51 protein-coding genes and 5 pseudogenes (1 of these 56 only partly in view) are annotated in these 56607 nt (G+C 69.0%); 35 read left to right on the top strand and 21 right to left on the bottom strand.

The genetic code is table 11. From position 1 onward, the window contains the following. Nucleotides 1-253, top strand: a pseudogene (locus tag ABZT02_RS35415) (TetR/AcrR family transcriptional regulator); it begins 339 nt to the left of the window's first position. Nucleotides 254-604: 351 nt separating this feature from the next. Here ABZT02_RS35415 and ABZT02_RS35410 read toward each other — a convergent pair. Further along, complete coding sequence (locus ABZT02_RS35410; protein WP_356025087.1) at nt 605-1471, bottom strand: alpha/beta hydrolase; 867 nt, start codon at nt 1469-1471, stop codon at nt 605-607. On the opposite strand from ABZT02_RS35410, the gene ABZT02_RS35405 reads away from it, so the two are divergent. The 5 genes from ABZT02_RS35405 to ABZT02_RS35385 all read left to right on the top strand — a co-directional run bounded on the left by ABZT02_RS35405 (nt 1353) and on the right by ABZT02_RS35385 (nt 5948). Further along, entirely contained in the window at nt 1353-2216 is an 864-nt protein-coding gene (locus ABZT02_RS35405; RefSeq protein WP_356025160.1) for an alpha-L-rhamnosidase N-terminal domain-containing protein, read from the top strand. The genes ABZT02_RS35410 and ABZT02_RS35405 overlap by 119 nt on opposite strands. A 29-nt stretch (nt 2217-2245) precedes the next feature. Then, nucleotides 2246-2434 carry a hypothetical protein gene (locus tag ABZT02_RS35400; RefSeq protein WP_356025084.1) on the top strand — a complete coding sequence of 63 codons (189 nt, stop codon included), beginning with the start codon at nt 2246-2248 and terminating at the stop codon, nt 2432-2434. A 255-nt stretch (nt 2435-2689) separates the two neighbouring features. Next, on the top strand, nt 2690-3064 hold the full coding sequence (locus tag ABZT02_RS35395) for a hypothetical protein (RefSeq protein WP_356025170.1): 375 nt from the start codon (nt 2690-2692) through the stop codon (nt 3062-3064). Nucleotides 3065-3114: 50 nt separating this feature from the next. Then, the gene (locus ABZT02_RS35390) at nt 3115-3720 is read left to right on the top strand and encodes a TetR/AcrR family transcriptional regulator (RefSeq protein WP_356025082.1); all 606 of its coding nucleotides are present in this window, start codon (nt 3115-3117) and stop codon (nt 3718-3720) included. Nucleotides 3721-4472: 752 nt separating this feature from the next. Then, nucleotides 4473-5948 (top strand): amidase, encoded by a 1476-nt coding sequence (locus tag ABZT02_RS35385; RefSeq protein ID WP_356025080.1) that lies wholly within the window; start codon nt 4473-4475, stop codon nt 5946-5948. A gap of 319 nt (nt 5949-6267) precedes the next feature. On the opposite strand, the gene lpdA is transcribed toward ABZT02_RS35385, so the two are convergent. From lpdA to ABZT02_RS35370, 3 genes are read right to left on the bottom strand one after another with little or no spacing between them, the layout of a single operon-like run. Next, complete coding sequence (lpdA, locus tag ABZT02_RS35380; protein WP_356025077.1) at nt 6268-7680, bottom strand: dihydrolipoyl dehydrogenase; 1413 nt, start codon at nt 7678-7680, stop codon at nt 6268-6270. Between the two features lie 48 nt (nt 7681-7728). Beyond that, nucleotides 7729-7914 carry a hypothetical protein gene (locus ABZT02_RS35375; protein ID WP_356025075.1) on the bottom strand — a complete coding sequence of 62 codons (186 nt, stop codon included), beginning with the start codon at nt 7912-7914 and terminating at the stop codon, nt 7729-7731. Nucleotides 7915-7928: 14 nt separating this feature from the next. After that, complete coding sequence (locus ABZT02_RS35370) at nt 7929-8336, bottom strand: DUF4345 domain-containing protein (protein WP_356025073.1); 408 nt, start codon at nt 8334-8336, stop codon at nt 7929-7931. Between the two features lie 655 nt (nt 8337-8991). Here ABZT02_RS35370 and ABZT02_RS35365 point away from each other — a divergent pair. Together ABZT02_RS35365 and ABZT02_RS35360 are read left to right on the top strand one after the other, a co-directional pair. Beyond that, nucleotides 8992-9117, top strand: coding sequence for a hypothetical protein (locus tag ABZT02_RS35365; protein WP_356025070.1), 126 nt, complete (start codon nt 8992-8994; stop codon nt 9115-9117). Beyond that, complete coding sequence (locus ABZT02_RS35360) at nt 9117-9539, top strand: alpha/beta fold hydrolase (RefSeq protein ID WP_356025068.1); 423 nt, start codon at nt 9117-9119, stop codon at nt 9537-9539. Before ABZT02_RS35365 ends, ABZT02_RS35360 begins: the two co-directional genes overlap by 1 nt. Here ABZT02_RS35360 and ABZT02_RS35355 read toward each other — a convergent pair. The 3 genes and pseudogenes from ABZT02_RS35355 to ABZT02_RS35345 form a co-directional block, all read right to left on the bottom strand. Beyond that, nucleotides 9480-9776 (bottom strand): PaaX family transcriptional regulator C-terminal domain-containing protein, encoded by a 297-nt coding sequence (locus tag ABZT02_RS35355; protein WP_356025158.1) that lies wholly within the window; start codon nt 9774-9776, stop codon nt 9480-9482. The genes ABZT02_RS35360 and ABZT02_RS35355 overlap by 60 nt on opposite strands. Then, nucleotides 9768-9977 (bottom strand): annotated as a pseudogene (locus ABZT02_RS35350) (IS1380 family transposase); the annotation flags it as partial. The gene ABZT02_RS35355 and the pseudogene ABZT02_RS35350, both read right to left, overlap by 9 nt. A gap of 102 nt (nt 9978-10079) precedes the next feature. Beyond that, nucleotides 10080-10952, bottom strand: a complete 873-nt coding sequence (locus tag ABZT02_RS35345) for an alpha/beta hydrolase (RefSeq protein WP_356025065.1) — start codon at nt 10950-10952, stop codon at nt 10080-10082. A gap of 63 nt (nt 10953-11015) precedes the next feature. On the opposite strand from ABZT02_RS35345, the gene ABZT02_RS35340 reads away from it, so the two are divergent. Beyond that, nucleotides 11016-11621 (top strand): ABATE domain-containing protein, encoded by a 606-nt coding sequence (locus ABZT02_RS35340; RefSeq protein ID WP_356025062.1) that lies wholly within the window; start codon nt 11016-11018, stop codon nt 11619-11621. Nucleotides 11622-11656: 35 nt separating this feature from the next. Here ABZT02_RS35340 and ABZT02_RS35335 read toward each other — a convergent pair whose 3' ends face one another. Next, nucleotides 11657-12166: a helix-turn-helix domain-containing protein gene (locus ABZT02_RS35335; RefSeq protein WP_356025060.1), complete on the bottom strand. Its 510-nt coding sequence runs from the start codon at nt 12164-12166 to the stop codon at nt 11657-11659. 161 nt (nt 12167-12327) lie between these two features. Here ABZT02_RS35335 and ABZT02_RS35330 point away from each other — a divergent pair, with 161 nt between their 5' ends. From ABZT02_RS35330 to ABZT02_RS35310, 5 genes are all read left to right on the top strand, one after another. Next, a complete protein-coding gene (locus tag ABZT02_RS35330; RefSeq protein ID WP_356025058.1) occupies nt 12328-13341 on the top strand; it encodes an NADP-dependent oxidoreductase in 1014 nt (337 codons plus the stop codon). 64 nt (nt 13342-13405) lie between these two features. After that, nucleotides 13406-13561 carry a hypothetical protein gene (locus ABZT02_RS35325; RefSeq protein ID WP_356025055.1) on the top strand — a complete coding sequence of 52 codons (156 nt, stop codon included), beginning with the start codon at nt 13406-13408 and terminating at the stop codon, nt 13559-13561. Nucleotides 13562-13825: 264 nt separating this feature from the next. Further along, nucleotides 13826-14059, top strand: a complete 234-nt coding sequence (locus ABZT02_RS35320) for a hypothetical protein (protein ID WP_356025053.1) — start codon at nt 13826-13828, stop codon at nt 14057-14059. Between the two features lie 874 nt (nt 14060-14933). Continuing rightward, on the top strand, nt 14934-15845 hold the full coding sequence (locus tag ABZT02_RS35315; RefSeq protein ID WP_356025050.1) for an alpha/beta hydrolase: 912 nt from the start codon (nt 14934-14936) through the stop codon (nt 15843-15845). Between the two features lie 181 nt (nt 15846-16026). Then, entirely contained in the window at nt 16027-17916 is a 1890-nt protein-coding gene (locus ABZT02_RS35310) for an AMP-binding protein (protein WP_356025047.1), read from the top strand. Between the two features lie 517 nt (nt 17917-18433). On the opposite strand, the pseudogene ABZT02_RS35305 reads toward ABZT02_RS35310, so the two are convergent. Beyond that, nucleotides 18434-18640: pseudogene (locus ABZT02_RS35305) on the bottom strand (aromatic compound degradation protein PaaI); the annotation flags it as partial. A gap of 6 nt (nt 18641-18646) precedes the next feature. Here ABZT02_RS35305 and ABZT02_RS35300 point away from each other — a divergent pair. Next, nucleotides 18647-18989: pseudogene (locus tag ABZT02_RS35300) on the top strand (alpha/beta hydrolase fold domain-containing protein); the annotation flags it as partial. Nucleotides 18990-19178: 189 nt separating this feature from the next. Here ABZT02_RS35300 and ABZT02_RS35295 read toward each other — a convergent pair. From ABZT02_RS35295 to ABZT02_RS35285, 3 genes are all read right to left on the bottom strand, one after another. Next, nucleotides 19179-19889 (bottom strand): TetR/AcrR family transcriptional regulator, encoded by a 711-nt coding sequence (locus ABZT02_RS35295; protein WP_356025045.1) that lies wholly within the window; start codon nt 19887-19889, stop codon nt 19179-19181. A gap of 40 nt (nt 19890-19929) precedes the next feature. After that, the gene (locus ABZT02_RS35290; RefSeq protein WP_356025042.1) at nt 19930-20685 is read right to left on the bottom strand and encodes an SDR family oxidoreductase; all 756 of its coding nucleotides are present in this window, start codon (nt 20683-20685) and stop codon (nt 19930-19932) included. A gap of 393 nt (nt 20686-21078) precedes the next feature. Beyond that, a complete protein-coding gene (locus ABZT02_RS35285; RefSeq protein ID WP_356025040.1) occupies nt 21079-21906 on the bottom strand; it encodes an NAD(P)-dependent oxidoreductase in 828 nt (275 codons plus the stop codon). 63 nt (nt 21907-21969) lie between these two features. Between ABZT02_RS35285 and ABZT02_RS35280 the strand changes: the two genes are divergently transcribed. The 3 genes from ABZT02_RS35280 to ABZT02_RS35270 all read left to right on the top strand — a co-directional run bounded on the left by ABZT02_RS35280 (nt 21970) and on the right by ABZT02_RS35270 (nt 25113). Continuing rightward, a complete protein-coding gene (locus ABZT02_RS35280; protein WP_356025037.1) occupies nt 21970-23196 on the top strand; it encodes an acyl-CoA dehydrogenase family protein in 1227 nt (408 codons plus the stop codon). A gap of 154 nt (nt 23197-23350) precedes the next feature. Next, a complete protein-coding gene (locus ABZT02_RS35275; RefSeq protein WP_356025035.1) occupies nt 23351-23845 on the top strand; it encodes a MarR family transcriptional regulator in 495 nt (164 codons plus the stop codon). A gap of 371 nt (nt 23846-24216) precedes the next feature. After that, entirely contained in the window at nt 24217-25113 is an 897-nt protein-coding gene (locus ABZT02_RS35270; protein WP_356025033.1) for a short-chain dehydrogenase/reductase, read from the top strand. A gap of 34 nt (nt 25114-25147) precedes the next feature. Here ABZT02_RS35270 and ABZT02_RS35265 read toward each other — a convergent pair whose 3' ends face one another. Continuing rightward, nucleotides 25148-25831 (bottom strand): TetR/AcrR family transcriptional regulator, encoded by a 684-nt coding sequence (locus ABZT02_RS35265; RefSeq protein WP_356025156.1) that lies wholly within the window; start codon nt 25829-25831, stop codon nt 25148-25150. Between the two features lie 267 nt (nt 25832-26098). Between ABZT02_RS35265 and ABZT02_RS35260 the strand changes: the two genes are divergently transcribed. The 3 genes from ABZT02_RS35260 to ABZT02_RS35250 are packed head-to-tail and all read left to right on the top strand — an operon-like array spanning nt 26099 to nt 29508. Next, complete coding sequence (locus ABZT02_RS35260) at nt 26099-27067, top strand: enoyl-CoA hydratase/isomerase family protein (RefSeq protein WP_356025031.1); 969 nt, start codon at nt 26099-26101, stop codon at nt 27065-27067. 7 nt (nt 27068-27074) lie between these two features. Continuing rightward, entirely contained in the window at nt 27075-27998 is a 924-nt protein-coding gene (locus ABZT02_RS35255) for an alpha/beta fold hydrolase (protein ID WP_356025029.1), read from the top strand. A 37-nt stretch (nt 27999-28035) separates the two neighbouring features. After that, on the top strand, nt 28036-29508 hold the full coding sequence (locus tag ABZT02_RS35250) for an AMP-binding protein (protein WP_356025027.1): 1473 nt from the start codon (nt 28036-28038) through the stop codon (nt 29506-29508). A 643-nt stretch (nt 29509-30151) separates the two neighbouring features. On the opposite strand, the gene ABZT02_RS35245 is transcribed toward ABZT02_RS35250, so the two are convergent. Together ABZT02_RS35245 and ABZT02_RS35240 are read right to left on the bottom strand one after the other, a co-directional pair. After that, nucleotides 30152-31831, bottom strand: coding sequence for a thiamine pyrophosphate-binding protein (locus ABZT02_RS35245; protein WP_356025025.1), 1680 nt, complete (start codon nt 31829-31831; stop codon nt 30152-30154). A 24-nt stretch (nt 31832-31855) separates the two neighbouring features. After that, the gene (locus ABZT02_RS35240) at nt 31856-32350 is read right to left on the bottom strand and encodes a DUF2000 domain-containing protein (RefSeq protein ID WP_356025023.1); all 495 of its coding nucleotides are present in this window, start codon (nt 32348-32350) and stop codon (nt 31856-31858) included. Between the two features lie 102 nt (nt 32351-32452). Between ABZT02_RS35240 and ABZT02_RS35235 the strand changes: the two genes are divergently transcribed. Further along, nucleotides 32453-32923, top strand: coding sequence for an Lrp/AsnC family transcriptional regulator (locus ABZT02_RS35235; RefSeq protein WP_356025020.1), 471 nt, complete (start codon nt 32453-32455; stop codon nt 32921-32923). 76 nt (nt 32924-32999) lie between these two features. Here the strand turns inward: ABZT02_RS35235 and ABZT02_RS35230 are convergent, their stop codons facing one another. From ABZT02_RS35230 to ABZT02_RS35210, 5 genes and pseudogenes are all read right to left on the bottom strand, one after another. After that, the gene (locus tag ABZT02_RS35230; RefSeq protein WP_356025018.1) at nt 33000-33152 is read right to left on the bottom strand and encodes a hypothetical protein; all 153 of its coding nucleotides are present in this window, start codon (nt 33150-33152) and stop codon (nt 33000-33002) included. Between the two features lie 62 nt (nt 33153-33214). Then, a pseudogene (locus tag ABZT02_RS35225) lies at nt 33215-33379 on the bottom strand (3-hydroxyacyl-CoA dehydrogenase); the annotation flags it as partial. Nucleotides 33380-33674: 295 nt separating this feature from the next. Continuing rightward, a complete protein-coding gene (dgoD, locus tag ABZT02_RS35220; RefSeq protein WP_356025016.1) occupies nt 33675-34820 on the bottom strand; it encodes a galactonate dehydratase in 1146 nt (381 codons plus the stop codon). 125 nt (nt 34821-34945) lie between these two features. Continuing rightward, nucleotides 34946-35710 carry an SDR family NAD(P)-dependent oxidoreductase gene (locus ABZT02_RS35215; protein ID WP_356025014.1) on the bottom strand — a complete coding sequence of 255 codons (765 nt, stop codon included), beginning with the start codon at nt 35708-35710 and terminating at the stop codon, nt 34946-34948. Next, entirely contained in the window at nt 35707-36756 is a 1050-nt protein-coding gene (locus tag ABZT02_RS35210) for a LacI family DNA-binding transcriptional regulator (RefSeq protein WP_356025012.1), read from the bottom strand. Before ABZT02_RS35210 ends, ABZT02_RS35215 begins: the two co-directional genes overlap by 4 nt. Before the next feature lie 514 nt (nt 36757-37270). Here ABZT02_RS35210 and ABZT02_RS35205 point away from each other — a divergent pair. The 13 genes from ABZT02_RS35205 to ABZT02_RS35145 all read left to right on the top strand — a co-directional run bounded on the left by ABZT02_RS35205 (nt 37271) and on the right by ABZT02_RS35145 (nt 54037). Beyond that, nucleotides 37271-38617 (top strand): extracellular solute-binding protein, encoded by a 1347-nt coding sequence (locus tag ABZT02_RS35205; RefSeq protein WP_356025010.1) that lies wholly within the window; start codon nt 37271-37273, stop codon nt 38615-38617. Next, complete coding sequence (locus ABZT02_RS35200) at nt 38614-39657, top strand: sugar ABC transporter permease (protein WP_356025008.1); 1044 nt, start codon at nt 38614-38616, stop codon at nt 39655-39657. Before ABZT02_RS35205 ends, ABZT02_RS35200 begins: the two co-directional genes overlap by 4 nt. Continuing rightward, nucleotides 39657-40478 (top strand): carbohydrate ABC transporter permease, encoded by an 822-nt coding sequence (locus tag ABZT02_RS35195; RefSeq protein WP_356025005.1) that lies wholly within the window; start codon nt 39657-39659, stop codon nt 40476-40478. Before ABZT02_RS35200 ends, ABZT02_RS35195 begins: the two co-directional genes overlap by 1 nt. Before the next feature lie 159 nt (nt 40479-40637). Beyond that, nucleotides 40638-41309, top strand: a complete 672-nt coding sequence (locus tag ABZT02_RS35190) for a bifunctional 4-hydroxy-2-oxoglutarate aldolase/2-dehydro-3-deoxy-phosphogluconate aldolase (protein WP_356025003.1) — start codon at nt 40638-40640, stop codon at nt 41307-41309. Further along, the gene (locus ABZT02_RS35185) at nt 41306-42274 is read left to right on the top strand and encodes a sugar kinase (protein ID WP_356025000.1); all 969 of its coding nucleotides are present in this window, start codon (nt 41306-41308) and stop codon (nt 42272-42274) included. The genes ABZT02_RS35190 and ABZT02_RS35185 overlap by 4 nt, the downstream gene beginning before the upstream one ends. Nucleotides 42275-42318: 44 nt before the next feature. Next, nucleotides 42319-43389 carry a lactonase family protein gene (locus tag ABZT02_RS35180; RefSeq protein ID WP_356024997.1) on the top strand — a complete coding sequence of 357 codons (1071 nt, stop codon included), beginning with the start codon at nt 42319-42321 and terminating at the stop codon, nt 43387-43389. A 29-nt stretch (nt 43390-43418) separates the two neighbouring features. Next, a complete protein-coding gene (locus ABZT02_RS35175; RefSeq protein ID WP_356024995.1) occupies nt 43419-44945 on the top strand; it encodes an alpha-N-arabinofuranosidase in 1527 nt (508 codons plus the stop codon). A gap of 127 nt (nt 44946-45072) precedes the next feature. Further along, on the top strand, nt 45073-46029 hold the full coding sequence (locus ABZT02_RS35170; protein WP_356024993.1) for a glycosyl hydrolase: 957 nt from the start codon (nt 45073-45075) through the stop codon (nt 46027-46029). A gap of 41 nt (nt 46030-46070) precedes the next feature. Further along, nucleotides 46071-46583: a hypothetical protein gene (locus tag ABZT02_RS35165; RefSeq protein WP_356024991.1), complete on the top strand. Its 513-nt coding sequence runs from the start codon at nt 46071-46073 to the stop codon at nt 46581-46583. After that, nucleotides 46580-48964 (top strand): carbohydrate binding domain-containing protein, encoded by a 2385-nt coding sequence (locus ABZT02_RS35160; RefSeq protein ID WP_356024988.1) that lies wholly within the window; start codon nt 46580-46582, stop codon nt 48962-48964. The genes ABZT02_RS35165 and ABZT02_RS35160 overlap by 4 nt, the downstream gene beginning before the upstream one ends. 101 nt (nt 48965-49065) lie before the next feature. Further along, nucleotides 49066-51039 carry a glycoside hydrolase family 97 catalytic domain-containing protein gene (locus tag ABZT02_RS35155; RefSeq protein WP_356024986.1) on the top strand — a complete coding sequence of 658 codons (1974 nt, stop codon included), beginning with the start codon at nt 49066-49068 and terminating at the stop codon, nt 51037-51039. Nucleotides 51040-51863: 824 nt separating this feature from the next. Beyond that, nucleotides 51864-52409, top strand: coding sequence for a hypothetical protein (locus ABZT02_RS35150; RefSeq protein WP_356024983.1), 546 nt, complete (start codon nt 51864-51866; stop codon nt 52407-52409). Nucleotides 52410-52495: 86 nt separating this feature from the next. Beyond that, nucleotides 52496-54037 carry an FG-GAP-like repeat-containing protein gene (locus tag ABZT02_RS35145; protein ID WP_356024980.1) on the top strand — a complete coding sequence of 514 codons (1542 nt, stop codon included), beginning with the start codon at nt 52496-52498 and terminating at the stop codon, nt 54035-54037. Nucleotides 54038-54756: 719 nt separating this feature from the next. On the opposite strand, the gene ABZT02_RS35140 is transcribed toward ABZT02_RS35145, so the two are convergent. After that, nucleotides 54757-55962 (bottom strand): S1 family peptidase, encoded by a 1206-nt coding sequence (locus ABZT02_RS35140; protein ID WP_356024978.1) that lies wholly within the window; start codon nt 55960-55962, stop codon nt 54757-54759. Between the last annotated feature and the right edge of the window lie 645 nt (nt 55963-56607).

The following is a 56607-nucleotide window of genomic DNA, read 5'->3' as shown; positions in this document are numbered from 1 at the left end:
CGGCCGCTGCGGTGACGGAACCAAGGTCGCCTACACCCACGGCGCCAAAGCCATCGTGGACGAGTTCGCCGCCCGTCTGAATCCGGAGGATCCGCAGTCCGCCCGCGGTCAGGCCGTCGGGCTCTTCACCCTGGCGGTGGGAACGCTGCAGCTGTCCCGCGCGCTCTCCGACCAAAAGTTCTCCGACGAGGTCCTCGAGCAGGGAACCGAGAACGCCCTCGCCATCGCGCGATGCACGTCAGCACCGGCTTAATGACCTGGCACGGGCCGGGACGCCGGTGCCGCGTGAGCGGGTGGTCCCCGGGACAACTGCGATCTCGGGAGCGGCCGGCGCGGGGGTCCTGCGCTCGTACGGCGGCTGACTCTGCGCCCGTTCGAAATACGCCGTAGCGGCAGTGCAGGTCCTGGGCCTGGGTCCTGGTGCCCGAACGGGACGTCGGCCGGTCTCCGCATCGCCATCCTGCACGACAACCGCCCCGGCGCCGCAGGGCCGAGAGGCGAGCAGGTCAGTTACGTCGAACACGTGACGAGAGCCGTGACGCCCGCCGGGCGTCACGGCTCTGAGTCAGCGTCCTTGGCCCCGTACGCACACCGCACCGCGGCCCTACGGCCGGCCGAAGAACTCGAGAGCCGTCGGCACGAACTGCTCGTGGTACTGGAAGATGCCGCCGTGTCCGCCGTCGGGGTAGATCACCAGCTCGGAGTTCGGCAGTCGCCGGTCCATGTCGTACGAGTTCGACGTCGGAACCATCTTGTCGTTGTCACCGTTGGCGACGAGCACGGGCTGCTGGATGCGGGAGAGATCCTGCGGCCGTGCCAGCCCCCAGCGGTGGATGGCCTTGAGCTGGGAGAAGTAGGAGGTGAGGCGGATCGCCTTGTCCCGGTCCTGGGTGCGCTCCTTCAGGCGGCCCAGGAACTCCTTGCCGGCCCGAATCCCGTTCGGGGTGCGGGTGAAGAAGAGGAACTGCTTCACGTCCTGAAGGGTGAGCAGCGCCCGCAGGGTGTCGAAGTGGGAGATCCGGGTGACGTTCTTGATGCCCTCGCCTCCGGCCGGACCGGTGCCCGCGAGGATCAGCCTGCGGATGAGCTGCGGATCGGTCTGTGCGATCACCTGGGCGATCATGCCGCCCATCGAGACGCCGAGGACGTCGACCTGCTCGAAGCCCAGCGCCCGGATGAAGGTGACGGCGTCCTTGGCCATCTCCTCGATGGTCTTCGGCGCCACGCCGCTGGACGCGCCCACACCCCTGTTGTCGAACGTGATCACCCGATGCTTGGCGGCGATGCCGTCGACGACCCGGGGGTCCCAGTTGTCCAGGACCGCGGCGAGGTGCGTGATGAAGATGACCGGCATGCCGGTCCGGGGGCCGAGGTCGCGGTACGCGAAGGTCACTCCGTCGGCGGTGACGGTGCGGGTCTGCGCGTTCTTGTACGACGTCACCAGGTCACCATGTGTTTCGCGTGCGCTCACGGTCGTGCCCTTCGATGCGAGAGTTACCGCCACCATGCGTCCAGCCTCTGCTTCCTCGCAGGTGGACACAGAGCGGTTCCCAGGTCTCCCGGCTGCGGCTGCAGTCCGGAGTCGGCGGTCAGAGGAGGCCCAGGAAGTGGGAACCCTCTTGGATCAGGTCTTGAACGACCCGACCATTGAAGTATGGCCATACTTTCATGGGGGCGCAAGTGGTCGAGTCGAACGCGATGCCCAGCGGCGGAATCACAGGTTCCGCCGAGCCTCGCGGCGCACAGTACAGCGCACCACCAGGGCAGGAGCAGCGGCTGACCTCCGCCGACAGCGCGAGACGCCGGTCGTGGCCGACGAGTCGTCGACGTCCGGCCCCGGACCGGTGACAGCCGATGATCTGTACGACGGTCAGGACATCGATGCTCGGCGTGAGGACCATGCCTGGCTCCGCCCCGGATTCCAGGACGAGCCGGGCCTGAGCCCGCACCGTCGACTACGCCAACGCCCGCCTCAGCCCCGACCCCGCGCCGCCGGTATGGCGCATAGCCCACTTGCACGCGCAGCAGACCTGGCCCAGCGCCTCCGGTGCCCTTCTCCTCGACTTCAGACAGAACAGCGTGGGCCGGCCCACAAGGTCCGCGCGCACGGAGTGGCCGGGACGGTTATCGCGGCGCGACGTGCCGAGGTCACCGAGGACGGCGAGTGTGCGCACGGCCCCGGCATCCGGCCCTGGCAACCGACCGACTCACCCTGAGCGGCGCCGACGACACCTTCCCACCGACCATGACCTTCCACAGATTTGGCTGCGCCGAGCTCACGGGCCGGCCGGAAGGCATCCCGGTCGATGACGCGGTGAGCGCCGTCGCCATCAAGGTCCGACCCGCACTCAACCTGGAACTGTCTGGAACTGTCGCGGTGTTCACTCGTGCTCCTGCGCCAACCGGAATCCTGCCGCTGGACTGGACGAAGTGACAGCCCACCGGCGACGCCGTGCCGGCTGCATCGGCGAGGGCACGCACCATCACCGTCTCGGTCCGCTCGCCGACGACCACATGCCCAGCTGGGTGGCTGGGCGGAGGCATCGGGACATGTGCCCTGCTGCCCGACGGGCACATCCGTGAGGTGACCACGACCGTTTCGACGGCAACGAGCTCGTACCCGATGACTGGACCGCCGTCCACCGTCGCGGTACCCAGATCGGCTGACTGATCCCGGTTCCGGTCGGCCGTGCCCGCCGAGGTCGGCGAGGTCGGCGAGGTCGGCGAGGTCGGCGAGGTCGGCGAGGTCGGCGAGGTCGGCGAGGTCGGCGAGGTCGGCGAGGTCGGCGAGGTCGAACGCGCTGCGGCGGTGGCGGTCGCGCCTCAGGCAGACCACGTCGTCGCGGTCGTCGGCGACACGGTACGCCTGACCGGGGAAGGCCGCTCCACGGTGACGCCGGAGCTCATGGGCGGTCAGATCGCACTCCTCGACGCCCTCAGAAGCTCGACCGGCCCCTCGCCGTCCTCCAGGGCAAGCCCTCGACGCGGCCAGCGTGGGAAACCCAGACCGCGAGGGCGTCGGAATTCGGGGTTATTGAATTACGTTCACAATACAATACATTGAAGGAGCCGCTGGAGGGCGAGTGGCCCACCCGGCACGTAGAGGAGTGTGCGGTGCGATACAGGAGAGAGCACAAGCAGGCGACCAGGCAGAGGATCATCGAGACTGCGGGCCGCCGCTTCAAGGAGGACGGCATCGACGGCTCGGGCATCACGGCGCTCATGAAGGACGCCGGGCTGACCAACGGCGCCTTCTACACCCACTTCACATCCAAGGACGACCTCGTGGCCACCACGATCGCCGACCAGCTGCAGGCCCAGAACGCGATCATCGTCGCGCACGCGGAACCAGGCCGCGCCGGCCTCGAACAGATCGTGCGCTGGTACCTGTCCCCCTGGCACCGCGACAGCCGTGACGTCGGCTGCCCCTCCGCCGCCCTGCTCGACGAGATAGGGCGCTGCACCCACCCGACCAAGCAGGCTTACACCGAGGGCGTACTGGCAGTCGCCGACGGCATCGCCGCCCGCCTGGCGCCCGACGACCCGCTCTCGGTCCGCCCCATGGCACTCGGCTCGTACGCCATGATGGCTGGCACACTCCAGCTCTCCCGGGCCCTCGCCGACCCGCAGCTCGCCGACCAAGTCCTCGACCAGGGCATCCACAACGCCCTCGCGCTCCTGGGCGTCGAGCACGGACGGGACACCAGGAGGGCGCACTGACCGGCGTGCACGCGGACACTTCGGAGCGCGCCGCGCCCTCCGCACTGCGCCAACACCTCACATGCGGCGCGACACGTGTACGGGAAAAGAGGTGTCCACTCGACACCCGGAGCCTGCGCGCGGCGCCGCCCACCCCCTGCGCTCGGGCACGAACGTCGCGGACCATCCACGAGTGGTCCACCGGAACCGCCGCCGGCTCGGTGAACCGGCGGCCCCGGACAGTCGCCTCGGTCAGGCGTCATGCCCACCTGGAAGGTCATGTCGTCTGCCGAGAGGTGCCGCTGAACAGCACGAAATCGGCATGGGTGCCCAGCAGCCAGGCCGCCTGACTGACCGGAGGCGTGACCTCGTAGCACCGTCGGTCACGGATCAGTGCCCAGATGACGTTGACGCGTCAGCGCCACGGTGAGCGCAGCCTGGATGTGCTTCTGACCACTGGTCAGCGTCCGTCACGGCCCGAACTCGCGGAAGTTGTACGACCGCAAAACGCGCCGAATGGCCAAGGCGCCCGGGGAGTCGCCTTCGTAACCACCACTCCCGCCACCTCGGGTGCGTTCCCGACCCTCTCCCCTATGACAACGGCGCCTTTGACGGTCCGCCCCCGCCCGACCGCCTCTACTGTCTGCCGCGTTGTACACCGGGCCTCCGCCGGGCCATTGCCTTCCACCCCTCGCCGGACCTATGGTCTGCCGAACGTAATATTAAGATCGCTATTCCACTCGGCACCGTCAGCGTCAGAGACGAGGCATGCCGTGAGTGACGTCCCCTTCCAGTCCGCCGTGCAGCAGTCACGCGCACTGGCCGCGGGTGAGATCTCGAGCCGGGAACTCGTCGAGATCTATCTCGAGCGGATTGCCGTCCACAACACCGCACTGAACGCGGTGGTGACCCTGGACCCCGAGCGTGCACGCCGCGAGGCGGGGAAAGCCGACGCCGAGCGGGCGGCCGGGCAGAGCCTCGGCCCCCTGCACGGCCTGCCGATCACCGTCAAGGACAGCTACGAGACAGCAGGCATGCGCACCGTCTGCGGGCGTATGGATTTCAAGGACTACGTGCCCGACCAGGACGCCGAAGCGGTCAAGCGGCTGCGCGCGGCCGGTGCGGTGATCATGGGCAAGAGCAACATGCCTCCGGGCAACCAGGACGTCCAAGCTGACAACCCGGTATTCGGCCCCTCATCGAACCCGTGGGACACCACCCGCACCTCGGGCGGATCCGCCGGCGGCGGCGCCGTCGCCACCGCCGGGGGCCTCACCACGTTCGACTTCGGCTCGGAAATCGGTGGATCGACCAGGATCCCGTCCCACTTCAACGGCCTGTACGGCCACAAGTCGACCTGGCGGTCGATCCCGCTCATCGGACATGTGCCCTACGGCCCGGGCGCCGGACGATGGACGGAAGCCGACATGGCCTGCGGCGGCGCGCAGGTCCGCGACGCTCGTGATCTCGTCCCGATCCTGCGGGCGACGGTCGGGCCGGCCGACTACGACAGCGGTTTCGGCTACACGCTCGCACCGCCGCGCGCGACCAGGCTCGCCGACTTCCGTGTCGCGGTCTGGAGCGAGGATCCCTCGTGTCCGGTCGACAGCGACATCATGGAGGCCATGGATGACGCGGTCACCGTGCTGCGTACGGCCGGTGCGAAGATCACCGTCCAGCCCGCGAGCCTCCCCGTCGACCTCGCGACCAATCACGGGAAGGCCTTTTCGCCCCTGCTCTTCGGCGCGGGCGACCGCACCGGCCTCTCCCCTGCCCCCAGTGCCGCGACCCTGGCCCGGTTCGTCCAGCACCCGCGGGGCGACGCCGGACCCGCCCTGCGCGGAACCTTCCAGTCCCACTTCCACTGGCTGCAGGCCCACATGGTGCGGAACGAACTCCGGCAGCGCTGGTACGAGTTCTTCCAGGACTTCGACATCGTGCTCATGCCGGTCACCCCGACGGCCGCCCCCGCCCATCACAACAAACTGATCGACTGGTTCGGGCGGCCCTTCGAGGTCGACGGTGTACGACGTCCCTACTGGGACCAGGTCAAGTGGAGCGCCGTCGCCAACGTCTCCGGAGGGCCGGCCGCCACGACCATCCCCGTACGCAAGGGCAGAAGCGGACTGCCCATCGGTCTGCAGGCCATGGGCCCGAGCGGAGGCGATCTCACCACCATCGAATTCGCCGCCCTGCTCGGCCGGGAGGTAGACGGCTTCGTACCGTCTCCGGCCCTCGTCCAGATCTGACTGCCCAACCCAGGCAACCAGGAAGGCGACGCGCACCACCCGACCCGCAACGTGTCACGGCTGCCGATTCCGCCTGCCAGTTCTTCGGAGCACACCGCGACCTCCTCAGCGACGACCGCATCGCATCGCGTACGACGTCTTCGGCGCCGCAGCAAACCGGATCGCAACCCGGCCAAGGTCGCGGCCAGGTCGTAGATCTCGTACAGGGCGATCCTGCCGGGCGCTCCTGTTCGGGAAGTCTCGGAGGCCCTCGCAGGCTCAAGGGCGCGACGCCGATCCGAGCCCCAGCGGGCCTGTTGCCGCTGGGGCAAGCATCCCTCTACATGTTGATCATGTGGCCGGCGAGGCCGTGGACGGCTTCCTTGACCGCTTCGCCGAGGGTGGGGTGGGCGTGCACGTTGCGGGCGATCTCGTGGACCGTGAGGTCCCACTGCTGGGCCAGGGTCAGCTCGGGCAGGAGTTCGGTGACGTCGGGGCCGATGAGGTGTCCGCCCAGGAGCTCGCCGTACTTGGCATCGCTGATCAGCTTCACGAAGCCGGTCGCGTCGCCCAGGCCGTGGGCCTTGGCGTTCGCGGTGAACGGGAACTTGGCGACCTGGACGTCGAAGCCCTTCTCCCTGGCCTGCGCCTCGGTGTAGCCGAAGCTGGCGATCTGCGGCTGGCAGAAGGTGGACCTCGGGATCATCACATAGTCCAGCTCCATGGTCTCCGCGTCCGCGATCGTCTCGGCGGCGACCACGCCCATCGCCTCGGCGGCGTGCGCCAGCATCAGCTTCGCGGTGACGTCGCCGATGGCGTAGATGTGCGGGACGGAGGTGCGGCAGCGTCCGTCGACGTCGATCGCGCCGCGCTCGGTGACCCGCACACCGGTGTTCTCCAGGCCGTAGCCGGTGACGTTCGGTGCGAAGCCGATCGCCTGCAGGACCTTGTCGGCCTGAAGGACCTGCTGGGCGCCGTCCTTGCCGGTGACGGTGACCCGGACCTGCGGACCGGACTCGTCGATCGACTCGACACGGGTCGAGGTGAGAACGTCGATGCCCAACTTGCGGTACTGCTTGGCCAGTTCGGCGGAAACCTCGGCGTCCTCCAGCGGGGCGATCCGGTCCAGGAACTCGACGACGGTGACCTTCACGCCGTAGTTGTGCAGGACGTAGGCGAATTCGACGCCGATGGCCCCGGCGCCCGCGATGACGATGGACTGCGGCAGGTCGTCGGCGAGGATCTGCTCCTCGTACGTCACCACGCGCGAGGTACGGCGGGTGCCGGGCAACAGCTTGGGGGTCGCCCCGGCGGCGATGATGCAGTGATCGAAACCGATGGTGCGGGTGTTGCCGTCGTAGTCGGCCACCTGGAGCGTGTGCGGGTCGAGGAACGTGCCGCGACCGCTGACTTCCGTGATCTTGTTCTTCTTCATCAGGTAGTGGACGCCCTTGACCCGGCCGTCCGCGACCTTCCGGCTGCGGCGGAAGGCCTCCCCGTAGTCGAAGGAGACCTCACCTTCGGCCTTGATGCCGAAGGTCTTCGCCTCGCGCGTGAAGATGTGCGCCAGCTCGGCATTGCGCAGCAGTGCCTTGGTGGGGATACAGCCCACGTTCAGACAGACGCCACCCCAGTACTTCTCCTCGACGACCGCGACACGCTTGCCCAGTTGGGCGGCCCTGATGGCGGCTACATATCCGCCGGGGCCCGCGCCGAGTACGACGACGTCGAAGCGCTCACTCTGCTCGTCCATGGACTGCTTCCTTTCCGCTGGGGCGGGCCACCCCCGCGAAGGGCGGACTCACTCCCGATCGAACGATCTTTTCATCAATACGCCGGCGGCGGCATCCGCCAGCTCCCGCAGCAGGGAAACGGTGGAGGCGACCGTATGGTCCACCATCTCGAACGGCGGCTTCCCGACGTCAGCTTCAGCGCCACGCAGCGGTGATCTATGCCCGGCCAGCTGTTGTCGTGCGCCCTGCCGCACGGGGGCGTTGACTGTCAGGCGGCGGTCTCCCTCGGCTGCGGGGAGGAGTCCTCCGCCCGCAACACATAGGCCGCAGCGCCGGCGAAGGAAGCCTCGACGACAAGAACGGCGATCAGCAGCGGATGGGGCCACCCATCCGCCGCGATGCTGACCACGCGCCCCACAGCCAGGCCGCTCATGAAGGTGAACAGCGTGATGAGCGAAGTCCTGGTGTACCGCGGATTGGAGGCTCCCAGGCAGAACAAGATCGCCACGGCTACGAACAGTGACCCGGAACCGCTCCTGAAAATGTTCGCCTGCGATGGCGACTGGATGTCGACCCCGTAGACGTCGAGCAAGAGGTGGGGAGCCAGGAGATAGATCAACCCGATCACGGCGATCCCGAGGCCCGCGGAACCAAGAACCATCTTCTTCAGGCTCATCTTTCTGATACCTCCGGTGTGGGAGCTCATCGAAGAAGCTCCGGAACATGTGGCACGAACTGCTCGTGGTGCTCGTGGTGCTGGAAGACGCCGCCATGGCCGGCATCGGGGCAAATCCGAGTGAGGCGTTCGGCAGGCGATGCGCGAGGCCGAACGATGCTCGTGTGGGAAGCCTGCCGCCGTCCCCGGCGTTCGCGACCAGAACGGGATACCGGGTCGGCACGATGCGACGCAGCACACTGATGCCCGGGGACGCACCCGTCACGAGAGCCACCAGCCGTGTCGCTGTCAACGTCGGCTTCCGATCGTTTATATTACGCTCATACTACCATGGTGCCGAGAGAACCGTGCCCTGGTGGACCAGCAACTCGCGGACGTCGTCATGGAACAGGGCATCCAGAGCGCCCTCACCCTGCTCGGCACTGAGACCGACGACAGGGCGCCGGTCTCAGTGCCGAGCAGGGGCGTCCGCGTTTCGCCCGGCGCCGGAGCCTGGCGGTGGGCACCGCCACCGCCCCGGGCTGGTGCCAGGTCGGTCATGGCGTCGCACGCAAGGGCGAACCGTGACGTCGACCGCGGCGTGAGAGCAGTGAAATTGCGGAGCGTTGGGTAGGCCGCGTGCGCGGCAGACCCGACCGAGGTGGGAGTGGGCGACATGGCACAGCTGCTCGCGGGGTTCGCACCGATCGAGGTGGACATCGACGGGATCGGTATCACCGGCCGGACGGCCGGCACCGGGCCACCGGCCCTGCTGCTGCACGGCTATCCGCAGACTCAGTGATGTGGCATCAGATCGCCCCCATCCTGGCGCAGCGCCACACCGTCGTGCTGACGGATCTGCGCGGCTACGGCGGCTCCGCGAAACCGGTCGTCGGCGCCGACCATACCGAGTACAGCAAACGCGCCATGGTCGCGGACCAGGTCGCGGTGATGGCGAGCTTCGGCTTGGACACCTTCGCCGCGGTCGGACACGACCGCGGTGCCCGCGTCGTGCACCGGATGTGCCTCGATCACCCCGCCCGGGTCAGGCGCGCCGCCGTCCTGGACATCGTGCCCACCCGGCACGTCTTCCCCCCGCGGACACCGCTTCGGGGTAGCCGTCTCTCGCCCGTGTGTGTCATTCGGCCTGCCATGAGACTGTGCTCAGCTGCGCGACGATGTGGTGCCCGAGGCCGGCGGGCACGTCGAGCCCCGCCGCGGTGAGGATCTCGCGAACCCGCGTTCGGCGCGCTCACCCAGCCCGTCGTAGCCGTGCTCGAACAGGCGCCGGGTCTGTTCACGGGGCCAGCCGGTGGGCATCAGGTGCTGCGATAGTTGCGGATCGAGGGCGGGGAACCGGAGGTACGCGTCCATCAGCCGGGGCCTGGCGGCCAAGGCCTCGCCCCCGCGGACCCGCTCGTCCCAGGGCGTCGCCAACCACCGCCATTCCTTGACGAATATGGCGACCCGGCCTGGGTCATGCACACCACGGCGCTGCCGCAACCCGGCCAAGGCAACACCACACGCTGCGGTCAGGCCGGTCACTTCGGCGACGTCGGCGAGCAGCCGGGCACCGGCATGACCGACCACGCCACGCCCGTCAGCACTCACGATGATCTTCGGACGCGACCCGGTAGCCCTCACTCGGCAGGTGCCTTCCATGGCGAACGATCAGGGCCTTCGACAAGCCAGATCATCCCGAATGGCAGGCACCTTCCTCATTTCCGATCATGAACCGCGGGCAGGCTTCCTGAAAGGCCCGGGCTAAACAGCCCTTCCGTCACCCAGGAAAGGCCGCAGATGCGCCAGCATCGCTGTCGGCTGCTCCTCCGGGATGAAATGGCCGCACTCCGGGATCTCGGCACCGGTGACGTCGTCCGCATACTCGCGCCAGATCTCCAGCGTCGGCAGGCGGGACGGCAGCCCCACGGAACCCCACAGCGCCAGTACCGGCATGGTGAGGCGCCGGCCCTCGGCGGCGTCGATGTCGTCGAGGGCGACGTCCTGCTCCATGGCGCGGTAGTCGTCGAAACTCGCGCGCAAGGCACCCGGACGGGAGAACGCCCGGACATAGCCGTCGACCGCTTCGGATGTCAGACCGTGGCGGTTGTAGGTCCACCGCTCGAAGAAGTACTCGAGATATCCGCGGATGTCGTGGCCCACGAGACGCTCCGGCAGGTCGGGTTGCATCTGGAACAGCCAGTGCCAGTATCCGGAGGCGAGGGAGGCATCCAAGCGCCGGAACATCTCCCGGGTGGGCACGATGTCGAGTACGGCGAGCCGCTCCACCTGCTCCGGGCGATCCAGCGCCCACCGGTGCGCCACACGGGCGCCGCGGTCGTGCCCCACGACCGCAGCCTTGTCGAAGCCGAGGGCCTCAACGAGACCGGCGATGTCGGCAGCCATGCGCCGCTTGTCGTAACCGGCCGTGGGCTTGTCACTCAGGCCGTAGCCGCGCAGGTCGGGCGCCACAACAGTGTGGTCGGCCGCGAGATCCGCCAGCACCGGCCGCCAGCAGTCGGAGGTCTGCGGCCAGCCGTGGAGCAGCACGAGCAGGGGGCCGGATCCCGCCCGGACGTAGTGCAGGCGGACCCCGTCCACCTGCGCCACTCCGGTCGTCACTGTCGGCTGTCCCATAGATCCGCCTCCTCGGCACGGCTAACCGTCTTAGACGGTTAAGCTAACGTGCAGAATGGAGGAGTGGCAACGGACGACATGTGGATCTGGGACGGCGGGCGGGTCTGCCTGGACTTCACCAACACCCTCCGCTACCGGTGGCGGACCGCGCCGGAGGAGACTCTCCGGAACCCGGACGACCTGGCTCTCTGGCTTCAGCGAGCGGGCATGCTCGCACCGGGCATCCAGGATCCCGGCACTACCGCCGTCCTGACGTCGGGCCGGCGACTGCGCGAGACGGTCGACCGGGCCGTACTCGCGGTCGCCGACGGCCGAGTGCCCTTGTCCGGCGATGTCACCGCGCTCAACCGATCAGCGGCGCAGGCCCCCCGGCCCGCCCTGCAGATCGTCATCGCGGACGGGCGCCTGGAACCCGCCGCAGGCATGAGTGTCGCCGCCGATGCCGCGGCCGCGCTGGCGCTGATCGCCCAGGACGCCGTCGATCTGCTTCTGTCCGCCGAGATCCGGCGGGTACGCGTCTGCGGTGCGGACGAATGCGCCCTGCGTTTTGTGGACCGCTCCCCCGCCCGCAACCGCCGCTGGTGCTCCATGTCCCGCTGCGGCAACCGCACAAAGGTCCGCCTCCACCAGGCCCGGGCCAGGCGGAGTGAGGACACCTCGGCGGACTGAGCCCATCACGAGCTCCTGGCACCACCGCGCTCAGTTCACTCGGCGGGCCTCAGACGAAAGGCCGGGCCGGGGATGCTCTCAATCTCTTCCGGCTGTACGGCGTGGCCCCGGTCGCAGCGGATCTGGGCGTCGACGTGCGCGCCGCAACCACGGTGCCGGGACAACATGGCCGGGCCCTCCGGGTCGGCGCGGTAGCGGTCGCCCCACTGCAGGAGCCCCAGCACGGCCGGGACCAGATCCACACCCTTGCGCGTGATCACATACTTCGGCCGACTCCGCGAGCCCGGCTCCTTGTAGGTCTCGGTGGCCAGAATCCCTTCCTCCACAAGCATCCGCAGCCGCGCCGCGAGGAGGTTGCGAGGACAGCCGAGGACGCGTTCGAACTCACTGAAACGGGACGAGCCGTAATAGACCTCGCGCAGGATCAGGATCGTCCACTTCTCGCCCACGACCTCAAGGGTCCGGGCGATCGAGCAGTTCGACGCGTCCCGGTCGAGACGGGGGTCCACGCCGGCGTCCTGCAGAGCTTCGGTCGTTGCATCCATGAGGGGATTCTAACCTCCCTTGAGTTTACTTATCCATACCCAGCTAGTAGCGTCGTAGTCGGCACATCAACCCGGCCGCACGCGAGAAACGGGCGCGCAAGGGGGACCTGCCGGAAGAATCGCATCAACCACCCGGACACCCACACGGAAAGGCCGCCGGCATGAAGGCGTTCGTCGTCGAGAAGTACGGCAAGGACGGCGTACGCGCCGCAGAGGTACCCGAGCCCACCGTCGGAGACCGCGACGTCCTGGTCAGAGTGAGCGCCGCCAGCATCAACCCGCTGGACAAGATGGTCCGCAACGGGGAGTTCAAGCAGATCCTGAAGTACAAGACCCCGTTCGTACTCGGCCACGACGTGGCCGGCGTCGTGACACAGGTCGGCTCCGCCGTACACGGCTTCAAGGTCGGCGACGAGGTCTACGCCCGCCCGCGCGACCTGCGGGTCGGCGGCTTCGCAGAGTACATCGCGATCGACGCGGACGATGTCGCCCCCAAGCCGACCTCACTCTCCCTGGAAGAGGCGGCCGCGGTGCCGCTGGTGGCCCTGACCGCCTGGCAGATCCTCGTCGAGCGCGCGCACGTGAAGCCGGGGCAGAAAGTGCTCATCCACGCCGGAGCCGGCGGCCTCGGGTCCACGGTCATCCAGCTCGCCAAGCACCTCGGCGCCACGGTGGCGACGACCGCGAACACCAGGTCCGAGGAGTTGGTCAGGAGCCTTGGCGCCGACGTCGTCGTCGACTACACCAAGGAAGACTTCTCCAAGGCGCTCTCCGGCTACGACCTGGTGCTGGACTCCCTGGGCGGGGCGAACCTCGAGAAGTCGCTGACCGTACTGAAGCCCGGCGGCCTGGCCATCAGTGTCGTCGGCCCGCCCGACGCCGGTTTCGCCAAGCAGCTCGGCGCCCCCGCCGTCATGCGCCCGGTCATGAGCGTCCTCAGCCGCAAGGTCCGCAAGCAGGCCAAGGCGCTGGGCGTGCGCTACCAGTTCCTCTTCATGCAGGCCAACGGCTCCCAGCTGCGCAAGCTCGGCGCCCTCTACGACAGCGGGAAGCTCCGCCCGGTCATCGACAGCACCTTCCCCTTCGACCAGACGCTCGAGGCGATGGCGTACGTCGAGCAGGGCCGCACCAAGGCCGGCAAGGTCGTGGTCTCCCTGGCGCCCGACAACGACTGAGACGCGCCCGGCAACAGCCCCTCCGTTCCGGCACAGTGACCGGAGGGGTCACAACACCGCCGCGATGGCATGGGGCATCCTGCAATACGGACTCTTCGTCGCCACCGCCTGGCTGTACGAGAATCGAAGCACGCGGTCGCCCGATCCCATCGAGCAGTCTCTGACCGGCGTGCTCCACAGCCAGATGCCGGATGCCCGTCCCCGACAGTTCCTGGCGTGAAGCGGTGACCATGGGCATCCGGGGCTCGGGCGTACTGGACCCCATCGGTTCAGACGCGAGACCGCCCGTGATCCTCGCCTTCCTGATCTTCATCGGAGTATCTCTGCTGTGGCTCTTCACACTGGCCACGGCGGAGAATGACAGCCCGGAAGGGCTCTATGTGGCCGACCGGGCCCTCTCCCCCCGTCTTCAACGGATTCGCGCTGGCCGGCGAGCAGATCTCGGTCGTCACTCCACTGACGGTCTCCGGGGGGGGGCATTGCCGTGTTCGGTTACGGCGGCTTCACTTTCGCCCTCGACGGCCTTCTCATGCTCGGCGTCCTGCTGCTCTTCGCGCAGAAGATACGCAACAGCGGTCGCTACACTCTCGGCGACCTCTTCTCCTTACGGGCGTCAGGTTCGGGGCCCCGGATCGCCGCGACCGCGGTGACACTGGCCAACACGATTCCCATTCTCATGATCCAACTGCGGGCCGCCGGCGGGGCCGAGGCGATCTAAGTTCTTCTGGCGCCGGTTCAACCGCCGAGGACTACTGTGGTCCGTTTACGGCGGTCTACTGTTCTGCACCGTCCTCACGGCCTTCTGGCCCGTCGTCTCGGGAACCGTGTTCGCGCTGCAGCCGGAAGCACACTTCGACTGGTATCCGTTCCAGACCCCAGGCCTGGTTTCCGTACCTGCAGTGTTCGTTCTCGGGTGGCTCGGCAGCGTCAGCTCACCCCAGGATTCCGAACTCGAGCTTCGCGGCCTGCAGTACAGGGTCCTGACGGGAAGGGAACTCGGACCCCGGGCCGCCGATCTGCAGCGGTAGAAGTTCTGGGGGGTTGATCGCTTCGCGAGAGGACCGGCGGGGGACTTGCCGTTGCCTCGTCAGTGCAGAAGGCGGCTCCTTTGCCGCTCTCCCTCCTCGGTGTGCTGCGGGGCCGTCCGCAGCTCCAGTAGACACAAGTGCGCCCACAGCACCGCCCTCCCGCATCCGCTCCAGGCGTCGTTCTCAGTGACCACCTGAAGGGTGAAGGCGAACTCGCGGGCGGCCCAGCCGACAAGTGGTCGACGCAACCGTTGCGCCGCAGGTCAGATGCAGTCTCCGCAAGCACTCCGGCAGGGACACGCCGTACCGGATCTCCACGGGATCAGAGCCCTCTACGTCTCACCGACGGCCCCCGGGGTCCGGGCGATCGAGCCGCTGGACGTGCTCCCCGGTCGGGACGGGGCCCATCTCCGATGCCCTGAAGGATCTCCTTGCATCCATCAGGGTGACCCCAATGCGACTGAGTTTACTTTTCTATACTCAGCCAGTAGTGTCATGACCAGCGATCGACCCGGCTGCCGCAGGGGAACCCGGCACGGCACCAGTGTGAGAAGGAGCATCACCATGGGAATAAGCGCAGAGGCACACGAGTTCGCGGAGTTTCTCGCGAGTGTGAGCGCGAAGTCGTCGACACCGGGCCTCGACCTGGCCGTCATCCGCGACATCATCGACTCGAGCCACAAGGCGTCGACCGAGCCGGAAGGCGTCACCTACGCCGAAGTGGACGCAGGCGGCGTCCCCGCACTGTGGGCCATCCCCGAGGGTGCCGACCCCGACCGCGCGCTGCTCCACTTCCACTTCGGTGGGTCTGTCGCGGCCTCCATGCACTCCGACCGCAAGGCCGCGGGCCACATCGCGAAGGCGGCCGGCGCCCGCTCGCTCGTCGTGGACTTCCGCCTGGCGCCCGAACACCCCTACCCGGCACAGCTGGACGACGCCGAGACCGCCTACCGTTGGCTGCTCGCCCAGGGCTACGAGCCGCGGAACATCGGCAGTACGGGCCACTCGATCGGCGGCACCCTCGCGGTGATGCTGCCGCTGCGCCTGCTCGCCAAGGGCGAGGCCACGCCCGGCGCGATCGTCAGCGTCTCCCCCTGGACCGACCTCACGATCCAGAACCCGGCGGTGGACGCCAACGAGACGAACGACAAGATGCTCAGCCGGGGGTCCCTGGAGTTCTTCCGCCGAGCCTGGCTGCAGGACCCGGCCGTGGACTTCGCCGACCCGCAGATCAGCCTCGTGCACGCCGACCTGACCGGCCTGCCGCCCACGCTCGTCCACTACGGTGAGTACGAGACCCTCGCCGACGACGGGGCCCAGCTCGGCCGCCGCCTCGCGGACTTCAAGGTCACCACCGAGACCCACGCGATGCCCGAAGGGCAGCACTCGTTCATCATGGGCGCCGGACGCGTACCCGAGGTGGACCAGGCCATCGGGCAGATGGGCCAGTGGCTCCGCACGCACCTCGGCGCGTGAGCGAAAGCCGCGCCTGACGTCAGGCCTGTCCGCCAGGCCGCCGCACCACCGCGATGCCGGTGACCGGGTTCACCGGTTACCGGCATCCTGCTCGACCACGCCGGCCGGCATGCGGTACTTGTGTCCGACACCGTTCCGCCCGCAACCACACCACCGTCCCGATGCCACAAAGGAGTGCGCGATGGGAACGTACGAGGATGTCTTCCGCGCCAGTACCGAGGACCCGGAGAGCTTCTGGCTGAAGGCGGCGGAAGGCATCGACTGGGATGTCGCTCCGCACCGCGCCCTGGACTCCTCGGGCGCGCCCTTCTACCGCTGGTTTCCCGACGGACGGCTCAACGTCTGTTTCAACGCACTCGACCGGCACGTGGCCGCCGGCCGAGGTGAACAGCCCGCGCTCGTCTACGACTCCCCCGTGACCGACACCCGGCGCACCCACACCTACGCGCAGTTGAGAGACGAGGTGGCGGCCTTCGCCGGAGCTCTGGCGGGGCTCGGCGTGGGACACGGCGACCGGGTCGTCATCTACATGCCGATGGTCCCCGAGGCCGTCGTCGCGATGCTCGCCTGCGCACGGATCGGCGCGGTCCACTCGGTCGTCTTCGGCGGGTTCGCCCCGCGTGAACTCGCCCTGCGCATCGACGACGCCGAGCCCAAGGTGGTGGTCTCCGCGTCCTGCGGAATCGAAGGCAAGCGGGTCATCGCGTACAAGCCCCTGCTCGACCGGGCGATCGAACTCGCGGTCCACAAGCCACAGAAGAGCGTGATCCTGCAACGCCCGCAGGAACCGGCCGAGTTGGGGCCCGACGATCTCGACTGGACTGATCTGATCGCCGCCGCGTCCCCGGCCGACTGCGTTCCCGTACCCGCCACCGATCCCCTCTACATCCTCTACACATCCGGAACGACCGGAAAACCCAAGGGAGTCGTACGCGACTGCGGCGGCTACGCGGTCGCCCTGCACTGGTCGATGGGCGCCGTCTACGACGTGGGCCCCGGCGAGACCATGTTCACCGGCTCCGACGTCGGCTGGGTCGTCGGGCACTCGTACATCGTCTACGCGCCCCTGCTGGCCGGCGCCACCACAGTGCTGTACGAGGGCAAACCGGTCGGCACACCGGACGCCGGCCAGTTCTGGCGCGTGGCCGCCGAGCACCGGGCCAAGACCATGTTCACCGCGCCCACCGCCTTCCGCGCCATCCGCAAGGAGGACCCGAGGGGGACACTCATCGCCGATTACGACCTGAGCGGCCTGCGGTACCTCTTCCTCGCCGGCGAGCGCCTCGATCCCGAGACCTATCACTGGGCAAGCGCGCTCCTGGGCATCCCGGTCATCGACCACTGGTGGCAGACCGAAACCGGCTGGCCCATCGTCGCCAACCCGGTCGGCATCGAAACCGCTCCCCTCAAACCCGGCTCCCCCACCCGCCCGCTCCCGGGCTGGGACGTCCGTGTCCTCGCCCCCTCGGGCGAGCCCGTACCCGCGGGCGTCGACGGCGCGATCGTCGTCAAGCTCCCCCTGCCGCCCGGCGCATTGCCCACCCTCTGGAACGACGACGACCGCTACGTCGCCTCCTACCTCTCCGCCAACGACGGCTACTACCTCACCGGCGACAGCGGTCACATCGACGACGACGGCTACGTCTTCGTCATGGGCCGCACCGACGACGTCATCAACGTTGCCGGACACCGGCTGTCCACCGGCAGCATGGAAGAAGCCCTCGCCGCCCATCCCGACGTCGCCGAATGCGCCGTCATCGGCGTCGCCGACGCCCTCAAGGGACAGATCCCGCGCGGCTTCGTCGTCCTGAAAGCCGGCACCAGCCGCGCGTCGGGCGAGGTCGAGGCCGAACTCGTCCAACTCGTCCGCGAGCGCATCGGCGCCGTCGCCTCCCTCAAGGATGTCACGGTCGTACCGGCCCTGCCCAAGACCCGTTCGGGAAAGATCCTGCGCAAGACGATGCGCGGCATCGCCGACGGCCACGACGAACCCATCCCCTCCACAGTGGACGACCCCGGCGTCATCGAAACCCTGCGCCCGGTCCTCCGCCGCACCGATCACACGCCGTGAACGGCTGCCCCAGGACATGAGCCACAAGAAGCACGTTCCACCCCGACGGACGACGTCGGTGTCGATCACCTCGCACGCGGTGGACAGTCCTGCGACGTTCCGCCGGACCGCCCAGGCGGCCCCGGACGGCTGTCCGGACCCGGCACCCGACGCCAGGGTAGACACACACGATGTCCGGCCGGCGATGTCGGCGGGCCATGAGCCCACCCCGGGCGCCCGGGGCCCGCACTCCATGCTCCTGGTCCCGCAGTGGGCCCGCGGAAGCCCGCTGGGACTCGCACCGTTCGTCCGCCGTCAAACGGCAGACCCCTTCGACGACGAACTGCTGCCGTCCAGGAGATCGCCCCCACAGCAGCGGCGAACATCGCTCATGACCCTGCGCCCCCGCGGTCGAGTCCGGCATCGCCGCACAGAGATCACCCCGCGCAGGTCAAACAGTGAGAGGGGAGGAGGCGGAGGAGGGGTGAGGCATCGGTGCGTGTGGGGCAAGGCTCGATTCACCGGTTGCCGCTGAGGGTCACCCTTGAGAGGAAGGCACCGGGAAGAGCATGCAGCTACTGGTGGCATGCTGCGCGAGCGGCCGGTCCGTCCCGTCGAACAACTGCGCCTGCGCGAGGGCGGTTTGACGACTCTGGCTGACAACCGTGCCGATCGCCCGCACCGTGCCCGTGTCCACGGTGATCCGCCGCAGGAACTTCACCGTCAAGTCCAGCGAGGTGTACGCCACGCGATGGCGGGCCTCGGCGTGTGGGACCGCACGGCCAACGAGACCGGGTGGACCGCGTTGCTCGGCGAGCGGCGCGGCGGCCCGGACGTCTCCCCGTACGCCGCCCCAACCCGCGCGGAGGATCTGTCCGGGCTGCCACCGGTCTTCCTCGACGTCGGCTCGGCCGAGACGTTCCGCGACGAGGTCGTCACCTACGCCACCCGCCTGTGGCAGGCCGGCGGAGTCGCCGAGCTCCACGTTGGCCCGGCGGCTTCCACGGCTTTGACGGCCTCGCCCCCAGGCAACCCTTTCCCAGGCCTGCCCGACGGCCCGGATGGAGTGGCTGCGCCGACTGCTCGCGGAGTAATGGGGCAGGCTGGAGCCCGAGGGGCACGCGGCCGACGGACTAGACGGTGCGGAGTGCCGACCCGGCTCGGCCGACTGCCGCTGTTGGTCAGAGGAAGCGCCGGTCGCGCTCGCCCGTGTTCGTTGCCGGTCGAGTCACCCCTGCCCGCAGCTGTCATGGCAGGGATGACGTGAACAGGTGGTCCGACGGTCAGGATCCGGTGCTGTAGCGGCTGAGCATGAGGGCGACGGCTTCGTCCACGATCGCGGCGTCGGTGGGGTTGGGCGGGACGAAGTCGGTCCGTACAAGCTGGGGCCACAGGAACTGGCTGCAGATCATGCCGAGGAACTGTTCGGCGACTTCGGATGCCGACTGTGGCTGTCCGTCGGCCGAACGGAAGTCGAGTGTGCCAGCCTGTGCCTCGGCGTCCAGGTAGTCGCGGAGCCGGTCGAAGAAGGGTCCGCGGTCGATGGCGAAGCCGGTGCCGACGATGTCGGCGAGTTCCGGCATCTGGGGCAGCTCGGTGATGATGAGGCGGCACAGCGCCGCCGTGCCCGGCCGCGCGACCAGGCAGGCGTAGTCACGGCCGATGTGGTCCAGACCATACCGGGGATCACCGGGCGGGGGCGGTTCGGCGTACTCCACATCCAGCTGCCACTGTTCGGAGGTGACGGCCGCGAACAGCGCAGCCTTGGAGGGGTACCGCTTGAAGAGGGTGCCGGTGGAGACGCGGGCCTCCTTGGCGATCTGAGCCAGGGAGGTCTTGTCGTATCCCCGGGCGAGGAAGAGGTCGCGGGCGGCGCGGATAATACGCGCACGGTTCTCCGCTTTGATCTGCGCGTGATACCCGGCTTTGGTCTGCGCGTCATACCCTGCCTGGCACGTATCGCCACCGGCCTCCGCTCGGCCCGCCACCGACATACCCACGCACCTCGCTCTACTTCCGGCCGCGTCCCCGCTGTCAGAGGACGGTCTGGCCGCCGTCCAGGATAAGGTCCTGGCCCACCGCGAAGGCGGAGGCATCGGAGGCCAGGTACACGACGGCCTCCGCGACCTCCTCGGGCAGACCCATGCGACCCAGCGGGATGCCGGCGCTGATCCCCTCCAGCACCGCCGTCTGTACCGCGGGGTCCTCGATCCCGAGCTTGGAGTACAGCGGGGTGTCCACCGGGCCGGGGCTGACCGCGTTGAACCGGATGCCGTGCGACCTGAGCAGGTCCGCGTTCCACGACCGCATCAGAGAGCCGATAGCCGCCTTTGTCGCGGCGTAGGCGTTCGAATGCCCGTAGCCGCCGTGCGCGCTGTTGGACGCGTTGAGGATGACCGAGGACGGGTTGGCCAGCACGGGCACCAGGGCCTGAGTGAGAAAGAAGACGCTCTTGACGTTGATGTCGAAGAGCCGGTCGAAACTGTCCTCCGTGTGCTCCTCGAACGGCCGCCAGTCCGAGACACCGGCGTTCAGGAACACCACGTCCAGCTCCCCGAAGTGCTCACCCACCTGCTTGGCCAGGCCGCGCTGCGCGTCGAGATCGCGTGCATCGGCCTGCACCACCGGCACCTTGTCCCCGAGGATCTCCCGCGCCCTGTCGATGCTGGCCGGGGTGACGCCCGTGACCAGCACGTCGGCCCCCTCCGCGATAAAACGCTGGGCGGTCTCCAGGCCGATCCCGCTCGTTCCGCCGGTGATGAGGGCGCGCTTGCCCGCAAGACGATTCATGATGATTGTTCCTTGCCGAGTCGAAGGTAAGTCGATGGACTCACCACTCGAAGGTAGCTCCCGCAACACCCCGAAGGCAAGTCGATCCACTTACCATCGGTGACCGGGGGTGGTTCTGCTGTGCCGGGAAGGTGGCGAGCGAGCGGGCCACTTCCGGCGACCGAAGCTCCTGAGATCCACGCCGCGGGACGCCGTTTCAGCGCCCCGCCGGTATGCCCAGAGCCCGATGAGCGCCGCGAGATTTGTGCGTGGCCGCCCGGGTTGGGAAGACCACCATCTCCCGACTCCTCACCGACGGCCGCGACATGGCATTCGAGTTGCGCACGCCTTGCGCACCGGCGGCACGGATCGTCGCTGCGCGAGCGGGGTGCCCCGCCTCGAAACCGAGCGGGATCAGGCAGCGTCGACGAATATGTCGAGCGCGAGATCACCCTCGAATCCGGCACGGCTGTAGACGGACAGGTCGGTGACGCCTTCGTCGAACAGGACCTCGTCGTCGATGAACAGGTTGGCGGTGCACTTGCGCGCGTCACGCGTGAGGACGGCGTACGCGGCGTCAGCCATGATCTGCGGACTACGGGCCTGCCCGGCGCCGCCGACCACGTTGCGTACGGCGGCGGTGTCGATCAGGGTTCGCGGCCACAGCGAGTTGGCGGCGATGCCGTCGGCGGCGAGTTCCTCGGCGAGCCCGATGGTGCACAGACTCATCCCGTACTTCGAGAGCGTGTAACCGAGATGCCTGCCCACCCAGTGCGGCGCGAGGTTCAACGGCGGCGAGAGGGTGAGGATGTGCGGGTTGTCCGCCGCGCGCAGGTGCGGGATCGCGGCCTTGCTCAGCAGGAACGTGCCTCGCGTGTTGATGTCCTGCATCAGGTCGTACCGCTTCATCTCCAGCTGCTCCGTCGACGACAGGTCGATCGCGCTGGCGTTGTTCACCACGATGTCGATGCCACCGAAGGCACTGACCGCGGCGTTGACGGCGGTGCGTACGTCGTCCTCGTTGCGGACGTCACCGACGACGGCGACCCCCTTGCCGCCCGCGCGCTCGATCTCCTCGACCGCGGTGTGGACCGTGCCTTCGAGCTTCGGATGCGGTACGGCGGTCTTGGCGAGCATCACCACGTTCGCGCCATCGCGGGCCGCGCGCAGGGCGATGGCGAGACCGATGCCGCGACTGCCTCCCGACATCAGGACGGTCTTGCCGGCCAGCGTCCGTGTCATGGTCGAACCTCCACAATCGATTGGGGAACTAATCATATGTGGCACGAATGATATCGTCCGCGCATGACTTCCACTCCCGCACACCAGAGCGACCGGCTCTACCACGAGCTCCTCGCCCCCGAAGAGACCCAGTCCGTACGTGCCGCCGTGCGCCGGATCGCGGAGCAGGAAGTGGCTCCGCACGCCGCGGCGATCGCGAACGGCGACGAGCGCACCGACGGCTTCCCCCGGCAGGTGTTCGACGCGCTCGCAAAGACGGGGGTTTTCCGGATCCCCTTCCCCGGCGAGGTCGGCGGCGACGGTCTGACCCATCCGGCGAGCGCCACCGCCGCGGCGATCGAGGAACTGGCCTACTACTCCAGCAGCGTCGCGGCCGTCTTCGACGTGCACTGCATCCTGGCGGGCAACGCCCTGCGGCAGGGCACCCAGGAGCAGCAGCAGCGCTGGCTGCCCAAGGTCGCGGAGGGCTCGGTGGTCGGCGCGTTCGCCACCACCGAGCCGGACGCCTCCAGCGACCTGTCTCCGCAGGCCGTCCGGACCGAGGCCGTACGCACCGAGACCGGCTGGGTGCTCAACGGCCACAAGCGGTGGATCTCCAACTCGCCCGTGGCCGGGTTCGTGGTGGTTCTCGCCCGCACCGGCGAGCGGCTGAGCATGTTCATCGTCGACACAACGCTCCCGGGCGTGGAAGTCGGCCTCGCCGACCGCAAGATGGGCAACCGCGGCCAGCTCACCGCGGACATCCGCTTCACGGACGTACACCTGTCCGACGACGACCTTCTCGGCGGCGCCGAGGGACAGGGACTGCGCCACGCACTGTCCACACTGACCTACGGCCGGATCGGCATCGCGGCCGCCGGGGTCGGCATGGCGCAGGCCGCCTTCGACCACACCGTGGCCCACCTGTCGACGCGACACGCCTTCGGCAAGCCGGTGGCCGCCAACCAGCACTGGCAGTTCCTGCTCGCCGAGCGGGCCACCGAGATCGACAACGCCCGCACCCTCGTCACCAAGGCCGCCCTGCGCCTGGACGCCGGCAACCCGTCCCCGGAACCCGAGGCCGCGATGGCGAAGTACTACGCCACCAAGCTGTCGGTGGACATGGCGCGCGACGCCGTCCAGGCTTTCGGAGGCCTCGGCTTCGCCCGCGAACTGGGCGCCGACGGAAGCCCTGGCCCCGTCGAGGCGATCTACCGGGACAGCAAGATCGGCGAGATCTACGAGGGCACGAACGAGATCCAGAAGTGGGTCATCGCCCGGCAGATCTTCGGCCGGACCATCGTCGGCTGACGGCCCCGCGCATTCCCTGCCCTCGAGCCCCCATTCAGCGCACCGAGATCGCATCGCTGCCCCGGTCCGGTCACCTCATGGGTCCGGCCACCTCAGGCCTTCTCGTACGATGGAGCCAGACGATACGCAGGGCTAACCATAGGCGGGATAAACGATGTCCGAGGCTCCGCTGGTACCGGGGACAGTGGCCGAACACACCATCTGCCTGCTGGTCAAACTCGGGCAGGTGGCCTTCAGGATCGCCGAAGACGGCATCTGCGGTACCGGCCTGCGCGTGCGTCACTACAGCGTGCTGCAGGCCCTGGCCGACAATGGAGCCATGCCGCAACTGGCGCTCGGCTCGTTCCTGCGCATCGACCCGGCGACGATGGTGACGAGTCTTGACGACCTGGAGCGGGCCGGATACGCCGAGCGGACACGCGATCCTCAGGACCGACGCCGGTACGCCGTCGACATCACCGACGACGGGCGCAAGGTCCTGGCCGACCTCAACCGCACCCTCGTCGGTCTCGACAGCGAAATCCTCGCCGACCTGGGCACCACTGAACGGCACTCGCTCCACACCCTGTTGAGCAGCCTCGCCGAGAGTCCCGCTCTCACCGCCATGTTCGACGCTCTCAGAGAGCAGAGCGGCGCGAAAAAGGCTTAACAGCAGCAGGAGGAGATCTCCACCGTCCGGGGCGCGAGGGCACCTTCTACAGCCACTCCCCGGACACGAAGGCGCCCCGCGCCCACCAGCCGGCGCAGCCGGTCCGTCAGCGTGTTGCGCGCGATCCCGAGCGACTTCCTGGAACGCGTCGAACCGCCGGATCCCGTAGAAGGCCTCTCGCAGCACCAGCGGCGTCCACCAGTCCCGAGCAGATCCATGGTCCGCGCGATCGAGCAGGGCCACTGCGCAAAGGATGTCCGCCTGATGAGGGCCAGCATAGGTTCGTCCAGTCTTGAGACAGAGCAGATGGGCCGGGCACGAGCGGTGCGCGGACCCTTGTGCTTCTTCAATAACGAAGTTATGTTGCCGCCATGAAACGTGACTTGCTGGGCAAGAAGCTGGTTGTTACCGGAGCGGCACGCGGCATCGGCGAGAAGGTGGCCCGGCTGGCCGCCGCCCGAGGGGCCCGGGTGACCGTGATAGGCCTCGAAGCCGATCGGTTGCGCGCCCTCGCCGACGAGCTGGGTCCCGCCGCCGCCTGGCGTGAGGCCGATGTGCGCGACGGCACCGCTCTGCGGACGGCGATCGACGAGGCCGCTGACGTCATGGGCGGCATCGACCTCGTCGTCGCCAACGCCGGCGTCGCGGCGTACGGGACGGTGCGGCAGACGGACGAGGCGTCGTTCGAGCGGGTCCTGGACATCAATCTGAACGGCGTGTTCCGCACCCTCAAGTACGCGACGCCCCATCTGGAACGCAGCCGTGGCCATGTGCTGGTCGTGGCGTCCGCACTGTCGTTCATGCCGCTGCCCGCGATGGCCTCCTACGGCGCGAGCAAGGCGGGGGCCGAATTGCTCGCCCTGACCTACCGCCGGGAGGTGGCACACCTGGGGATCACGGTCGGCGTGGTGCACCCCTCCTGGATCAACACGGACCTGGTCCGGGGCGCCGAGGCGGACCTCCCCTCGTTCCAGGGCATGCGCGCGCGACTGCCCTATCCGGGCAACGTCACCACCAGCGCCGACCGGGCGGCCGCCGCGATCGTCGACGGGCTCGCGCGCCGACGCAGCCGGGTGTACGTCCCACGCGCGGTCGTCGTGGCCAACTGGGCCAAGGCGGCGCTGAATTCACCGCTGGCCTGGCCCTGGGCGAGGCGCTTCGTCGCCCGGGCGGTTCCCTCGCTCGAACGCGAGGTCGCAGCGCTGGGCAGGCACGACCAGCTCACCCCAGGGGCCGATACCCCTGCCGCCGAGACCAGGTCGTCCTAGTCACGCCCGGGACGGCACCCGACCGCCCACCCTCTCAGCGGCCTTGGACGATCGAGTCGTACAAGCGCAGGCCGGCCTCGTGGGAGGCCTCGGCACGTTCCCGCTTGTCACCCAGCCCGACACAGAAGTTCACGCCCATCGGCAGGAGCACCCGCGCCACGGCGTCGTCGAACTCGACGAAGTGCTCGGCCAGTTCGAGGGTGATGTAGCCGTGCACGAAACTCCACAGCTGGGCGGCGACGACCTCGGGTTCCTGCCGCTCGATCCTGCCGGAGTCCACGAGCCGTTCGCATGCCGCGGTGACATGAGCGTGGGCCTCACGAAAGGCCGGGGAATGCCCGCTCAGGCGAAGGTCCGTGTCCGGCAGAGGCCGGTACGTCGCCCGGGTGGACAGCCCGAACATCAGGTCATAGAGGTGAGGGTTCTCGCGGGCCAGCCGACGGCAGCTCAAGTTCATGGCCAGGAGTTCGGCGATCGGGTCCTCCGTCACCGGCACCTGGGCGAACGCTCTGCCGAGTTCCTTGAACCCGTGGTCGGCAACAGCACTCATCAGCTCCGGAATCCCACCGAAGTGGCTGTAGACCACCATCGTCGACAGTCCGCTCGCGGACGCCACCGCGCGCACCTTCAGAGCCGACGGACCCTGTTCGGCCAGCAGACCGACGGCCGCCCGCACAAGCCGTTCCGGTGCGTCGTCGACTCTCGCCCGCCCTGCCATGTTCCGCACGCCTCCACCGTTGACACACCCGTAATAACTTGGTTATGTAATTCTTCACGGCAATAGTACACATCGCGTGTGACGTGCCGACCTGGATACGACGTTCGTCCTCGGACACGTCAGCGCTGGTCCAGTCTCCCGCCACCTTGTACGGCACAGCGTGTCGGGGCGGACTCGACCTCATCGCCGCGCATCCATGGCTGTCCCCAGGGGCCTTCCACCCCCATGCGCCTTCCACCCCATGAACTCAGCACAGGAGCAGAACTCATGCCATACAAAGACAAGGGCCATCTGGCGATCGAGGACCGCGGGTCCGTCCTGGTCGTCCGGGTCGACGGCGGCCCGCACCAGGAGTTCGGCCTCGACATCGCCCAGCAGCTGGAAAAGCTGGTGACCCGAGCCGACCGTGATCCGAACGTCCGTGCCGTCGTCTTCACCGGGGCACATCCCGAGCGATTCGTCAGCCATGCCGCGGTCCGGTGGCTGCAGGAAGGTGGCGCCAGCAGCCCCACGGTCGGCCGGCGCGGTGCCGCCGCCGTCGTACGCATGGCGAAGCACGTGGACCGGTCCCGTCTCCTCGGAGCCGTGCTGCGCAGGACCCCGATGCGGGGGGCCCTCCAGCTGGAGCGTCTGCACTCGACCTTCCTCCGGATGAACCGCAGTGGCGTCCTCTTCGTGGCCGCCCTCAACGGTTCGGCTCTGGGGCTCGGCGCGGAGTTCGCCTGGGCGTGCGATCTGCGGGTCATGGCGGACGGGGACTTCTTCATCGGCCAGCCGGAGATCCTCCTCGGCATCATCCCGGGGGGAGGCGGCACCCAGCGGCTGACCCGCCTGATCGGCACCCACCGGTCCCTGGCCGCGATTCTCGAAGGCAAGCCGTTCACGCCCGCGGAGGCCCTCGCCAATGGGGCGGTGGACACGGTCGTCGCGCAGGACAAGGTGGTCGCGCAGGCGGTCGAACTCGCTGAGCACTTCGGAAAGCGGTCGAAGGCCACGGTCGAGGCCGCCAAGAGGGCGGTGTACTTCGGCGGCTCCCTGTCGCTGGAGGAGGGCCTGCATGTCGAACGCGCCGAGTTCTTCGCCAGGATCATGTCGAAGGAAAGTCAGGAACTCATGCAGGACTACATGGAGACGACGGGCGCCACCGGCGAACTCCCGCTCTACACACCCGGCACCTACGCGCGGTCCCTCGCGTCGGGCAGCGTGCCGGGTCGTCGCCCGACGGACGGGCGGTGAGCCGACAATGACCACCGCGCAGTCCTTCACCCGTCACGACATCACGTTCCCTTCCGGCGACAGCACCTGTGCCGGTTGGCTCTACCTCCCCACGGGCGTCACGTCTGCGCCCGTCGTCATCCTCGGACACGGCCTCGGCGCCGTCCGCGAGATGCGCCTGGACGCCTTCGCCGAGCGCTTCGCACAGGCCGGAATCGCCGCCGTGGCCTTCACCTACCGGCACTTCGGCGACAGCGGAGGCCACCCCCGCCAGCTCCTGTCGATCAAGCGTCAGCTCACCGACTGGGACGCCGCCATCGCCTATGTCAAGGCCCGCACGGACGTCGACCGCACTCGCATCGCCGTATGGGGCAGCTCGTTCGGCGGCGGCCACGCCATCACCGTCGCCTCACGCCACCCCGAACTGCGCGCGGCCGTGGCGCAGTGCCCCTTCACCGACGGTCTCGCCTCGGCGCTCGCGCTGGGTCCTGCCGCCTCGCTCAAGGTCCTCCCGGTGGTAGCCCGCGATCTGGCTGCCAGAGGTCGCGGAAAGCCGCCGGTGATGGTTCCGATCGCAGCCGCCCCCGGCTCGTCGGCCCTCATGAACGCCCCGGACGCCCTGCCCGGATACCAGGCGCTGCAGCCCGCGGGAACGACATTCCGCAACGAGGTGACGGCGAGGGTCATCCCGACCATCCTCGCCTACCGGCCCGGGCGCGCGGCCAAGAAGATCACCATCCCGATCCTCTTCTGCGTCAGCGACACCGACTCCGTCACGCCTCCCGCCCAGACCCTCCGCTACGCGCGCACCGCACCCAAGGGAGAGATCAAGAGGTACGACGCCGGCCACTTCGACTTCTACACCGGCGAGACCTTCGAAGTACTGGTGCGCGACCAGATCGAGTTCCTCACCCGCCAGCTGGCCCCGGCAGCCGCCGCGTCAGCTGCGTGACCGGATCGCATCACACCGAGACAGGTACGCCCTCGCCATGAATTTCGCTTCTCTGCCCGACCGTCGCGCGGCCCTCGATCCTGACGGGGCCGCGGTCTCGGACGGCCGACAGGCCCTCACCAACGTTCAGCTGCTGCGTCGCGTCCAGGCGGCCGCACGACACCTCCAGGACCTCGGGATCGGCCCCGGCGATGTCGTGGCCCTCAAGCTGACCAATCGCGTCGAGTTCGTGCTCCTGCTGTTCGCCGCCTGGCGGCTCGGCGCCACCGTCACGCCGGTCAACCCGAGCATGACCGACGTCGAAGTGGCCCGACAGCTCACAGACTCCGGCGCACGCCTCCTGGTGAGCGAGGACGGTGAGGCCGCCGTGGCGGACGGGACTGCCGTCCTCGCCGTCGGCGAACTGCACCACGCAGCGGCGGAGCCTGATCAAGCACCCCTTGCGGACCCGTCCGCGCTGGCCCTCCTCATCTACACCAGCGGCACGACCGGGGTTCCCAAAGGGGTGATGCTCGATCACGCCAACATCGATGCCATGGCGGACATGGGGCGTCGGGCGCTGGAGGTCGGGCCGGACGACCGGTGCCTGCTGATCCTGCCGCTCTTCCACGTCAACGGCATCGTGGTCAGCACCCTCATACCGTTGCTGGCGGGCGCGAGCGCCGTCATCGCCGACCGGTTCCATCCCGAGACCTTCTTCGACGTCGTCGAGCGCGAGCGCCCCACCTTCTTCAGCGCCGTGCCGACGATCTACAGCATGCTCGCGGCGCTTCCGGACCAGGTCCGCCCCGACACCTCGTCCCTGCGCTTCGGAGTCTGCGGCGCGGCACCCGCCTCCGCCGAACTGCTGACCCGGTTCGAGACCCGGTACGGGTTCCCGCTCGTCGAGGGGTACGGCCTGTCCGAAGGAACCTGCGGCTCCACCATCAACCCCGTCGCCGGCCCCCAACGCGCCGGAACAGTGGGGCTGCCCTTCCCCGGCCAGGAGATCCGGATCCTTGACGTCGACGGCGCCGAGGTGCCGCCGGGCGTGGAGGGAGAGGTCGTCGTGCGGGGCCCCAACGTCATGCGGGGCTACCTCGGCCGCCCGGAAGAAACAGCCAAGGTCATCGTCGACGGCTGGCTGCACACCGGCGACGTGGGCCGGCTCGACGCCGACGGATACCTGACCCTGGTCGGACGTTCGAAAGACATGATCATCCGCGGTGGGGAGAACATCTACCCCAAGGAGATCGAGGACGTCCTCGCCGGTGACCCGTCGGTACTCGAGGCCGCCGTGATCGGCGTTCCCGACGAGAAATGGGGAGAAGTGGTCGTCGCCTACGTCCAGCCCCGACCGGGCCAGACCGTCGATCCGACGGCACTGCAGGAGCTCTGCGCGCACAGCCTCACCGGCTTCAAGCGCCCGACCGCGTTCTACGTGGTGGAAGCCATCGCGAAGAACGCGGTCGGCAAGATCGACAAGGTCTCGCTGCGCGCTGCCCACGCCGATGTCTCCGCGCGGTCCTGACCTCCACGGATGGCGCCGTGGGCTGTCTCCGGTGGCGGCCCTCAGCTCCGTGCCAGGGGCCGAGTGCCAGTCCCGGGGCTCCCGGGAACCTCGCGAGCTTCGCCACGCGTCCGACCTGCCGGGGACATCTGCGGAGTCGCTCGCAAGGGTGGCTCAGCCCCGTGGCGTGCTGGGCGGCGGTGAGGGCCGTCGCCGCCCAGCCTGACCGGTGCGCTCGCTCCGAGGTCGGAGACCGCGAGGGATCTCAGCAACAACCGGTGGAGACCGGGTCGGAGGCCAGGGAGCAAGCCGAGGGCCTCCCGTTGACCGGCTCAGGCCGCTCCAGCCGGGTCGGGTGCCGACAGTCGGTCAGGATCACCGATCCTCGCAGTTCATGACGAGGCGGACCACAGCAGTGCCGTCCGGGCGGTGCGGCGCTGGGCTGGCGCCTGGGCAGCGAGTACCAGCGCGTCCGCGCACGCTGCCCAGGCCTGGCCAACCCCGAGCGCGGAAGTGAGCACGAACCCGGCGAGCGTGCGCGCCACTTGGTGACCAGGGCGAACGGGGCGCTCGGCGCGTCGGAGGCCGACGGGCTCGCGCTCCCGCGACCAGGTCCGTGGCGGTGTCCGCCGTCCCCTCCCCCTTGGCGGTCCCGAGAGACCTCTCAGCGGGTGTTGCGCTCCGCCACCGCCCTGGCTGTGTCGCTGAGTACTTGTGGCAGATCGTGCTTGCCGACGATCACTTCGAGGAATCTGATGCGATCGACATGCGCCGAGAGCCGGGCGAGTGCGTCGTCGAGCTCGCCGAGCGTGCGGGCCTGCGCGGTGACGGCGTCGGCGCCGAGAGCGCCGGGGACGGCCTGCCAGTCCCAACGGCTGATGTCGTTGTAGGCCGCGTTCCATCCGTTGATCGCTCGTTCGACGGTGTAGCCGTCGTTGTTGACGAGAACGATGACCGGGGCGAGGCCCTCGCGGGCAACGGTGCCGATCTCCTGCACCGTCAGCTGAGCCGCGCCGTCCCCGATGACCAGGACGGCGCGCCGGTCCGGCGACGCCGCGAGTTGAGCGCCCGCCACGGCGGGCAGGCCATAGCCGATGGAGGACCAGCCGGGCTGCGCGATGACCTCGACGTCGGCCGGCAGGCGCTGACCGATGAGGCCGTAGAACGCCGTTCCCTGGTCGGCGGCGATGATGTCGCCGGGTTGGAAGAAGCGGCCGAGCCGGTTCCACAGCAGGTCCTGGCTGAGCGGAGTGGAGGGGTCGGCGGCCGCGGGGCCGACGGACCGGGCGGCGTCGGCTGCGGGTGCGTCTGTGTCGAGGGCGGCCGGGACCAGGCGGGCGAGCTCGTCGAGTGCCTGGTGGAGGGTGACGCCCTCGAAGAGCTGCGCACCGACGGTGGCGTACGAGGGCTGGATGCCGATCAGACGGGACGCCTCGATACCGGTGGTGAACCCGCCCGTGTTGAGGTCGTGCTCGACCAGGCCGACGCCGATGGTCACGTCCACCTGTTCGACCTTGTGCCGAACGTCCGGCGCGGATATCGCCCCGTTGTAGACGCCGACGAACGCAGGAAGCGATTCGTCGACGACACCCTTGCCGCTGGGGGTGACGGCCACCGCCAGCCGCCCCTTGCGCAGAAGTGCGTCGAGTTCCAGCCGGACCCCGTGGCGCGCGGCCAGGGAGTCCACGAGCACGGTGACCTCGGCACCGTCGTCCAGAAGCCGGGCCGCGGCTTCGGAGAAGTCACGCACCCTGTCCCCCGCGCTTCCGCGCGCCGAACCGGTAGCGGGCGCCGGGCCGACGGCACCCCGGCGCGGCAGGCCGACCAGGTCCGAGGGCAATGCCAGGTAGCCCGGCTTCTTCTCCCGCAGCACGGTGGCGACCACCCGGTCGATCTCCTGCACCGCCATCTCCTCGGTCAGAGTCGCCGCGGCGCAGGTGACTTCCTCTGCAGCGCGCAGGAAATGGCCGTGGTCGCCGTCGAGCAGACTGTGATGGACGGGCAAGCCGCGGCGCTGGATCTCCCGGGTGGGGGCGCCGACGACATGCAGGACGGGCACGCTTTCGGCGTAGGACCCGGCAATACCGTTGATCGCGGACAGTTCGCCGACACCGTAGGTGGTGACGAGGACGGCGAAACCGTTGAGCCGCGCGTATCCGTCGGCCATGTAGGCGGCGTTGAGCTCGTTCGCGTTGCCGATCCAGCGCAGGAGGGGGTGGTCGTCGATCTCGTCGAGGAGGGCGAGATTGTAGTCGCCGGGGACGCCGAAGACATGGCGCACGCCGGCCGCGGCGATACGGTCCAGCAGATATCCGCTGATGGTGGACAGGGATTCCTGGCTCATGAGGTCCTTGCCTTCTGGAAGCGCTCAGCCCAGCAGGGGCAGCTTTCCGACAATCTTGGAAACGCGGTTGCGGGGGCCGACGATGCTGACCGCGCAGTAGTCCAGCTCCGCGCTGTCGGTGTTCTCCACGGATGCGGCGTAGTCGGTGTAGACGAGGGTGTGCTGGGCGATGGCGGGCATGTCGGCGACGAAGGTGTCGGCGTACGAGGCCGCCTTTTCGCGAATGGCACGCAACGCGGCCGGATCGGCGGCGAGTACCGAGCAGCCCACCCAGGGCAGTGCTGGGTGGACGGACCCCGTCGCGTCGGAGATGTCCGCCCCGAGCAGGCCGGGAACTCGAGCCACGGTCGGAGCCGCAGCGCAGACCGCGGCGTTCGCAGCGCGGCCCGGGGGCAGCTCGCTGTTGACGACGATCACCCACTTCAGGCGAGCCGCGCGGGTCGACAGGCTGAGGTCGATCTCGTTCGGGGCGAAGCCGACCACGGCGCCGTCGGACTGGTTGGCCGTAGCCACACTCATGGCTCGTCTCCTCATCTCGTACGGAAGATGTGCGAGATGCTAGACATGTTGACGGACTCAGTTCAATGAGACCGTACTTATGACGGACGGGTGGTTCTTTTCATGGCCATGGACGAACTTGATACGGCGATTTTGCGGGAGTTGCAGTCGGATGCACGGAAGACCAACCGGGAGGTAGCCGCAGCAGTCGGCGTGTCCCCGACGACGGCGCTCGACCGTACGCGGGCTCTGCGCCGACGGGGAATCATCCGTGGCGCGATCCTCGACGTGGACCTCACCGCGATCGGGCGCCCCGTTCAGGCACTCATCGCCGTGCGCGTCCGACCACCGTCCCGCCCGGTGATCGAGAGTTTCCGCAACTGGGCCATGGGCCTGCCGGACATTCTCCGCGTCTTCGTCACCACGGGCACCGAGGACTTCATCCTGCACGTCGCCGTTCCTGACAATGCCAGTCTTTACGCCTTCGTCATCGACCGCCTCACCGAACGCCCGGAGGTCGCCGATGTGCGCACCTCGATCGTCTACGAGCACCTCACCAACAACGGCATCAGCCCAGCGCACGGCGCCGGCTGATCGTCAGAGAGTGTCTGACGAACGGCGTCTCCAGCGGATACAGGCATCCGCGGCGGCGCCGGCAACGACGAGGCCGCTAACGGGCCCTGAAGTCCATGGCCATGTTCGACGCCGGGCAGGCCGGCGTGTTCATCTCCGCCTCGTCGGGCAGCGCCGAGCCCCACACCTCGTCCCATGCCGGACGCCCTCGCCCCGGCTGGGCCAGAGGACGCCGTCGTCGTTCGCTCACGCCGGCAACGCTCGTAACGACAGGAGCGCTCAGGCCAAGCCGGTGGACGGCCCACGGCCCGTTCAGCGGCGCGCCATGCGCAGCGCCCCGTCGAGGCGGATGACCTCGCCGTTGACCATGGTGTTGGCGACGACGTGGTCGACGAGGGCGGCGCATTCCTCCGGACGTCCGAGCCGAGGCGGGTGAGGTACAGCCTGGCTCAGCGCCGGGCGCGCCGGTTCCGGCAGCGCAGGTACCTCGCCTACCTGCCCGAGAGTCCGGTGATCGACTGGGCTGCCACCGACTCGGCGCCTGGGTCCGAAGGGGCCGGCCGATGGGCGGTGGTGCCTTGCCGGAGTCAGGTGGTCTGCAGGTTTCGTCAGCGGGTGCGCTTCGGTGCCGCCCAGCCTGACTTGGCCGGCCGGCAGGGCGCCTGCATCTCGCCGGTTGGGCAGGCAGGCCGGTGAGGGGGCCGCGCAGGGGATTCCCCCGGCATGGGTGTGGGCGGGGTTTGTTCGGGCCGGCCGGTGGTGCTGGGTGCGGCTACCACGCGGCCAGTGAGCCGTCGGTGTTGCGCCAGACGGGATTGCGCCAGCGGTGGCCGCGTTCGGCGGCGGCGCGAACTGCGTCCTCGTCGATGGTGATGCCGAGACCGGGTGCGGTCGGGCGGTCGATGTAGCCGTCGCGGAACGTGAAGGGTGTGGTGTCGGCGAGGTAGTCCAGCAGGCCGCTGCTGTCGCCGTAGCCGATGCCCAGTGCTTGTTCCTGGATGAGGAAGTTGGGGATGGCGAAGTCGAGTTGGAGGCTGGCGGCGAGGGCGATCGGGCCGAGCGGGCAGTGCGGGGCCACCAGGACGTCGTACGCCTCCGCCATCGCGGCGATCCGGCGGGTCTCGGAGATGCCGCCGGCGTGGCTGATGTCGGGCTGGGCCACGGCGATGCCGTCGGAGAGCACCGAGCGGAAGTCCCAGCGGGAGTAGAGCCGTTCGCCGGTGGCGATGGGGATGGAGGTGGAGCGCACCACGGCGCCGAGGTCCTGGGAGAACTCCGGCAGCACGGGCTCTTCGACGAAGAGCGGCAGGAGCGGCTCCAGGAAGGGCAGGACGCGGCGGGACATCGCACCGCTGAACCGACCGTGGAAGTCCAGCGCCAGGTCGCGGTCCGGCCCGATCGCCTCGCGGACCGCACTCACGCCGGCCACGATGGCATCGATCGCGGCGGGCGTGGCGAGCGGTTCCAGCTGGCCGCAGGGGTTGAGCTTGACCGCGGTCATGCCCTTGGCGACCTGCGCGGCGGCCGACTCGGCCAGTTCCTCGGGGGTTTCACCGCCGACCCAGCCGTAGACGCGCACCCGGTCGCGCACGTGGCCGCCGAGCAGTTGGTGGACCGGGACGCCGTGGGTCTTGCCTGCGATGTCCCACAACGCCTGGTCGATTCCGGCCAGGGCACTGTTCAGGACGACTCCGCCCCGGTAGAAGCCGCTCTTGGCGAGCACCTGCCAGTGCTCCTCGATGCGGGCCGGATCCTGGCCGACGAGGTAGTCGAACATCTCCTCGACGCAACGGGCCACGGTCTGGGCCTTGCCCTCGACTATGGGCTCACCCCAGCCGGAGATGCCTTCGTCGGTGTCGACGCGGAGGAAGAGCCAGCGCGGTTCGACGAGGAAGATTTCGTATCCAGTGATCTTCATGGGAGGGACCTCCGGGTCCTGTGCTGTGTACGGCCTGATGCGGGGCCGGGGGCTCGGTGAGGGTGAGTCGGGCGTGATCGCAGCGGGCAGGGCGGATTTTCGCCCGGACCGGGTGAGGCGGGTGCCTACTCCTGGGAGCTGATGCTGCGGCCACCGTCCACGAGCAGGTTCTGGCCGGTGACGAAAGCGGCGTCCTCGGAGGCGAGGAAGGCGACGGCGGCGGCGATGTCCTCGGGGGCTCCGAGCCTGCCGACGGGGGTGCGCGCGGCGGTCTGCGCCTTGTACTCCTCGGGCACCTCGGCCCACAGGGCGGTGACCACAGCTCCTGGAAGGACGGAGTTGAACCTGATCCGGCCTCCGTACTCGACGGCCAGCTGGCGTACGAGGGCGTCGATCCCGCCCTTGGCGGCCGCGTACGCGGGGAAACCCTTGAAGCCGATGACCGCGTGCACGGACGAGGTGATCACCACAGAGCCCCTGGCCGTGCTCAGCAGAGGCACGGCGGCCCGGACTCCGTAGAACACGGAGTCGAGGGAGAGCCGCAGCTGGTCGTGCCAGCAGGCGTCGTCCAGTTCGTGTGCCGCTCCGGGCAGGTTGCGTCCGGCGTTGAGGTGGAGCACGTCCAGGCGGCCCGTCCATGACTCGGCCTCGGCGAGGGCCGCGGCCCACTCCCCCGGCGAGGTGACATCGAGGCGCCGGTCGCGCGCCCGTCCGCCCCCGCCGCGGATCTCCTCGGCCACGCGTTGCGCGCCTTCGGCGTCCACGTCGGTGACCATGACGGACGCGCCCTCGGCCGCCAGCCGGTGGGCGGTTGCCGCACCGATACCGGAGGCGGCCGCGGTGAGCAGGGCGGTACGGCCGGTGAAGCGAGCCGGTGCGGCGACGGTCATGGCGTTCCTCCTGGTTCTGCCGGTCTGGCCGTGGAGCCGCGCAGCATCAGCAGCGGCTCGGTCGGTACGACGACGTCTCCTGTCGGCTTGCCCTCGATGGTGGCCACCAGGGCATCCACCGCGGCGGTCCCCAGCTCGTGCAGGGGCATCGCGACGGTGGTCAGCGGCGGATTGAGGTGCGCGGCCACCGGCAGGTCGTCGTTGCCGACCACGGAGACGTCTTCCGGGATCCTGAGGCCGAGGTCCCTGATCGCGGCCATGGCGCCTATCGCCTGGGCGAGCGAGCTGGTGTAGAGGGCGGTGACGGGTGGGCGTCCGTCGCCGTCGGCGGGGCGCAGCAGTTCCCGCGCGGCGGATCCGCCGCCGTCCTCGGTGAAGTCCCCGGACGCGACGGGCGCCGCGTCCAGCCCGAGTATGTCGGCATACCGGAGAAATGCCCCTTTGCGGACCTCACTGGGGGTGATCCCGGGGGGACCCGCGATGTGGCCGATCGAGCGGTGACCGAGGCCGTGCAGGTGGTCGAGTGCCGTCACGCTGGAGCGGGCGACGTCCATGGTGACGTTGCGGCCGGATCCCTCGACCGAGCGGTTGAGGAAGACATGGGGGACCGCGCTGCGGCTCAGCGCGTCCAGTAGGGGGTGACCCGGGCGGGCCGAGGCGATGAGCAGCCCGTCGACCCTGCCTTCCTGGACCAGGTCGTGGAAGGACTCGTCGGCCTCCTGCCCGTCGAAGTCCTCGGCCAGCAGGGAGAGGTAGCCCAGTTCGCGGGCTCGCTGGTAGGCGCCGCGGGCGATGGTGACGTAGGTGGGGTTGGCGAGTGCGGGGATCAGCAGGGCCAGCGCGTGGGTGTTGGCTCCGGCCAGTGCCCGGGCCCCGGAGTGGGGCCGGTAGCCGAGAGCCTCGGCGGCCTCATGGACGCGGCGGCGCGTCTCCGGCCGTACGGACAGGTCCTGGCGGCCGTTGAGCACCTTGGACACGGTGGCCTTGGAGACCCCGGCCGCGTGTGCCACATCCACGAGCTTGGCCCGGACGGGCTGTTCCGGCACGTGCTCCCCCTCTTCGGTGGGCGTTGCCCCGGTCCGCTGTGCGGGACCCAGAGTGACGCGTTCTGGCCACTTGACACTTTCTGGAAACGCAACTTAACGTTCGCGAAAGTTTCAGTCAACCGGTTTCCTCAGGCCGGAATAAGCGATAAGTCTGACCAGAACCCCAGAAATCGGTCATATCGTTTTGACTAGATGTCGGCCACAGTTGACTCCCCGTCAGCCGTGGCCGGGGAGTCGCCCTCGGGTCTCACCGCGCACACGACCACCGTCGCACTCGCGGTCCCCTGACACCCGTGCGCCCACTGTCCACGCAGACAGTTGCGCCCGGCCCAGGGCATCTCGCACCACCCCCCAGCAAGCCGGTACACCACCGGCCGCCGTGCTCACCCGCTCACTTCTCGCGGCAGCCCCTCATGCCGCCATGGACTTCGCCCTACGTTCCGCAGCCGCCGTACGTCCTCGCAGCCGCGCACCTCTCGCGACCGCGCACGTCCCGCCACGAAAGGCAATCACCATGCCCATGTCCACATCCCTCGACAGACGGCGTTTCCTCGCCCTCTCCGCCGGAACCGCGCTCGCCGCGACCGGGGTGTCCGCCTGCGCCGGCTCCGTCAGCAACGGCACAGGGGGATCCGGGGGCGGCAAGACGACGCTCACCGTGATGACGGTGCAGAACGAGTGGGACAAGAAGACCCTCAAGGCCGCGGAAGAGGCGCTGGGGATGCACCTCAACGTCATCACCTGGGACGCCACCAAGCTCAACGCCATGCTGGCCGCCAAGAACCCGCCGGACGTGGTCCGCGGCTTCGGCGCGACCGAGACCCCGTACTTCGCCGCCCGCGGTCTGATGACGGACCTGGACCCGTACTTCGCCAAGAGCTCCGTGCTGAAGGACTCGGACCTCGACCCGGTCAACGACGTGTGGCGCTACGACGGCAAGAAGCAGGGTGCCGGACCGCGCTACGGCATGGCGAAGGACTACTCCCAGGACTCCATGTTCTGGTACCGCACCGACATGTTCGAGGCCGCCAAGCTGGACGCGCCCAGCGCGACCGAACCGGTCTCCTACGACGAGTGGCTGGACCTGGGCGAGAAGCTGGTCAAGCGCCGCCTGGGCAAGGTGAAGGTGTACGGCCTGAACGCCACCGGCATGGGAGTCTTCCCGCAGCTCATGGGGATGACCGCGTCGGCCGGCGGCAGCCTGTTCGCCGAGGACCTGGCCACGGTGGACTTCTCCTCCCCCGAAGCGCTCAAGGCGCTGCGGTGGTACCTGGACTACGCCAAGGCCGACATAGGCCCGAACGTCGTCAACCCCAACCCGGACGGCTGGGACGGTCCGACCTACCAGGCCAACCGGATGGCGATGAGCTGCAACGGCTACTGGTTCGGCGGACTGATCGGCTCCGACCCCAAGCTCGCCGAGGTCTCCCGCTTCGCGCCCGCCCCGCAGTTCGGCGGCAACCGCGTCAGCTCCTGCTTCGGCGCCACCGGCTTCTGGATCCCGAGGGACGCCAAGAACAAGGACGCGTCCTGGAAGTTCTTCGAGTGGTACTTCGGCGGCAAGCCCGCCCAGGAGCGCGCGGCCAGCGGCTGGGGCATCCCCTCGCTGAAGTCGCTGCGCGCGAACATGCCGCAGACCAGCACCTTCCAGAAGCAGGCCTTCCAGGTCCAGGAGCAGGAGCTGCCGCACTTCTCCGTCATCAGCTTCACCCCGTACGCCCAGCAGGCCGCCCTGGAGGGTGTGCTCAGCAAGGTCCTGCCGGGTGCCGTGAAGTCCGGGACGTCGGCGGGCAAGGTCGCCGACACGCTCAACTCCCGGATGAACGAGCAGCTGGCCCAGGGCAAGGAGCTCGTGGGGTGAGCACCGATCAGATCACCGCGCCGGGCGCGCAGTCTCCCTCCGGGGAGACGGCCGCCCGGCCCGGGCCCCGCGCCACCGCGCGCGCCGGTCGCCGACGCACCTCGCTGACCACCCGCCGGGCCATCTCCTTCTACGTGTTCGCCGGACCCTGGGTGCTGGGCTTCCTCACCCTGACGGCCTTCCCGCTCGGTTACGCGCTGTGGCTGAGCCTGACCAACTCCGACGGACTGTCGAACAACTCCCGCTTCGTCGGCCTGGACAACTACCGGGAGGTCCTGACCGACCCGGAGACGATGTCCTCCCTGGCCCGCACCGGTGTCTTCACCGCGATCACCGTGCCGCTGAGCATCGCGGCGGGGCTGCTGCTGGCGGTGCTGGTCAACCAGCCGATCCGGGCCCGCGGGCTGTTCCGCACCCTGCTGTACCTGCCCGCGGTGGTGCCGCCGGTCGGTGCCGCCCTCACCTTCAAGCTGATCTTCGACCGGGACTCGGGCGCCGCCAACGGCGTCCTCGACGCCCTGGACATCAACGGTGTTGCCTGGTTGATGGACCCCTACGCCCGCTGGGTCCTGATCACCCTGATGCTGTGGGGCTGCGGCAACGCCATGATCATCTCGCTGGCGGGGCTCCAGGACATCCCCAAGGAGCTCCACGAGGCCGCCCGCATGGACGGGGCGAACGCCTGGCAGTCCTTCTACAAGATCACCGTCCCGATGCTGTCTCCGGTGCTGTTCTTCCAGGTCATCACCGGCATCATCGCCGCCGTACAGAGCTTCCTGCCGCTGCTCATCTCCCTCGACCCCACCCCCAGGGGCGTCTCGGCCGTCCCCGAGGGCAACTACCTGTTCATGATCCACGTGTTCGCCCAGTACTTCGCCAACGGCCGCTACGGATACGCCTCGGCGATGCTCTGGGTGCTGTTCCTGATCATCGTCGCGATCACCTTCCTCATCTTCAGGCTCAGCAAGGGCGCGGTCTTCTACTCCGTCGCCCCGGAGCCGGACAAGCCTTCTCGGCCGCGCACGATCGGAGGCAAGTGATGGTGTTCCCCCGCAGAAGTGCCGTCTACGTGTTGCTGGTCGGCGCCGTGGTCCTCTTCCTCGGTCCGTTCGCCTGGCTGCTGGAGACCGCTCTGAAGGCTCCCTCCGAGCTGCGCGCGCTGCCCATCCACTGGTGGCCGCACCACCCCGGCCTGGGCAACTTCCGGGAAGCCCTGACCGAGATCGACTACCTCGGCTATGCCCGCAACTCCCTGACGATCGCCACCCTTTACGCCGTCCTGGTCACCCTGGCCTCGGCGTGGGCGGGCTACGGCTTCGCCCGTCTCCAGGCGCCCGGCAAGCGGCTGATCTTCTCCGTTCTGCTGTCGACGATGATGCTGCCGCAGGTCCTCACCCTCATCCCGACCTATCTGCTGTTCGCCAAGATCCACCTCACCAACACCTATGTGCCGTGGGTGCTGTGGGGCCTGTGCGGCGCCCCGTACCTGATCTTCCTGTTCCGGCAGTTCTTCTCGAACATGCCCAAGGAGCTGGAGGAGGCCGCGATCGTGGACGGCTGCGGGCAGATCCGTATCTTCTGGCGGATCTTCCTGCCGCAGTCCTGGCCGGTCATCGCCACCAGTCTGATCCTCTCCTTCAGCTGGACCTGGGGCGACTACATCGCGCCGGCCCTGCTGCTGGACGACGCCCACACCACGCTCGCGGTCAAGCTCGCCTACGGCTACGTCAACGCGCACGGCTCGCCACTGCCGAACCTGGTCGCCGCGGGCGCCGTGATGTACGTCGTGCCGGTGCTGGCGTTGTTCCTCATCGTGCAGCGGGGCTTCGTCACCAGCGCCGCCACCTCCGGGCTGAAGTGATGTCCCCGCTCCGACGCACGCGCTGATCCGCCCCTGCGACGCATTTCAGATCCGCGTCACCGACGCTCCTCTCATCCGCGTCACCGACGCACCCGCCAGCAAAGGAACCCGCATGACCGACACCCAGGGAATCATCAACTGCCCCACGGCGGTGGGGTCATGACGGAGCGTCCGGCTCTCACCCCGCAGCTCGGCCGGACACGGGTCATGGCCATCCTGAGGTCGGCCGACGCCTCCGGGCTGCCCGCCGTGGCCCGGGCGCTCGTGTCCGGCGGGGTCACCTGCCTGGAGATCACCCTGACCACGGCCGGAGCGCTCGACGCGCTGGCCGCCGTCCGGGCGGAACTCGGCCCGGACGTCGCGGTCGGCGCGGGCACCGTGATCACCGGCGACCAGGCCAGGGACGCCCTGGCGGCGGGAGCGGAGTTCCTGGTCGCCCCCGTCGTCGACACCGGCGTCGTCCGGAACGCGGCCGACCGGGGCATCCCGTGCTACCCGGGCGCCTGGACACCGACCGAGGTGTCCCAGTCGTGGCAGGCGGGGGCCGCCGCCGTCAAGCTGTTCCCCGCGGGCACGGGCGGCCCCGCCCATCTGCGCCAACTGCGGGCCCCACTGCCCGACATCCCGCTCGTCGCCGTCGGCGGCGTCGGCATCGACGAGGCACGGGACTACCTGGACGCGGGCGCCTGCGCGGTCGGTATCGGCTCCCCGCTGTTGCGCGGGGCGGACCGGGACCCGACTCCGCAGGCACTGGACGCCCTCACCGCGAGGGCGCGCACCCTGCTGGACGCGGTCCGGGCCACCGCGCGGGCCGGGGAGGCGAGCACGTGAACGCCTCCTCACCTCCGTCCGGCGAGCCCTACCTCGTGACCGTCGGCGACGTGCTGGCCGTCATGGCCGCCCGGGAGCCCGCCCCCTTCATGCTCGGCACGACACTGCGCCTCGGGATCGCCGGCGCCGAGTCCAACGTCGCCATCGGGGTCTGCCGACTCGGCGGATCCGCCACCTGGATCGGCCGGGTCGGCGACGACGAACTCGGCGACCTCGTCCTGCGAGAACTACAGGCCGAAGGGGTCACCACCGTCGCCATCCGCGACCCCGCCCCCACCTCCCTGCTGCTGAAGGAGCGCCGCACCTCCACCCACAGCCGTACGCGCTACTACCGCACCCACACGGCCGGAGCCCGGCTGACCGCCGACGACATCCCCGAGCACGTCGTCGCGGGGGCGGCGGTCCTGCACATCACGGGTATCACCCCGGCGCTCGGACAGGGCCCCGCCGCGGCCGTGGTCCGGGCCGTGGACATCGCCGCCGACGCCGGCGTGACCATCTCGCTGGACGTCAACTTCCGTTCCCTGCTGTGGAGCGAGGCCGAGGCCCGGGCGACGCTGCTGCCTCTGCTGCGCAGGAGCGACCTGGTCTTCGCCGGACCGCACGAGGCCGCTCTCGTGGTGCCCGACGCCGACGGACCGGAGGAACTCGCCAAGGGCATCTGCGACCTGGGACCCGGCGGGGCCGTGATCAAGCTCGGCGCCGACGGGGCGTACGCCCTCCTCGACGGCCTGTCGCACCGGCAGCCCGCCATGCCGGTCCGCGTGCACGACACGGTGGGCGCCGGAGACGCGTTCGCCGCCGGGTACCTCGCCGAACTGCTCGCGGGCGAGCCCCCGGAACAGCGGCTGAGGACAGCGGCCCTCCTCGGCGCCTTCGCGGTGAGCACTGCCGGCGACTGGGAGGGCCTGCCCCGGCGCTCCGAACTGGAACTGCTCGACCACCACGACGACATCGTCCGCTGAGACCTGATCCACCGACCTGCTCGATGAACCTCCCAGGACCACCCATGCACACAAGCTCCCTCACCGGCGCGATCCCCGTCCTCACCGGCTCCTACACCCAGGACTCCGGTGGCGACGGCCCCGGCATCGCCGCCCTGCGGATCGATCCCACGACCGGACACCTCTCGTACGACGAGGTGGAGCCGCTGCCCGTGAGCGGGGCCTCGTTCCTGGCGGCGCACCCGTCGCTCAGCGTCGTCTACAGCACCAACGAGACCGAGGCCGGAACCGTCAGCGCCGTCGCCCGCGCCGACGACGGCACCTTGTCCCCGCTGGGCAACCCGATGAGCAGCGGCGGAGCAAACCCCTGCCACCTCACCGTCCACCCGGACGGAGAGTGGCTGCTGACCGCGAACTACGGCAGCGACACCGCCCCGGGCACGGTCGCGGTGCACCGGCTCGGCGCGGACGGACAGCTCCTTGAACCGACCGATCTCGTCGTCCACCACGGGTCGGGACCGGTCGCCGGACGGCAGGAGGGCAGCCACGCCCACCAGGTACTCGTCGACCCGGCGGGCCGTTTCGTGCTGGCCACCGACCTGGGGGCGGACGCGGTCTTCACCTACCGGCTCGACACCCGCACCGGAACCCTGGAACGGGTCGCGGTGAACCCGATGCACGCGGGATCCGGACCCCGCCACCTCGCCTTCTCCCCCGACGGTGACCTGGTGTTCAGCGCCGACGAACTGTCATCGACCGTCACCTGCCACCGATACCACGCCGCCACGGGCGTCCTGACGGCCCTCTCCTCCGTACCCGCCACGACAGCCGAGGACGTCGTCAACCAGCCCGCGGGAATCGTCGCCTCGCCCTGCGGACGCTTCGTGTGGGTGACCAACCGGGGCGCGGACACGGTCGCCGCGTTCCGACTCGCGGGCAGCGCCCTAAAGCCGCTCGGCGAGGTCCCGGCCGGCGGCACCTGGCCCCGCGGCCTCGCTCCGGTGGACGGTCATCTGCTCGTCGCCAACCAGCACAGCGGCTCACTCGCCGTCCTGCGTGTCCTGGACGACGGAACCCTGACCCAGCCCCACCCACCGGTCTCCGCCCCGTCGGTCGTCTGCGCCCTGGCGCTCTGACTCTCCCCGTACCTGTTCGAAAGGCAGTCATGTCCCACCCCGGCACCACCCCCGCGACGTTCACCCTCGACCCGGCCTTCGCGGTCGGCAGCGTCAACCCGCGCCTGTACGGATCGTTCGTCGAGCACATGGGCCGCTGCGTCTACACCGGCATCTACGAGCCCGGCCACCCCACCGCCGACGCCGACGGCCTGCGCCAGGACGTCCTGGAACTGGTCCGGGAACTCGGCGTCACCACCGTCCGCTACCCCGGCGGCAACTTCGTCTCCGGCTACCGCTGGGAGGACAGCGTGGGCCCGCGCGAGGAGCGGCCCACCCGCCTGGACCTGGCCTGGAAGTCCACCGAGACCAACGAGTTCGGCCTCGGCGAGTTCATGGAGTTCTGCGGCAAGACCGGCATGGAGCCCATGATGGCCGTCAACCTCGGCACGCGGGGCGTGGAGGACGCGGTACGGCTGCTGGAGTACGCGAACCACCCCGGCGGCACCGAGCTCTCCGACCGGCGAATCACCGACGGCGGCAAGGAGCCGTACGGCATCCGGATGTGGTGCCTGGGCAACGAGATGGACGGCCCCTGGCAGACCGGGCACAAGACCCCCGAGGAGTACGGCCGCCTTGCCGCCGAGACCGCCCGCGCCATGCGGCAGGTCGACCCCGGTCTGGAACTGGTCGCCTGCGGCAGCTCCAGCTCCTCCATGCCGACCTTCGCCTCCTGGGAGTCGACGGTCCTGCAGGAGACGTACGACCTGGTGGACTACGTCTCCCTGCACGCCTACTACGAGGAGATCGACGGCGACCGCGACTCCTTCCTGGCGTCCGCCGTGGACATGGAGCACTTCATCGAGTCGGTCGTCGCCACCTGCGACCACGTCCGCGCCCGCCTGAAGGCGGACAAGCGGATCAACCTCTCCTTCGACGAGTGGAACGTCTGGTACCAGCAGCGGCCCAACCCGCACGCCGTGGAGGAGTGGCAGCAGGCGCCGCGCATCCTGGAGGACGTCTACACCGTCACCGACGCCGTGGTCTTCGGTTCGCTGCTCATCGCGCTGCTGCGGCACGCCGACCGGGTCACCTCCGCCTCGCTCGCGCAGCTCGTCAACGTCATCGCGCCGATCATGACCGAGCCCGGCGGCGCGGCCTGGCGGCAGACCACGTTCTACCCCTTCGCGCAGGCGTCGGCGTACGGGCGCGGCCGGGTGCTGCGCGTCGAGGTGGACAGTCCGACGTACCCCACCGCCCGCTTCGGTGAGGTACCGCTGCTGCACGCCACCGCGGTGATCGACGACGAGACCGGCGACATCACCGTCTTCACGGTCAACCGCAGCCAGACGGACACCCTTCCCCTGCAGGTCGACCTGCGCGGCGTCGACGCCCACACCGTGGTGGAGCACCTCGTCCTGGCCGACGGCGACCCGGAGGCCGCCAACACCGCGGACCGGCCCGACCGTGTCACCCCGCAGGCCGCCACGGGCACGGCCGTCACCGACGGCGTCCTGCACGCCGAACTCGAGCCGCTCTCCTGGAACATGATCCGCCTGACGAACCGGTCCGCCTGACGGCCTTGACGAGCCGACCGCCCATGGGCCACCGCCGACACCGGCTCATGGGCGTGCCGGGCCATCCACATCACCGCCGCACACCGGTGTCCTGGGACACCGTCGTACTCACTCCTGGGAAGAACCAATGACAGCCGTTGCCCGACCCCTGTTCCGAGACCCCGTGCACGACGGCGCGACCGACCCCACCGTCATCTGGAACCGGCACGCCCGCGAGTGGTGGATGTTCTACACCAGCCGTCGCGCCGACGCGCCGCCGATGAACGACGTGAGCTGGGTGCACGGGAGCGACCTCGGGATCGCGTCCTCCTCGGACGGCGGGGCCTCCTGGCTGTACCGGGGAGTCGCCGAGGGGCTGGACACCGAGCCAGGACGGCACACCTACTGGGCCCCCGAGATCATCGACGACGGAACCGAATATCACATGTTCGTCAGCGTGATCCGCGGTGTTCCGACCCAGTGGGCCGGCCATGCACGCGTGATCCGCCACTACACGAGCCACGACCTCTTCTCCTGGACCTTCCGGTCCACCCTGTCGCTCTCGTCCGACAGAGTGATCGACGCCTGCGTCCTGCGGCTCCCCACGGGCGGTTACCGCATGTGGTACAAGGACGAGGCCGACCACGGGCACACCTATGCGGCGGACAGCGACGACCTGACGCGGTGGACGGCTCGGGGACCCGCGGTCGAGTGCTCGGAGCACGAAGGTCCCAACGTCTTCGAGCTCGACGGCAGTTACTGGATGCTCGTCGACGAGTGGCACGGCCTGCGCGTTCTTCACTCACGGGACCTGGAGACATGGGAGCCGCGAGGACTCGTCCTCGATCGTCCCGGACACGGCCCCGACGACGGCTCGTACGGCTTCCACGCCGACGTCGTCACCAGTGAACTCGGCGCTTTCGTCTTCTACTTCACCCACCCCGGGCGATCCGACGACAGCCCCGGTCGACAGCCCAGCGATCACGACGAGCGCCGAAGCTCAATCCAGGTCGCCCGTCTGCGGGTGAACGGAGACACGCTTGTGTGCGACCGCGACGAAACGCTGGAAGCACCCATCCTGCCTCTCGAAGGGCCGGTCCGGTGACGGCGATCCGGGGAGCGACCGCGAGAGCCCGTCGCGCAGGGATGATCCCGTTCGTCGCCGCGCTCCTGCTCGCCACCGCATGCCGAGCGGAAGCGCCGGCGGACTCCGGTGTGACCCTGCTCGACGGGCACCGGATCTCCCTCTCCGGCCCGACCGTCGTCTCGGCCCTACCCGTCGACGACCAGGGCGACGTCCACGCGGCGGCAGCGCGCAGCCAGATCCCCTCGCTCAAGAGCGTGGCGCTTCAGTACCCCGACGTCCGGGTCCTCGTCACCGACTCGGACGGGCACACGACCGACGCCGCCCTCCAGAACTTCGCGGCGAACTGGGCCCTCCCGCCCGGCCTCGTCATCGCCGCGGACTCCGCCTCCGTGAGCGCGCAACTGCCCACGGACGGACAGCTCCACACCCTGCTGATCGGAGCCGACGGACACGTCGTCGCCGAATGGTCGAACCAGGCCGCTCCGACGCAGGCCATCGTCGCCGCACTCCGCAAGGTCACGGCGAGCTCCTCCACCCCTTCCGACAACGTCGTACGGAAAGAAGCATCATGAGACAAGTCGCAGAGATACGACGACTGTTCGCAGGCGCGGTCGTCACCATGCTGCTCGCCTGCGCCGCAGTGGCCCTGACACCGGCCGTGCCGGCCCACGCAGCAGGCTCGGCCTACTACGTGGACTGCTCGGCGGCATCCAACGGAACCGGAACCTCCTCCTCGCCGTGGAACTCGCTGGCGGGCCCGAACGCGACGACGTTCGGCCCCGGCGACCAGTTGCTGTTCAAGCGGGGGACGACCTGCACCGGCCTGCTGCACCCGCTGGGCTCGGGCAGCGCGTCAGGCGGATCGATCACCATGAGCGCCTACGGCACCGGCGCCCTGCCGGTCATCGCCGGGGGCGGCGGCACGGACGCGATCTACCTGTACAACCAGGAGTACTGGGAGATCTCCGATCTGGAGGTGACCAACACCGGCGCCGTGAAGGGTGCGAACGCGCGACGCGGCGTCTACGTGGTCCTCGAGAACTTCGGGACCGGAGATCACTACAAGATCAGCAACCTCAACATCCACGACGTGAACGGCAACCAGTCGAAGGAGGTCGACGGCAGCGCCGGAATCCTCTTCTCCGTTATCGGGACCAGCACCCCCAGCGCGTTCAACGACGTCGACATCGACGGCAACACGGTGGCCAACGTCGCCCGCAGCGGTATCAACATGTCCAGCACCTGGCTCTGCCGGCCGTCCATCGGCTGCAACAACCCGGTGTGGACGCCCTGGACCGGTGTAGTCGTCCACAACAACACCGTCCACGACACGGACGGCGACGGCATCGTCGTGCAGATGTCGCAGAACGCCCTCATCGAGCACAACGTCGTCTACAACGCGGCGAAGGCCCCCAACGCGGCGAACGCCGGCATCTGGGCCTGGGACTCCGACGGCACCGTGATCCAGTACAACGAGGCGTACGGAACCCAGAAGAACACCGGGAACTCCGACGGCCAGGGCTTCGACGTCGACTACGGGCAGGACGGCACCGTCGTCCAGTACAACTACAGCCACGACAACGCGGGAGGGTTCATCCTCTTCTGCGGCTGCGGCGGCGGATCACACCTCGCGAGCAACGCGGTGGTCCGCTACAACGTCAGCGAGGACGACCGTCTTCGCGCCATCACCATGGACGGCTCGCAGGACTCCGCGTTCTACAACAACACGATCTACATCCCGTCGGGATCCACCGCCAACGTCCTCGAGGTCACCGGCGCCTGGAACGACCTCACCCTCGCCAACAACATCATCTACAACCTGGGCAGCGGCGGTTACGTCTACACGTCCGGCCAGCCGGCCTCGAACTTCGCCTGGCGCAACAACCTCTTCTACGGCAACCACCCGGCCAGTGAGCCCTCCGACCCGGGGAAGATCACGGCGGATCCGCAGCTCGCCTCGCCCGGGAGCGGCGGCACGGGCATCGGCAGCGTCGCGGGCTACCAGCTGACCGCGTCGTCCCCGGCCATCGGCGCGGGAGTCGTCGTCCCCAACAACGGCGGCAAGGACTACTGGGGCTCGACCGTTCCCACGACCTGCGCACCCGACATCGGCGCCGACCAGTTCAGCACTCCCTCCGACTCGACCTGCCTCGCCAACGAGAACCTCGGCTTCGAGAAGGGGTCGACCTCGGGGTGGAGCGCGTGGAACTCCGCCTCGGTGGTGAACTCGGGCGCCCACTCCGGGACTTACGCGGCGCGAGTCGGGCCGTCGCCCGCCTCGCTCGAACAGTCCGTCCCCGTCGCGCCTCGGACGACGTATCGCGTCTCGGGTTGGGTGAAGTCGGCCGTCGCCGGCGAGGTCATGAACGTCGGCGTCAAGAACACCGGCGGTCTGGAAACGGTGGCGAGCTCCAGTGGCACCGCGTGGACGTTCGTCTCCGCCGACTTCACCACCGGGGCGACGAACAACACCGTCCGGCTGTACTGCTACAAGAGTTCGGGTACGGGGAACGGCTACTGCGACGACATGGCCGTCACCCCCGTCAGGAACTACGCGATCAACGGCAACTTCGAGTCCGGCCACACCGTGCCCTGGCGCAACGGCGACTTCTCGCTCACGAGCACGGCGGCCAACGGCAACGCAGCCGGGCTGGCCAACGCGTCCCTGAGCTCAGGCTCCCTGTTCCAGATCGTCACCGGCCTCACGCCGAACACCACCTACCGGCTGACCGGCTCCCTCGCGAGCCAGACCGCCGGCACCACGACAGCACTGGAGGCCAAGCTCTACAACGGCAGCGCCGTCGCCAGCGCGTCGACCACGTCGAGCACGTACTCGAAGCAGTCGACGACGTTCACCACGGGCGCGAGCGTGACCTCCGCCCGTATCTACTGCCACCTCGTCTCCGGAAGCGGAGACGGCTACTGCGACGAAATCACCCTGACCCAGCAGTGACCGACAGCGTGGGCGTCCCGCACGGCCAACACCGTGCGGGGCGCCCACGTGCTCCCCGTGCCGATGTCTTTTCACGCGACTCAACAGAGAGGTCACTGACCATGGGAACGTCAGGACGTCAGGAGCGGCCCGGCCTGCCCGCAGTCGCTCGCCCGGGAGCGCTGTCCCGGCGCGGGGTCCTCAAGGCAGCGGCGGTCACGGCGGGGGCCGCAGCACTGGGCCTCGCCGGCACGCAAGAGGCCCACGCGGCGGACGCCGTCATGACCGCCACGTCACCGGACGGCAGCAACAAGATCACGGTGTCCCTGGTCGGCGGAGCGCTCTCCTGGTCGGTCACACGCGCCGGCGCGGCGGTCGTCGGCACCTCGGTGCTCGGGCTCGTGATGAGCGACGGCACCACGCTGGGCGCCGCGAACACCGTGGTGACCAACTATCAGCACTGGACCAAGGACAGCACCTGGACCCCGGTGTACGGGCGCAGCGCGACGATCCGCGACCACTACCAGGAAATGCGCTGGAACCTTCAGGACAGCGGCAGCGGCGTCACCTTCGGCATCCAGATACGCGCCTACAACACCGGAGTCGCGCTGCGCTACACGCTGCTCGGAACGGGCAAGGCCACCATTTCCGACGAGCTGACCAGCTTCGTGTTCCCCGGCGGCACCCTGGTCTACAGCGCCCGGGACGAGAGCGTGTACACCCCCGTCGTGCCGGACGCGATCCCCTCCACCGGCACCTCCGGCACGGACGTCGGCCCCCTGACCGACATGCCCCTCCTGGTCACCCTGGCCGGCGGGCTGCGTGCCTGCATCTGTGAGTCCTCGCGCGTGAACTACCCGCGGGGGATGCTCACGTCGGTCTCCGGGCAGAGCAACACCCTCAAGACGTACCTGATGAAGAAGACCGCCCGCGGCAGCGGCCCGGTGCAGACCACCTCGACCGTCACCACGCCGTTCGCCACGCCCTGGCGGGTCCTCGTCCTCGGATCCTCCGACGCCGACCTGGTCGACAACGCCGAACTGGTGCTCAACCTGGCCCCGGCGGGCGCCCTGACCGACACGACATGGATTCGGCCGGGCAAGGTGTTCCGCTGCAACCTGACCACCGCCGCGGGAATCGCCGGCGTGGACTTCGCCGTCGCCCGCAGCCTGGACTACGTCGAGTACGACGCGGGGTGGTACGGCCCGGAGTTCACCACCACCGACGCGACCGCGGCGATCCCGGACATCGACCTGCCCACGGTGATCGACCACGCCACGACGAACGGCATCGGCGTCTTCCTCTACGTCAACCGTCTGGCCCTGACCGACCCGGACACGCTGTTCGCCCTCTACAAGAGCTGGGGCGTGGCCGGCATCAAGCTCGGCTTCATCAACGACGGCACCCAGACCATGACCAACCAGATCATCGCCTGGGCCAAGACGGCCGCAAAGTACAACCTGCTGATCGACATGCACGACGACGTGCGGCCCTTCGGCTACGAGCGCACCTACCCCAACTGGATCAGCCTGGAAGGCGTCCGGGGCAACGAGCAGTTCCCGACCGCCACCCACAACGTGACCCTGCCCTTCGCCCGCAACATCGGCGGCCCGATGGACTACACCATCTGCTACGGCCAGTCCCGCGACCAGACGACCAACAACCACCAGATGGCGATGGCAGCGGTGTACTACCAGCCGCTCAACTTCGTCTACTGGTACTCCACACCGTCGTCGTACGCCACCACCGCCAACTGGCCCGGGCTGTCGTGGTTCGACGCCGTGCCCACCACCTGGGACGAGAGCAGGACCCTCACCGGTTCGATCGGCGAGTACATAGCGGTCGCCCGCCGCAGCGGCGCCACCTGGTTCCTCGGCGCGATGACCAACGAGACCGCCCGCACCCTGTCGGTCCCGCTGGACTTCCTCGACAGCGGCGTCAGCTACACCGCCACCGTCTACGCGGACGGAACGGCGGGAACCACCCCGCACGCCACGCCCACGGTGGTGAGCACCCGGACCGTCACCTCCTCGACGACTCTGAGCATGGCGATGACCAGCGCGGGTGGTCAGGCGGTCATCCTCCAGCCGAGCTGACGCCCCGCCAACCGGGCTGTCCCGTACGGGACCCGGCGGGCGCGGGGCTCCGGCAGGCGCTCGATCGAACGCGGTCAGCAGGGCACCATGCCCGGCGTCGAGCCGCGTTTTACAGGGGTTGTCGAAGTCGACGACGTTGACCTGTGCCTGTCTGTCGGAAGACCTCGGTGCGGGCACCCTTCATCGAGCGGCCTCACGGCCGTCGCGCCCGCCCGTGCGAGCCATCGATCGCGGCGTCGTCCAGGTCCAGCAGGTCCGCGGCGGCCCGCAGCTCGGTCAGCCGCACGTGTGCACGTGCGGCCCGCTCCCGTGGTGAAGGAGGTCACCGAGGAGGGAAAGGAGCTCGTCTCCTCGATCACCAGCGGCCTCTCTTCGATGTTCCGACCGCTGCCTCGTAAGTCGTCGCGGGCTGTCCCGGGCCCGTACGGCAGTTGCCGGCAGGCTATCGGGCACTTGATGAACCTCACCCTCCAACTTCGGTTGCCATTGCAGCTTCTGACGGGCTGTCGGACGGCATTCACCGATCCTTCACAGTCTCCAGCACAACCCTCGCAAGGTGTGGCACAGATCACGAAACATCGGCGAAGAATGTCGCTTTGTGCCTGCTTCTAGGCACTCGACCTGGGTGTCACTTCATGTTGATATGACGACGCGGATGACGATTACCGATACGGGGGGCCTCTCGCTTCGAGAGGTACGGGACTGCTTTCCACAGGAGTTGGGTGCATACCCAGCGGAGCGATGTCGATATCGCGTTCCTGCGCACCCCAATCTCACGCCCGGTGATGAACATCCGGCCGTCGTCGACGAACTTGGGGGATGCAATGAGGAAATACGGCAGAACGTCCGCGCAACCGCGGCACAGGCGGCTAGCACTGCCTGCACTGGGCGCGGCCGCGGTCGGTGCCCTGGCTTGGATCACGGTGACCACGGGCCTGCCCGGCGGGGCGTCGCAGGAGGCGAACCCCGCCGCACTGGTCGCGGGGGAGAACCCCGGTTACGCGGTGGAGGACTTCAACTACCCGCTGGCGGACAAGATCCTGGCCGAGAAGAACATCGTCCTCAAGCGCGGTGACGGGCACATCACCCTGGCCGACTGCGCGAGCGGGACCGGTCTGCTGGAGATCATGGCCCGCGACAAGGCGGACAAGATCTGTTTCAAGGTGGTGGGCGACTCAGGCTGGCTGACCCTGGAGATCCCCGCGGTCTACGCGGTCAAGGGCAACGACTACACGACCGCGGTCGACATGAGCGTGGGCACCGAGGAGAAGTCGTTCGACATCGCCAAGAATTCCTGGACGCCGGTGGGTGAGGCCGCGGACCCGGACGGCCGCGATCACATGCTCGTCGAGATCAGGTCCTCCAAGTAGCCCCAGGTCGACACCCGCCATGCTCACCGCTGCGCGGTCCGGTGCCCCACAGGCCGCGCGGCCCTCGTGACTAGGAATCCACGTTCATGCATGTCTCCAGACGCCCCCGTCTCGCCGCGTTGGCCGCTGCGCTGGTCGCGGCCCCCGTCGCGCTGAGCTCCGCCGACGCCACCGCGCTCAACGGAGCGGACGCCCCGGCGCAGTTGAACTACGTCGCGAAGATCAACGTCGGCGAGCAGAGTGCCTGCACCGGCACCCTCGTCGACCCGCAGTGGGTCCTGACCGCGGCCACCTGCTTCGCCGCGGACGGCAAGCCCCCCGCGGGCAAGCCCGCCGTCACCACCACCGTCACCGTCGGCCGCACCGACCTGACGCAGACCAGCGGCAGCGTCCTGCCGGCCATCCGGCTCGTCCCCCATGCCGACCGGGATCTGGTGCTCGTCAAACTCGCCGCCAGGATCACCGATCCGAGCATCACGCCGGTCCGGCTGGCCACCACGCCCGCCGCCGCGGGTGAGGAACTGGTGAAAGCCGGATTCGGACGCACCAAGACCGAATGGGTACCCGACAAGCTCCACACCGGTACGTTCGCCGTCGCCTCCACCGCGGACACGACAGTGGACCTCAACGGCTCCGACACCGCGACCGTCTGCAAGGGCGACGCCGGCGGCCCCGCCCTGCGCACCGTCAACGGCACCACCGAACTCGTCGCCGTCAACTCCCGCTCCTGGCAGGGCAGATGTCTCGGCATCGACGCCGCCGAGACCCGCACCGGGGCCGTCGACACCCGGGTCGACGACATCAGCGACTGGGTCACGTACGCGATCTCCCGCAACCCGGACGACCTCACAGGTGACGGCAAGGCCGACCTCGCGGCCATCAAGGACGACGGCGTTCTGTGGATCTACCCCGGCACCGGAAAGGCGAGCGGCAGCACCTTCGGCACCCGCTACCAGGCCGGCACCAGCTGGCAGAGCCAGAACGCCGTCACGGTCGGAGACGTCAACAACGACGGCATCGGCGACCTGCTGTCCCGTCAGGCGTCGGACGGCACGCTGTGGGTCTACCCCGGCACCGGAAAACCCGGCATGGAAGCCTTCGCCACCCGCTACCAGGTCGGCAGGAGCTGGCAGACCCAGGACGTCACCCGCACCGGGGACTTCAACACCGACGGGCTCACCGACGTACTGACCCGTCAGGCGTCGGACGGAACATTGTGGGTCTACCCCGGCACCGGAAAACCCGGCATGGAAACCCTCGGCACCCGCTACCAGGCCGGCACCGGCTGGAAGAGCCAGGACATCATCACCACCGGCGACCTCAACAACGACGGGCGCCCCGACGTGCTGTCCCGTCAGGCGTCGGACGGCACGCTGTGGGTCTACCCCGGCACGGGAAAGGCGATCGGCGGTTCCTTCGGTACCCGCTATCAGGTCGGCAGGAGCTGGCAGAGCCAGAACGCCCTCCGCACCGGGGACTACAACGGTGACGGGCTCACCGACGTGCTCTCCCGCCAGGCGTCCGACGACACGCTGTGGGTCTACCCCGGCACCGGAAAGCCCGGGATGGAAACCCTCGGCACCCGCTACCAGGCCGGCACCGGCTGGGGGCCCTACCGCATCATCTGAGTGGCCGGGATGATCTCGATCCCGCCGCCACCGCGACGAGATACGCGGCGAAGGCCGCGGTAGTCCGAGACGGTTCTCCGAGTGATCTCCGCTCGGAGAACCCTCTCGGCGTATTCACCCACCAGGCCACCTCAAGCCGAATTCCGCAGCAGTCACCGAGTGTGCCGGACTGCGGTTGCGACAGCCTCGATCAGTCCGGGGAACCGACGGCCCAGGTCCGCCTGTTCCCGGAGTCGCGCTGATGGCCAAGGCCCGCCTCACGGAACACACGCCAGCGATGGGTGCGGCTCGAGTCGACGGATCGGCCAGACCGTCCACACCCGGACGGCGGCAGCTCGGCACCGCAAGGAGCGCTCCGCCAGCTGCTTGGATTCTCGGCCCTCGACCAGCGGCTGGTCATCGCCGAGGACTGGCACGCGGAGGACTGACTCGAGGACGCCGAGTCGGTCGACACGTAGGTCAAGGCAGAGATGGGCCGCGCTGCGGAGGATCAGCTCGCTCAACCAGCTCATTTGGCACCCCGGAGCGTGGAAGGAAACGGAACCGGAGAGCCCCCGGAGCGTCGACGGAGTCGAGTGGAGTCAACACCGCCGACGACCGGGGGCTCTGTCCCATCGCCATCCCCTGACCTGCCCAATTCACCCTCACAACACAGAGGAAGGAGACTCAGCCATCACTTGCTGGACAAGGCCTCAGCCCTTCGGGGCGATCGACCCGGTTCAGGCATTCGATGACAGGCCGAGATATGTACCGTTGAGTGCCCCGAACGAGTTCACCTGGCTGCTCTCTGCGAGGGTTGTTCCGAAGCAGACCGACCAGGAGTTCGCCCCAACCCCCGAGGACGGGCACTTCCAATCGCCCAGGTGCGTGCCCGAGGCGGTATACAGATCCATACGCGCTTCCGCGCCATAGAGGCTGGATTGGTTGTTGCGCACGATCACCGCTGCCTGGACCCCGCTGCCGTTGGACGACCTGATCGCACAGGCTTGCGCGATCACGCCGGTGGCGATCGTCTTACTGGCGGCACAACGCCACGTGCTGGAGCTGGAAGTGATCGGGTTTGTGTTGCCGTAGGCACGCCAGGCACCGGCCGCGGCCGCAGCGGGAACGGCGACAGTGGAGCCGACCCAGGAGCGCAGGTCGTCCATACGGGTGCTGACCGCGCCGGTCTGGGTCACGGCCGGATCGATGCCGAAGCAGCCTCCCTGCCAGGATTTGCTGCTGACGGCGACCAGCTCGGCCTTGCCGCCGGCCAGGCGCACGGCCGGGCCGCCGGTGTCGCCCATGCAGACGCTCGCGCCGTTATCGCCGGTGGTGGCGACCGTCTCCGCGGCGACCGAGTCGACGGCGAAGGTGCCGCTGTGCAGACGCAGCGGGGCCCATTCGGCGGCGGTGCGGCCGTAGCCGGCCACCGTGAGCTTTTCGCCGGGCGTGGCCGCAGTGGCGGCCAGACTCACGGGTGTGATGGTGGTGACGGGGCGGCTGAGCCGCGCCAGGACGGCGTCCCGTGACGGGTGGGCGACGAGTTCCACAACCGTGCGGGTCTCGCCGCCGGAGGTCGTGAGATCGGTGCGGCCGATGGTCGCGGTGGTCTTGAGCTTGGGCGCGCCGGTGGGTATGGCGAGGCTCGCGTCCGGGTCGTCGGCGAAACAGCTCGTGGCGGTGAGCAGCCAGTACGGGTCCACCAGGGCGGCGGAGCAGGCCTTCTGGCCGTCGCCGAGTTCGAGGCGGGCGGTGAACGCGAGCGTGCCGTCGACCGCGGCGGTGCCGGAGACGGCGTTCGCGGGGGCGGCGCTCAGCGCCAGCAGCGCGGCGACGAGTGGTGCGGCGAGGCGTGTGGTGAATGCTCTGGTGAAGGGGACGAGGCGATGGCCTCTGAGGTGTCGCATGACCTTGGTTTCCTTGGTGGGAGACGTGTGGCTCACGCGCTCGACGGGCCCCCGCAGGGACGGAGCCGAGGCGCCGGTGAGGGTGCTGCTTGGCGGATCTGAGCTCGGCGCGCCTGTGCTCGCGTCGCTCCGGGTCCGCGCTCGCGCCCACCGCCGTCCACTCCGATACGTGGTGTCCACGAGTCGGCATCGGTGTGTCCGGCGGGCGCGCGGGGGGTGCGGTGTCGTGGTGCCGGGCCTGTCAGCCTGGCGCACGGTGTGCGGCCGCGAGGGAGCGGCCGCACCCCCCGTGGCACGGGCTTCCAGGTTTCCGGTGTCGTCGGTGGTGATGAGTTCCGTGGAGACGTGGCCCCGGGCACCCGATGTGGCGTGCCGTGGAAACTCCAAGTCCCCGGGCGGGACCACGTCTCACGATGTCAGTGCGATCTACACGTGGTCAGGCGACCTTGGTTCGGTCCCAGGCCCGGGATTCGGTGCCGTCCGCGGTGGCCGTGGCCGCATGGCGCCAGAGGGATCGCTCTCGTCAGAGGGTGATCATCACGGTGCCGCCGTCGAAGTAGGTGCCCATGTTCTTGCGGACGGCGACCTTGCCGTCCGCGATCGTGTGGACGAACAAGTCGGCCTTGCCGTCACCGGTGGAATCGCCGAAGCGGAGGCGGCCCATGTCGGTACCGGTGACGA

The sequence above is a fragment of the Streptomyces sp. NPDC005402 genome (genome assembly GCF_040606575.1).
GTDB lineage: Bacteria > Actinomycetota > Actinomycetes > Streptomycetales > Streptomycetaceae > Streptomyces.
Note: the sequence above shows the minus strand (reverse complement) of the source record. Positions and strands in the feature narration are given on the sequence as shown.

Bases quoted from the DNA above. Each gene is read 5' to 3' on its own strand.
- ABZT02_RS35405 (WP_356025160.1), top strand. From the start codon at position 1,353: ATGCCGGTCCGGGGGCCGAGGTCGCGGTACGCGAAGGTCACTCCGTCG.
- ABZT02_RS35400 (WP_356025084.1), top strand. From the start codon at position 2,246: ATGACCTTCCACAGATTTGGCTGCGCCGAGCTCACGGGCCGGCCGGAA.
- lpdA (WP_356025077.1), bottom strand. From the start codon at position 7,680: ATGGACGAGCAGAGTGAGCGCTTCGACGTCGTCGTACTCGGCGCGGGC.
- ABZT02_RS35370 (WP_356025073.1), bottom strand. From the start codon at position 8,336: ATGAGCCTGAAGAAGATGGTTCTTGGTTCCGCGGGCCTCGGGATCGCC.
- ABZT02_RS35365 (WP_356025070.1), top strand. From the start codon at position 8,992: ATGGCACAGCTGCTCGCGGGGTTCGCACCGATCGAGGTGGACATCGAC.
- ABZT02_RS35360 (WP_356025068.1), top strand. From the start codon at position 9,117: ATGTGGCATCAGATCGCCCCCATCCTGGCGCAGCGCCACACCGTCGTG.
- ABZT02_RS35345 (WP_356025065.1), bottom strand. From the start codon at position 10,952: ATGGGACAGCCGACAGTGACGACCGGAGTGGCGCAGGTGGACGGGGTC.
- ABZT02_RS35335 (WP_356025060.1), bottom strand. From the start codon at position 12,166: ATGGATGCAACGACCGAAGCTCTGCAGGACGCCGGCGTGGACCCCCGT.
- ABZT02_RS35330 (WP_356025058.1), top strand. From the start codon at position 12,328: ATGAAGGCGTTCGTCGTCGAGAAGTACGGCAAGGACGGCGTACGCGCC.
- ABZT02_RS35325 (WP_356025055.1), top strand. From the start codon at position 13,406: ATGGCATGGGGCATCCTGCAATACGGACTCTTCGTCGCCACCGCCTGG.
- ABZT02_RS35315 (WP_356025050.1), top strand. From the start codon at position 14,934: ATGGGAATAAGCGCAGAGGCACACGAGTTCGCGGAGTTTCTCGCGAGT.
- ABZT02_RS35310 (WP_356025047.1), top strand. From the start codon at position 16,027: ATGGGAACGTACGAGGATGTCTTCCGCGCCAGTACCGAGGACCCGGAG.
- ABZT02_RS35295 (WP_356025045.1), bottom strand. From the start codon at position 19,889: ATGTCGGTGGCGGGCCGAGCGGAGGCCGGTGGCGATACGTGCCAGGCA.
- ABZT02_RS35290 (WP_356025042.1), bottom strand. From the start codon at position 20,685: ATGAATCGTCTTGCGGGCAAGCGCGCCCTCATCACCGGCGGAACGAGC.
- ABZT02_RS35285 (WP_356025040.1), bottom strand. From the start codon at position 21,906: ATGACACGGACGCTGGCCGGCAAGACCGTCCTGATGTCGGGAGGCAGT.
- ABZT02_RS35280 (WP_356025037.1), top strand. From the start codon at position 21,970: ATGACTTCCACTCCCGCACACCAGAGCGACCGGCTCTACCACGAGCTC.
- ABZT02_RS35275 (WP_356025035.1), top strand. From the start codon at position 23,351: ATGTCCGAGGCTCCGCTGGTACCGGGGACAGTGGCCGAACACACCATC.
- ABZT02_RS35270 (WP_356025033.1), top strand. From the start codon at position 24,217: ATGAAACGTGACTTGCTGGGCAAGAAGCTGGTTGTTACCGGAGCGGCA.
- ABZT02_RS35265 (WP_356025156.1), bottom strand. From the start codon at position 25,831: ATGGCAGGGCGGGCGAGAGTCGACGACGCACCGGAACGGCTTGTGCGG.
- ABZT02_RS35260 (WP_356025031.1), top strand. From the start codon at position 26,099: ATGCCATACAAAGACAAGGGCCATCTGGCGATCGAGGACCGCGGGTCC.
- ABZT02_RS35255 (WP_356025029.1), top strand. From the start codon at position 27,075: ATGACCACCGCGCAGTCCTTCACCCGTCACGACATCACGTTCCCTTCC.
- ABZT02_RS35250 (WP_356025027.1), top strand. From the start codon at position 28,036: ATGAATTTCGCTTCTCTGCCCGACCGTCGCGCGGCCCTCGATCCTGAC.
- ABZT02_RS35245 (WP_356025025.1), bottom strand. From the start codon at position 31,831: ATGAGCCAGGAATCCCTGTCCACCATCAGCGGATATCTGCTGGACCGT.
- ABZT02_RS35240 (WP_356025023.1), bottom strand. From the start codon at position 32,350: ATGAGTGTGGCTACGGCCAACCAGTCCGACGGCGCCGTGGTCGGCTTC.
- ABZT02_RS35235 (WP_356025020.1), top strand. From the start codon at position 32,453: ATGGCCATGGACGAACTTGATACGGCGATTTTGCGGGAGTTGCAGTCG.
- dgoD (WP_356025016.1), bottom strand. From the start codon at position 34,820: ATGAAGATCACTGGATACGAAATCTTCCTCGTCGAACCGCGCTGGCTC.
- ABZT02_RS35215 (WP_356025014.1), bottom strand. From the start codon at position 35,710: ATGACCGTCGCCGCACCGGCTCGCTTCACCGGCCGTACCGCCCTGCTC.
- ABZT02_RS35205 (WP_356025010.1), top strand. From the start codon at position 37,271: ATGCCCATGTCCACATCCCTCGACAGACGGCGTTTCCTCGCCCTCTCC.
- ABZT02_RS35195 (WP_356025005.1), top strand. From the start codon at position 39,657: ATGGTGTTCCCCCGCAGAAGTGCCGTCTACGTGTTGCTGGTCGGCGCC.
- ABZT02_RS35190 (WP_356025003.1), top strand. From the start codon at position 40,638: ATGACGGAGCGTCCGGCTCTCACCCCGCAGCTCGGCCGGACACGGGTC.
- ABZT02_RS35180 (WP_356024997.1), top strand. From the start codon at position 42,319: ATGCACACAAGCTCCCTCACCGGCGCGATCCCCGTCCTCACCGGCTCC.
- ABZT02_RS35175 (WP_356024995.1), top strand. From the start codon at position 43,419: ATGTCCCACCCCGGCACCACCCCCGCGACGTTCACCCTCGACCCGGCC.
- ABZT02_RS35170 (WP_356024993.1), top strand. From the start codon at position 45,073: ATGACAGCCGTTGCCCGACCCCTGTTCCGAGACCCCGTGCACGACGGC.
- ABZT02_RS35165 (WP_356024991.1), top strand. From the start codon at position 46,071: ATGATCCCGTTCGTCGCCGCGCTCCTGCTCGCCACCGCATGCCGAGCG.
- ABZT02_RS35160 (WP_356024988.1), top strand. From the start codon at position 46,580: ATGAGACAAGTCGCAGAGATACGACGACTGTTCGCAGGCGCGGTCGTC.
- ABZT02_RS35155 (WP_356024986.1), top strand. From the start codon at position 49,066: ATGGGAACGTCAGGACGTCAGGAGCGGCCCGGCCTGCCCGCAGTCGCT.
- ABZT02_RS35150 (WP_356024983.1), top strand. From the start codon at position 51,864: ATGAGGAAATACGGCAGAACGTCCGCGCAACCGCGGCACAGGCGGCTA.
- ABZT02_RS35145 (WP_356024980.1), top strand. From the start codon at position 52,496: ATGCATGTCTCCAGACGCCCCCGTCTCGCCGCGTTGGCCGCTGCGCTG.